This is a genomic window from Streptomyces sp. NPDC002467, from assembly GCF_042889825.1.
Classification (GTDB): Bacteria; Actinomycetota; Actinomycetes; order Streptomycetales; family Streptomycetaceae; genus Streptomyces.
In genome coordinates this window covers 463985-521655 of record NZ_JBIARJ010000004.1, presented here as the reverse complement: position 1 = coordinate 521655, position 57671 = coordinate 463985, and the positions used below count along the sequence as shown (strand labels likewise).

Here is a 57671-nt window from a genome sequence, read left to right as displayed (position 1 = left end):
CCTTCGGACCGGGGCTGCTCGGGAAGGTGCTGATGCCGCTGGCGGAGGAGGGGACCGACCGCGTGATGCTGGGCCCGGCGGACTTCGGCCGAGCGCATTTCACGGAAGGCTGGACCACCGCGCCGGCGATGTTCTCGGACCGGGCCTCCTTCGACCACGCCGTGTTCGAGGGACGGGCGTGGTTCGACGGTTCCGCCTTCCACGGGAGGGCCTCCTTCGACGGCGCCGAGTTCCAGCACGTCGCTTCCTTCGAGGGCACCCGGTTCCGGCAGGGGGCCACGTTCCGCCGGACCGTCTTCAGGGACGCCGCCGGGTTCACGGGCTGCCGATTCGACGGACGCGTCTCGTTCGAGCGGGCCGTGTGGGAAGGGCCGACCGATCTGAACGGGATCCGGGTCACGGGAATCGCCGACTTCACTCGCACGGTCTTCCGTGGGATGACCGGCCTGCACGCGGCCGTCTTCTCCGGACCGGTGCACTTCGACCGTACGGCTTGGGAGCGCGGCATGGTGTCGCGGGGGACGGTGTTCAAGGAGGTGGTGACCTTCGACTCCGCCGACTTCGGGGGCCGTGTCCGCTTCGACGGCGTGACCTTCGAAGCGAACACGGACGTGGAGCTGCCCGCTTCCGACGAGCCGGACCGCTGGGTGGTCGAGTGGCGCCCGGACGGCACTCGCGACATCCGGCTGCGCGACCCCGCGGAGGAAGGCGGCGGTTCAGGCTCCGGAGCGTGAGCCCTCCAGCTCGCGCTCCGGCCGGGTCTCCACCGGTCCGGCGGCAGCCACCGGCAGGCTCGCCTCCAGTTCGTCCAGCGCCCGCCGCGCCGTGGCGATCCGTTCCTTGAGGTCCGTCCCCTCCGGGCCCGCCTGCGCCGGGACGCGGTTGTTCTCCTCCTCGATCTCCCGCGCCTCGTCGAGGGAGTTGAGGACGACACCGATCAGCACGTTGACCAGCACGAAGGAGGCGAGCAGCGCGTACGACGCGTAGAAGACGATGCTGAGCCGGGAGATCTGCAGCCCCGCCCGCACCGCGTCCGTCAGCCCGTCGAGCGTGGTCAGCAGGAACAGGGTGAGCCCGGCCCGGCCCACCGAGCCGTAGTGCTCGGGGTCGGCCTCCGCGAAGCAGACCCAGCCGATCATGGCGTACACGTACACCACCAGCGCCCCCACGAACAGGAAGCTGGCCGTGCCCGGCAGGCTGCGGCCCACGGCGATCAGCAGGATCCGCAGGTGCGGCAGGAAGCGTGCCGTGCGCAGGACGCGGGCCAGCCGCAGCAGTCGCAGGATGGTGGTGTTCTCGCGGACGAACGGCAGGAAGGCGGAGGCCACGACCGCGAGGTCGAAGAGGTTCCACGGGTCGCGGAAGAATGCTTTCGGCTGGTCGGCCTGCGCGCCGATCCGCAGCAGGATCTCGACGGTGAACAGGGCCAGGCAGCAGTTCTCCGCCGCGCCCAGCACCAGCCGGTACTCCCCGGCGAGTCCGCTGTACGTCTCCAGGCCCATCAGCGCGGCGTTGAAGAGGATCGCGCAGAAGACGACGATCCCGAAGGCGGGGGCTTCGGTGACGAGCCGGCAGCGGGCCGCGAGCTTCATCCGGCCGCGTCCGGCCGGCTTCGGCTTCGGGTTCGTCGTCGTCGCGCTGGTCATCGTGCTCCTCGTACGTTCGACTGCGTCGCAGGCGGGCGATGGGGCGGTCGGGCGGGTGATCGGTCGGGCCCGTGCCCCATGCCTCTAACGCGTTACAGCCGATCGGGTTTCACACCCGTCGCATACGTAGCAGGAGCCCCTCGCGGCCCCGTCGGGCGATGTCAGACGATTTCCGTGCGGCGGCCGCCCATCGGGATGACGAGGGGGGTGCCGGCGACCGGGCATTCGATGACCTCGGCCCGCAGGCCGAAGACCTCGTGGACCAGGTCGGGGGTGACGATCTCGGACGGCGGGCCGGCGGCGACGATCCGGCCGTCGCGCATCGCGACGAGGTGTCCGGCGTAGCGGCAGGCGAGGTTGAGCTCGTGCAGGACCATCACCACCGTGCGGCCCTCCGTGCGGTTGAGGTCGGCGACCAGTTCGAGGACGTCGACCTGGTGGGCCAGGTCGAGGTAGGTCGTCGGCTCGTCCAGCAGCAGTACCGGCGTGTGCTGGGCCAGGGCCATCGCGATCCACACGCGCTGGCGCTGGCCGCCCGACAGTTCGTCGATGGAGCGGGTCGCCAGCTCAGCGGACCCCGTCGCGGCCAGGGCCGCGTCCACCGCGGCCTCGTCGGAGGAGGACCACTGGCGCCACCACCGCTGGTGCGGGGTGCGGCCGCGGGCCACGAGGTCGCGCACGGAGATGCCGTCCGGGGCGCTGGGGGTCTGCGGCAGCAGGGCCAGGCGCAGCGCGAACTCCCGTGCGGACAGGCCCGCGATGTCCTCGCCGTCCAGGTGGACGGCGCCGCCGGCGGGCTTCAGGAGCCGGGCCAGTGCCCGCAGCGCGGTGGACTTCCCGCACGCGTTCGGGCCGACCAGCGCCGTCACCCGCCCGGCCGGGATGTCGAGGTCGAGCTGCTCGGAGACGATGCGGTCGCCGTAGCCCAGGCGCAGCGCGGAGGTGTGCAGCGCGGAGGCGTGCGGGGCGGTGGGCGCGCTGTCGGTGGGCGCGGTGCCCGTGGACGGGGTCTCGGTCAGCGGGGCGGTCATGTCAGCCTCCCTTTCCGGCCCGGTTGGTACGGGCGAGGAGCAGCAGCAGGTACGGGGCGCCCACGGCGCCGGTGAGGACGCCGACGGGCAGTTCGGTCGGGGCGAGGACGAGGCGTGCGGCCAGGTCGGCGAGGATCAGCAGCACCGACCCGGTCAGCGCGCTGGTGACCAGGGGGATGCCGGCGCTGCCGGTGATCCGCCGCGCGATCTGCGGGGCGCCCAGCGCGATGAAGGCGATCGGTCCGGCCGCGGACGTGGCCAGCGCGGTGAGGCAGGTGGCGAGGACCAGGAGGGCGATCCGGGCGTGCCGCAGCGGGATGCCGAGGCTGCGCGCGGTGTCGTCGTCGTACTGGAGCAGCTGGTACGGGCGGGCGAGCGCCAGCGTCAGCGGTACGAGCACCGCCAGCGCCGTCCCGGCCCACTGGACGTGCTCGTAGCCGCGCCCGTTGAGGCTGCCGGTCAGCCACACCATCGCGCGGGAGGCCTGGTCGATGTCGGCGCGGGCCAGCAGCCAGCGGGTCAGCGCGATCAGGGCGCCGTTCGCGGCGAGGCCGACGAGGACGAAGCGGTACCCGGTGATGGTGCCGTCCCGGTAGGCCAGCAGGTAGATGGCGAGCGAGGTCAGCAGGGCGCCGGCGAGGGCCCCGAACGGCACGGCCCCGAAGGTGCCGGCGCCGGCCGCGGTGACTCCGCCGATGAGGATCGAGCACACCGCGCCGGCCCCGGCGCCGGCCGCGATGCCGATCAGGTCCGGGCTGGCGAGCGGGTTGCGGGTGACGGCCTGGAACACGGCGCCGGCCAGCCCGAACGCGGCGCCCACCAGCAGCGCGGTCAGGGCGCGGGGCAGCCGCAGCTGGTGGACGATCAGATCGGCCGCGCCGGAACCGGTGCCGAGGACAGCGCCCAGTACGTCGCCGACGGGGATCGCGAAGGTGCCGAGCGACACGGAGGCGATCAGGGCCGCGAACCCGATCAGGACGAGACCGAGCACGGCGAACGCGACCCGGGGGCGTACGGCGAAGCCGAGCGGGCCGAACTCGAACCGAAGGCGACGTGACCTCTTCTGACGGGTCGTCGTGGTCACCGGGGCGGGGGCCGGCGCGTTCGTCGTGCTCATCGGGTGTGCTCCTTGAGCTTGCCGCGCTTGACCAGCAGTGCGAGGAACGGCGCGCCCAGCAGGGCGGTCACCACACCCGCCTCCAGTTCGCCCGGCCGGGCCACCATCCGGCCCACCACGTCGGCCGCGAGCATCAGGGAGGCCCCGCCCAGGGCCGAACACGGCACCAGCCAGCGGGCGTCCGGCCCGGTGAAGGCCCGTACGACGTGCGGGACGACCAGGCCGATGAAGGTCACCGGACCCGCGGCGGCGACGGCCGCGCCGGTCAGCAGGACCACGGCGAGGGCGCCCAGGGCGCGGGTGGACTTGACCGGGGTGCCGAGCGAGCTGGCGAGGTCGTCGCCGAGGGCGAGCGCGTTGAGGCGGCCGCTGAGTCCGATGGCGAGGACGAGTCCGACGACGACGAACGGCAGTAGCTGCACGCCCAGTTCGGAATCGCGGCCGGCCAGGGAGCCCACGGCCCAGAAGCGGTACTGGTCCAGGGTGCGGACGTCGAGCAGCACCAGGGTGTTGGTGCCCGCGTCGAGCAGGACGGTCACGGCCGCGCCGGCCAGGGCCAGTTTGGCCGGGGTGGCGCCGCCGTAGCCGGTGCCGCCGACGGCGTAGGCGATGAGCCCGGCGAGTGCCCCGCCGAGGAACGCGAACCAGATGTACTGGTACGAACTCGTCAGTCCCAGCATGCCGATGCTCGCGGCGACCGCGAACGAGCCGCCCGCGCTGATGCCGATCAGGCCGGGGTCGCCGAGCGGATTGCGGGTGATGTCCTGGGCGACCGCGCCGGCGGCGCCCAGCGAGAGACCGACCAGCAGGCCCAGGAAGGTGCGGGGCATGCGGAGTTCGCGGACCACGACCGCGTCACCGGCGTCGCTGCCCGATATCGCGGCCAGTACGTCGGAGAGCGGCACGGCCTTGGTGCCGATCGCGAGGGAGGCGCAGACCATGGCCGCCACGATGACGGCCAGCGCCGCGAGCACCAGGGAGCGGGACACAACTCTGCGGGGTGGCGGGACGGTTGGGGCGATGGCCGCGCCGGGGGGCGCGGTGACGGGCTTCAGAGACACTCACACAAGGTAAGGGATGCCTAACCGAATTTGTTCCATGGTTCCGTCTGGATTTTGACCACGAAGAGCAGCTAGTCTTCACAACGCGTTCACTCAGGCAAGCCTTACCTAAGAACGAATGTTCCCTCTGGAGAACCGAGAACCGATGAACACCTTCACTCAGCGCCGCCGGCCGGGCCGGATCGCCGCTGCCGTACTGACGGCGGCCCTCGCCCTCTCGCTGGCCGCCTGCGGCGGCAGCGGCGACGACAAGAAGCCGGGCGCCGAGTCGTCGAAGTCCACCACCGCCGAGTCGGCCGGCTTCCCGCGCACGATCACCCACGACAAGGGCAAGACGGAGATCAAGGCCAAGCCCAAGCGCGTGGTGGCGCTGGACAACAGCCTGGTCGAGGCGGTCGTCGCGCTGGACGCGCCGCTGGTCGGCGGCATCGGCTCGTACCGTGACCAGAAGGGCTTCCCGCCCTACCTCGGCGCCGCGGTGAAGGACACCAAGGACGTCGGTCCGCTCGACAGCCCCAACCTGGAGGCGATCGCGGCCCTCAAGCCCGACCTCATCGTCTCGGCGACGGTCCGTCACGCCGACTTCTACGACCGTCTGAGCCAGATCGCGCCGACCGTCTTCGTGAAGACCACCGGTCCGATCTGGAAGGAGAACATCACCTTCCTCGGCCAGGCGCTGGGTCAGGAGGAGAAGGCCGCGGCCAAGCTGACGGCGTACCAGACCCGGGCCAAGAAGATCGGCGACGCCATCAACGCCAAGGGCGGCGGCTCCGGGGCCGACGGCAAGCCCACCTTCTCGGTCGTCCGCTTCGTCGACGGTCCGACGCGCATCTACCTGCCGAAGACCTTCAGCGGCATCATCCTCGCCGACATGGGTCTGACGCGCCCCGAGAACCAGCGCGACGAGGCGAAGTTCAACATCGAGATCAGCGAGGAGCAGATCCAGCAGGCCGACGCCGACCACATCTTCACCACCAGCTTCTCGGGCGGTGAGGAGCGCAAGAAGAAGTTCCTCGCCAACCCGCTGTGGCAGCGCCTCAACGCGGTGCAGAAGAACCAGGTCCACGAGGTCGACGACGCCACCTGGATGACCTCGGTCTCCCTCCAGGGCGCCGACGTGGTCCTCGACGACCTCGCCAAGGCCTTCCAGGTGGACCCCGCCAAGTAGGCGGCGCGGCCCACCGGGGCGAGGGGCCGGTCCCCGTCCCGTACTCCAGGAGTACGGGACGGGGACCGGCCCCTCGGCGTACGCGCTCAGGCCTGCTCCTCGATCCGGCGAAGCCGCTCCGCGTCGCAGGTCCGCGGGCAGGTGGCGCAGGCCCGGGACGGGTCCAGGGTGTAGTACATGCAGCACCCGAGCCGGGTGCGGGTCGGGTGCGCGTGCCCGGCGCGGTCCGTGAGGCGCCGGAAGTCGGCGCCTCCGGGGAAGGGGGCTATGGCGGTGGGGAGCAGCTCGGTCGCCTCGCGCACCGCCCGCTCCTCCTGACCCAGCGAGCGGCCCAGGTACCAGATCCCGGAGACGAGGTCGTCGGTGGCCATGCCCCACAGGGCCCGGTCCCGGCGGCGGACCCGCGGCCCGACGGCGGCCAGCAACGGCCGGAAGTGATCGGCGACGGCCGCGCGCAACTCGGCGCGCAGGGCCTCCTCGTCCGCGACCACCCGGGCCCCCGGCAGGTGCGCCGCCGGATCGCCGGGCAGGCACGCGAACCCGGCCCCCGGTGCGATCTCGAACGTGCCCGTGGACAGGTCGACGCGCACCTCGCGCGGGCGGACCCGGGGCACGCGCCGCTCCAGGTACCAGACGCCGCTCATCAGCAGGCCGACGCTCCAGAGGTAGTCGTGGAGCGCGCGCGAGGCGGCGACGTCGGGGCGCGGATCGTGGCCGTGGCCCCGCCGGATGCGGTCGGCCTCGGCGGCGACGAAGGCGTCCAGGGCCTCCTGGCCGCCGGCCGGATCCGTACGGTCCGCCAGCTCCGCGCCGCCGACCCACCGACGGGGGTGTGCGGACGGTTGTGCGAAGGGCCGTACGAAGGGTGGTGTTCCGGCGGCCGCCACCCGGACGTCCAGCGCCTCGCAGACCGCCGCGAGGCGGCCGTAGGTCCGCGCCAGTGCGGCGGTGCAGTCCGGGACGGGACGTGGGGGAGACGCGATGCGCGGGACCGCCGTCATCGGTTCTCGATCATGTGCGACACGAGGACTCCATGCGAGGGAGTAGGTAAGGCTTACCTTAACCCAATGATCTATGATCATGGTCGCCGCGCCACCCCGCGTGTCTCGAACGGCAGTTGAGACTAAGGGTTGGCTAACCTAAGCTGCTTGAGTCGGCGGGTGCGGAACTTCGTTGCGCACATCCGTCGGCGCCGAGGCGTGCCGGAAAGCAGTCACCCGCTCACCCCCACAGCCCAGGACTCGGAAGGGGCCCAACCCATGCGGTTGTACCTGCTCGCACTCAACCCCACCGACTCGGTGACCGAGGGATTCCTCCCCGCCGCGGCCCGACTCGGGCTCCGGGTCACCCTCCTCACCGACCAGCCCGACGCGCACCGCCGCGCGGTGTCGCCATGGCCGGACGTCGAGGTCCTGGAGTGCGACGTACGCGACTTCCGCGCGGTCGTCACCCGCATCGCAACCCACCACGCACCCGACGCGGTCTTCACCAACAGCGACCACCTCCAGACCCAGGCCGCCCTGGCCGCCGACTACTTCGGCCTCCCCGCCAAGGACTGGCGGGCCGCGCTGCGCGTCAAGGACAAGGCCCAGATGCGGCGCCACCTCGCCGCGAGCGGACTCGACACGGTGTGGTCCGCGGAGCTCGCCGCCGGCCTGGACCCGGCCGCCCTCACCGCCCTGGACGTGCCCTACCCGTGCGTGGTCAAGCCCCGGGAAGGCGTGGCCAGCGAGGACGTGGTGCTGGTCGAGGGACCCGAGGAGCTCGTCCTGCGCTGCAAGGAGATCCAGGAACGCCGGCCGTCGGCGGCCCTCGTCGTCGAGGAGTACCTGGCCGGCGAGCTGTACAGCATCGAGACGCTCGGCGACGGCACGGTCCGTCACGTGCTCGGCGGCTTCCACACCCGGCTGTCCCCGCCCCCGTACTTCATCGAGGAGCGCTGCACCTTCGTCGGTGCCCATCCCGAACCCGTCACCCGGCAGGTCCTCGCCCAACTCGACGCCCTCGGCGTCGGATTCGGCATCTGCCACACCGAGTTCGTCGTGCACGAGGGCCGCGCCCGCATCATCGAGGTCAACTACCGGGCCATCGGCGACCAGATCGACCTGATGCTCGCCCGCCTGCTGGACGTCCCGCTCTTCGAACACGTCCTCCGTACGCACCTGGGCGAGCCGCTCCCCGCCGACCTCGGCGTCCGCGCGGACGGCAGCGCCCTGGTCGACTACCCCTGCGCCCGCACCGCCGGCACCCTCACGGCCGCGCCCGAGGCCGCCGACCTCACCGTCGACGGCGTCGAACTGACCTACCGGCCGCTGCGCGCGGTGGGGGAGCGGCACGAGGTGTACGGCACAAACCGCGACTACGTCGGCGCACTGCGCGCGGTCGGCCGCGGCGCGGACCAGCGGACCGTCGACCGCGTCGCCGACGACCACCTCGCGTCCCAGCGCTGGGAGATCACCCCGTGACCACGACCGCCCCGGCCGCCCTGTCGGCCCCCGCCGACGTCATCGAGGTCGAGGTCGAGGTCGAGGTCGAAGCCGAGCTGATGCTCCGCGTCCTCGGCGCGCTCCTGCGCGAGGACGTCGTCGGCCTGCGCACCCGCACCACCACCGTCGACCGCGCCGACGGCCGCTGGCTGCGGCTACCCGCAGGCGACGGAGACGCCCTGCTCCTGCCGGTCGCCCCGGACGGCTACCAGGGCGAGTGCGGCGCCCGGTTGCCGCTGCTCGCCCGGGAGTCGGACGGCCGCGAACTGACCACCCACGACGAGGTCCTGGGCGCCCTCCGCGCGCTCGCCGACCCCGCCGACCGTGCCGGCTTCGACGCCTTCGCCGAGGAATGCCGCCAGACCCTCGCGACCATGCGCCTGCACGACCGCACCCGCGACGAGGTCGCCGCCGCCCTCACCGCCGCGTACGGGGAAGACCCCGCCGACTGGACCGGGCCCGCCGCCGGGATCGCCCACGACACCCTCGCCGCGCGCCTCGACCACCCGGTGTACCCCACCGCACGCGGCCGCTCCGGCCTAGACGAAGCCCAACTGCGAGCCCACGCGCCCGAATTCCATCCGCACTTCGCGCTGCGCTGGATCGTCGTGCCCGAGCGGGACCTCACCGTCGCGGGCGGCCCCGACGCGCTGCCCGACGCCTGGCCCACCCCGGCCGCGCTCGGCCTGCCCGCGCTCGACGGAACCCACCTCGCCCTCCCCGTCCACCCGCTCACCGTCGGGGCGCCGCTGCGCGAGGCCCTGAGCGCCGCGGGCCTGGCCGACCGGGCCGTGCTCGCGGAGCGCCCGTACCTCGACGTCGTCCCCACGCTGTCCATGCGCACGGTCGCCGTCACCGCCGACCCCACCCTGCACGTCAAGGTCCCCATGGCCACCGCCACCCTGGGGCTGCGCAACCGCCGGATCATCCGGCCCGGCTTCCTCGCCGACGGGGTCGCGGGCCAGCGGCTGCTGGAAACCGTCATCTCCCGCGAACCGCGGTTCCGGGGCGTGGTCCTGCACGCCGACGAGACCGTCCACGCCCACGCCGGACACGAGCTCCTCGCCGCGCTCTGCCGCCGCCTCCCGGCCGGCCTCGACGACGCCGTCGTCACCCCGCTCGCCGCCCTGCTCGCCGAAGCCCCCGGCGGGAGGCTGCTGATCGACCACCTCGCCGACCGGTTCTACGGCGGCGACCCGATCGCCCTGCTCGACGCCTACCTGCGGCTGCTCTTCGACTTGCAGACGACCCTGTTCGGCCACGGCATCGCCCTGGAGTCGCACCAGCAGAACATCTCCCTCGTGCTCGACCACGGCCCGGCCGGGGAGACCCGCATGCGGCTGCTGCTCAAGGACGACGACAGCCCGCGCGTCCACGCGGCCCGCGTCCGGGCGAGCCTCGGCGCCGACGCGCCGCTCGGCTTCGACGACGCCCGCATCCTGTGCGAGGACGACCGGCCGCTGACCGACATGTTCACCACGATCACCCTGCACCTGTGCGCCGGCTCGTACGCCTTCGGGCTCGCCCGGCACGGCCGAGCCGGCGCCGGCGCCCTGCTGGACCTCGTACGCGACCGGCTCGCCGAGGCCGTCGAAAGGCTGGGCACCGGTGCCGGGGAGCCGGGGGGCGTGCTGCGCGCCCGGGTCCTGGACGCGCCGGAGCTGCCCGTCAAGGCGATGGTCAGCGCCGGAACCCTGCTCAGCAAGGAACGCTCGGGCGCGGCCGACATCAACAAGCACTACACCACCGGCCCCAACTACCTCCTGAACCGCGGGAGTGCGAGATGAGCGCGGCGGCGCCCCCGGAGCTGCGCGACGCGTCGGCCGCGGGCCCTCCCGAGCCCCGTCCGACCCTCGGCCGGAGGCAGGTCCACGCCGTCGCCGGCTGCTACTTCGTGGCCTCCTTCGCGGCGCTCGGTCTCCCTCCCTTCCTCACCGAGATCCTCCCGGAGCTCGGCGACCGCGACGCGAGCTGGGCCGGCGTGCTCTACATCGTCCCCACCGTCTTCGCGGCCGTCGGCGCCCCGCTGTGGGGCCGGCTCGCCGACCGGTTCGGCCGCAAACGGCTTCTGCTGCGCGCCCAGTTGGGTCTGGCCGTGTCCTTCCTGCTGGCCGGCTGGGCCGAGTCCATCCCCGCCTTCACGGTGGCGCTGGTGCTCCAGGGCATCCTCGGCGGCACCTTCGCGGCGTCCAACTGCTACCTGGGGGCCGCGCTGGAGGGGGCGGAGCTCTCCAGGGCGCTCACCCTGATGCAGGGCGCCGCCCGAGCGGCGCTGGTCCTGGCCCCGATCGTGGTGGGCGGCCTCTCGCCGTGGCTGTCCCCGCACCGCCAGTACGCCCTGCTGGCCGTGCTCCCCCTGACGGCGGCGCTGCTGATCACCGCCCTGCCGGAATCCCGTACCTCCCGTACCTCCCGGACCACCCCGGACGCCCCGCCCGCCGCCCACCCGCCCGCGGCGGAGCGGGCGGCCCCCGCGGGTGTGGCCGCCGAGGCGGCCCCGGCAGGCCCGGCGGCCCCCGCCGGAGGGGGCCGGCGGGTGACCTCGCTGCGCGGGCTGTACGCCCTGGAGTTCGCCTTCGTCTTCTCCACGGTGATCTCCTTCCCGTACCTGATCTCCCTCGTCGAGGAGCGGATCCCCGGCACCTCCCCGGCGGTGTCCGGAGTCCTCTTCGCCCTGCCCCACCTCTGCTACCTCGCCACGGCCATGTGGGTGCACTCCGCGTTCCACCGCCGACCCCGCCTCGGTCTCGCGGTCGGCTTCGCGTGCATAGCCCTCGGGCTCGCCGGGCACGGACCCGCCCACTCGCTCGCCACCCTGGTCGCCGTCCGGCTGCTGCTCGGTGCCGGTCTCACCCTCGGCCTCGTCTGCCTCGCCGTGATGGCCTCCGACTGCGCCAAGGGCCGCGCCCCCGGCGGCCTGTTCGGCTCGATCGAATTCTTCTCCAAGGCCGGCGCGGTCGTCGCCGGGCTGGCCGCCGCCGCGGGCAACGGCCTGTACGGGCCCACCGCACCGGTGCTGATCGGCACCGCCGTGGCGCTGCTCACCGTCTGCGCCACCGCCCTCCCGGCCCTCCGGGCCCTCCCGGCCCCGAACCTCCGCTCTCTCCGCACCCGCTGGAGCCGTTGATGTCCCTGACCGATGAGATCGGTACCGCCGCCCTCCTCCCCTCCGCCGGCCCCACCGGGCTGCCCACGGCCGACGAGGCCGTCGTCCACACCCTCCTGAACTGCCTGCTGCGCGAGCTGTCCGGCCCCGAGCACCAGACCGCCGTCGCCGACGGACACCTGCTGCTGTGGCTGCCCCGGCGCGGAGTACTGCTGCGCGCCGCCCTGCGCCGCACGTCCCTGCTGGGCGCCCACCGCTTCACCGGGCCCGTACGGGAGCAGCGCGACGGCGGCTGGGCGGAGATCGGCTGGCGCCGCCTCGCCGAGTACGCCCACGACGAGCTCGCCCTGCGCACCGACGTGCGCAACGAGGAGTTCCTGGAGCAGATCGCCTCCAGCCACCAGGCCGTCTCGGCCGCGCTCGCCGTACGGGCCCAGCGGCCGGCCGAGGAAGCGGAAGGGAGCAGGGGCGGGGTCGGGGACGGCGACGGGCTCGCGGCCTATCTGGAGTCCGAGCAGTCCCTCGTCTTCGGCCACCGCTTCCACCCCACCCCCAAGGCCCGCACCGGCGACACCGCCTCCTGGCTCGCCTACGCCCCCGAGGCCGGCGCCTCCTTCCGGCTGCGCCACCTCGCCGTCCGCGAGCACCTGATCGCAGAGGAAGCCGCAGCCGAAGGAGCCGCGGCGCCCCTGGACCGGCTGCGCGCCGACGTGCCCGACGGCTACCGGCTGCTCCCCGCGCACCCGTGGCAGTACGAGATGCTGCGCGAACACCCGCGGCTGCGCGCCGCGTTCGACCGCGGGGACATCCTGGACCTGGGCGAAGCCGGCCGGCCGTTCGCCGCCACCGCCTCCGTGCGGACCCTGTACGACGGGGCCGCCTTCCTGAAGTTCAGTCTCAACATCCGCATCACCAACTGCCTTCGCAAGAACGCCAGTTACGAACTGTCCGGCGCGGTCGCCCTGACCCGCCTGCTGGCACCGGTCCTCACCGACCTGGAGACCCGCTTCCCCGGCACCGCGATGCTCCGCGAGCCCGCCTACCGCAGCATCGCCCTGCCCGGCCCCGACGGCACCCCGGACCGCTCCCTCCTCGAAGGCTTCGGCGTGATCGTCCGCGAGGGCCTGCTGGCCCGGCTGATGCCCGGAACCACCCCGCTCCTGGCCGCGGCCGTCGCCGACGAGTACCCCACCGGCCCCGCGCACGTCTCCCGGCTGCTCGGCCACGCCTCCGCGCGGACCGCCCTCGACTGGTGGACGGCGTACCTCGAACTGCTCGTCCCGCCCGTCCTGGCGGCGTACTTCGACCACGGCCTCGTCCTCGAACCGCACCTGCAGAACGTCGTCGTCTGCGTCGACGAGGAGGGCATGCCCGCCCAGGTCCTCTTCCGCGACCTGGAGGGCACCAAGCTGGTCCCCGAGCAGCACGCCGACCTCCTCGCCGCCCTCCCGGCCGACGTCGCGGGCCCGATGACGTACGACGCCCAGCGCGGCTGGGACCGGGTCGTGTACTGCCTGCTCGTCAACCACATCGCCGAGGTGCTCGCCGCCCTCGCCGACCTGCACCCGCACACCGAGGCCGCCCTGTGGGCCGAGGTCCGCGCCACCCTCCAGGCGTACGCCGACCGGCACGGCTGCCCGCCGCGCCTCGCCGCCCTGCTCGCAGGGGTGCCGCTGCCCGCCAAGGCCAACCTGCTGACCCGCTGGGAGCGCAAGGCCGACCGCGACGCCGGTTACGTCCGGCTCGCCTCCCCGCTCGCCGAGGACGTGCTGTCCCAGGGGCTGCGACTCCACGCCGACGCGGACGCCGACGTCCACGCCCACGCCCACGCCCACGAACGCGACACCCGGAGCGCCCGATGACCGCCCCCACCCCCGCGGTGCGCAGCCGCCTCGCCACGCTCGACGGCACCGAACTGCCCGCGTACCTCTACGACCTGACCGCGCTGGGCGAGCACGCCGCGGCCGTCCGGGCGGCCCTTCCGGAGCGGGTCGAGCTGTACTACGCGGCCAAGGCCAACCCGGAGCCGGAGGTCCTGGCCGCCCTCGGCCCGTACGTCGACGGCTACGAGGTCTCGTCCGGAGGCGAGCTCGCCCACGTGGCCAAGGCCGTGCCCGGCCGCGCCCTCGCCTTCAGCGGACCCGGCAAGACCCCCGCCGAGCTGGCGGCCGCACTCGAACTGGGCGTGGAACGCTTCCACGTTGAGAGCCTGCACGAACTGCGCGTGCTGGCCGCCCTCGCCGCGCGCACCACCACCGATCCCGGGGCCGCCGTCCCCGGAGTGCTGCTCCGCTTCAACCTCCCCCTGGCCGCCGCCTCCCTCGAAGGCAGCTCGCTGGCCATGGGAGGCCGTCCCACCCCCTTCGGCCTCGACCCGGCCGAGGCCGACGAGGCCGTCCGGCTGCTCACCGACGGCACCTGCCCGCGGCTGCGGCTGCTCGGCGTGCACGCCCACCTGGCGAGCGGCCTGCACGCCCCCGAGCAGCTGGCGGTCGCCGGATCGGTCGTCACCTGGGCCGTGGACCTCGCCGCCCGCCACGGCGTCCCCCTGGCCGAGGTGAACATCGGCGGCGGCATGAGCGTCGACTACGCCGCCCCCGAGACCCGCTTCGACTGGACCTCGTACGGCGCCGGCCTCGCCCGCCTCGCGGACGCCCACCCCGGCCTCACCCTGCGGATCGAGCCGGGCCGGGCGCTCACCGCGTACTGCGGCTGGTACGCCACCGAGGTACTGGACGTGAAGCACAGCCACGGCGAGGAGTTCGCCGTGGTCCGCGGCGGCACCCACCACATGCGCACCCCGGCGACCAAGGGCCACGACCAGCCCTGCACCGTGCTCCCCGTGCCCGAGTGGACCCACCCCTGGCCCCGCCCCGCCGCGGCCGGGCAACTGGTCACCCTCACCGGGCAGCTCTGCACCCCGAAGGACCTGCTGTCCCGCGACGTGCCCGCCCCGGGCCTGCGGGCGGGCGACCGCGTGGCCTTCGGTCTGGCGGGCGCCTACGCCTGGAACATCTCGCACCACGACTTCCTGATGCACCCGCGCCCCGGTTTCCACTTCGTCACTTCGGGCGAAAACGACCCGGCCCGAACCGCTCCTGCGAGGCCCTGACAGCACCCAACGACCTTGTGTGGCAGGCGTTTTTCGAAGGTACGCGTCGGTAGGGATCGTCTAGACTCGCGAGCCATGAATCCCAATGGACCCGAGTCTGCCGGGGCGAAGGCCTTCTACGTCACCACCCCCATCTACTACGTCAACGACGCACCTCACTTGGGCCACGCCTACACCACGGTCGCGGCCGACGTGCTCGCCCGCTGGCACCGGCAGCGGGGCGAGCGCGTCCGGTTCCTCACCGGGACCGACGAGCACGGTCAGAAGATCATGCGTACGGCCGAGGCGAACGGCGTGACCCCGCAGGAGTGGTGCGACAGGCTCGTGAGCGAGGCGTGGGAACCGCTCTGGGAACACCTCGACATCTCGAACGACGACTTCATCCGGACCACGCAGAAGCGGCACACGGACCGGGTCCGGGAATTCGTGCAGGACCTGTACGACAAGGGCGAGATCTACAAGGGCGGATACGAAGGCCCCTACTGCGTGGGCTGCGAGGAGTACAAACTGCCCGGCGAACTCCTCGACGGCGAGGGCGAGTACGCCGGCCGGAAGCTGTGCCCGGTGCACAAGCGGCCGGTGGAGACGCTCAGCGAGGAGAACTACTTCTTCAGGCTGAGCGAGTACGGCGACAGGCTGCTCGCCCACTACGAGGCCGAACCGGACTTCATCCAGCCCGAGTCCGCGCGCAACGAGGTCGTGAACTTCGTACGCCAGGGGCTGCAGGACCTGTCGATCTCCCGGTCGACCTTCGACTGGGGCATCCCGATCCCGTGGGACTCCAAGCACGTGATCTACGTGTGGGTCGACGCGCTGCTCAACTACGCCACGGCGGTGGGCTACAACGAGAACCCCGAGAGGTTCGAGGCGACGTTCCCGGCCGACGTCCACCTCGTCGGCAAGGACATCCTCCGGTTCCACGCGGTCATCTGGCCGGCGATGCTGATGGCCCAGGGCCTGCCGCTGCCCCGGAAGGTCGCCGCGAACGGCTGGCTCATGGTCGGCGGCGAGAAGATGTCGAAGTCGAACCTGACCGGCATCAAGCCCCAGGACCTGACCTCGCACTTCGGCGTGGACGCCTACCGCTGGTACTTCCTGCGCGCGATCTCCTTCGGCCAGGACGGCTCCTTCTCCTGGGAGGACCTCTCCGCCCGCTACACCAGCGAACTGGCCAACGACTACGGCAACCTCGCGTCCCGGGTCGCGGCCATGGTCGGCAAGTACTTCGGCGGCGTCCTCCCGGAGGCCACCGCCGACGGCGACGCCGAGCGGGCCGTCCGGGACGGTCTCGCGAAGGCGGTGACGGAAGCGGACCGCCGCATCGGCGACGAACTCGACTTCCAGGGCGGCATCCTGGCCGTGTTCGAGTTCATCAAGCAGGTCAACGGCTACCTCACGGAGCAGGAGCCGTGGAAGGTGGCCAAGGACGAATCGACCGAGGGCCGCGCCCGCCTCGCCACGATCCTCTACACGGCGGCCGAGTCGCTGCGCGCGATCGCCGTCCTGCTCAACCCGGTCATGCCGGAGACCTCCCGGAAGCTGTGGGAATCCCTGGGCGCCGAGGCGTCGCGGGGAGCCCTGGCGGACCAGAAGGTCCAGGAGGCCGGCGAGTGGGGCGGGCTCCGGGCCGGCGCGAAGGTGACCAAGGGAGCGGTCCTCTTCCCGCGCCCGGAGGAGCCGGCGGCGGTCTGAGGCGCGGTACCCCCCGATGTCGGGCCGCCCCTCGACGGCGGGAATCCGGGGGTACCGAACAGTCGGTACGGCGGATAGCGTCGCCGCATGGACCAAGACGAACGGGCGCTCCACGCCTCGTCGTTCGGCGCGGCGGCGGTCGCGTACGCCGAACACCGCCCGGACTACGCGCGGGCCGCGGTGGGCTGGGCGCTCCAAGCCGCACCCGGCCCCCGCGTCCTCGACCTCGGCGCCGGAACCGGCAAGCTGACCGCCACACTGGCCGCGGTCGGCGCCGACGTCACGGCGGTCGAACCCGACCCGGCGATGCTGGCCGAGCTGCGCCGCACGCTGCCCGCGGTCCGCGCCCTGCGGGGCAGCGCCGAGGCGATCCCGCTGCCGGACGCCTCGGTCGACGCCGTCCTCGCCGGCAATGCCATGCACTGGTTCGACATGGCCGTCGCGGGACCCGAGATCGCCCGGGTCCTCGCACCCGGCGGCGTCCTCGCCGGTCTGTGGAACGTCATGGACGACCAGGTCGACTGGGTCGCCGGGCTGGCACGGGTCGGCGGGAGCGCCGCCGTCGGCCCGCGTGACACACCCGCCGCCTGGCGGGCCGCGACGGCCGACGCGCACCTCCCGAAGAACGGCGGGGCCGCCCGGTTCGGCTCCCCGGAGCAGGCCGATTTCCCGCACGGACAGCGCCGCACCGCCGACTCCCTCGTCGCGACCCTCGCGACGCGAGCGGGGCTCCTCGTCATGCCGGAAGCGGAACGGGAGGCAGTGCTGGACCGGATCCGCGCGTTCCTCGCGAGCCGGCCGGAGACCGCCCGCGGCGAGTTCGCCCTCCCGATGCGGACCGGCGTACTGCGCGTGCGGCGCATCGACGACGTGTGAGCGGAGGCGAGCGGGTGTGCGTCGTACGGGGTGAAACCCGCTGGTCGGGACCGGAACGCCCCCATTAGCATCCGACGATGACCACGCCGGGGGACGAACCCTTCCACGACGCGACACATCTCGACCTCGGACGCCTCGTCCGGCACCCGGATCCCCGAGTACGGCACCTGGGACTGCTCCGCCTCGCCGAGAGGGTCGCGACGCTCCGGCCGGACGACGAGCCCGGGAAGGCGGAACTGGCGGCGCTGCTGCCGCCGTCGGTCGAGGGCCCACCGGAGGCCGCACTCGTCCACGCGCGGCTCCACGGACGACTCGGGCCGTACTTGCGCGCGCTGCCCCGGCCGTCGTGGCGCACGGCCGGACTGCCGGCCCGCGTCCAGGTGGCCTGGCTGCGCGCCGAGCTGCTGACCGAGCCGACGGTCGTCCGGACGGAGCCGCGGGGCGAACTGCTGTACCAGGCCGTACGGGAAGCGGCCGCGGCCGACGCGCACCACCCCGAGCGGCTCGTGCGCGAACTGGCGGACAGCGGGGACCCGGTGCTGCAGTCGGCGGCGCTGCGGCTGGCCGTGCAGGGGCTGCACGCGGGTCTGTTGGCGCCCGCCCCGGTCCGCGCGCACCTGATCGGTCTGCTCGGTGCCGAGAGCACGGCCGTCGTCGTCGCCGCGCTGGGTGAACTCGGCGAGCCCTGGGCCGCCTTGGACCCCCTGCCGGCGGGGCGGCTGGCACCCTTCCTCACCCCCGACTCGGTGCGGGGACGGCCCGGGGCGGCCGATCCCGCGATCGAGGCCGCGGCCCGGCACGGGCACGGCGGCCTGCTGCGGCAGGTCGCCGACGATCCGGAACTGCCGCCGGCGCTTCGCCGGCGCGGCCTCGAACTGCTCGGCGACCTCGCCGACCGCGACGACATCGGCGTACTGACCGCCCTCGCCGCACAGGACCCGCTGCTGCTGGGCGGGCCGGCACTGACGTGCCTGCGCGGGCTCCACCGGCGCGGGCACTTCCCGGAGGGTCCGCACGTCCCGACCGTCATCGGCCTGGCGCTGGCCGACCACACGATCGCGCCCGACGAGGTCGCCACGATCCTGTTCACCTGCCGGCAGGAGACGTTCCGCGTACTGGCGGACGCGCCCGCCGGGGATCCGAGCTGGCCGCGGCGGCTCGCGCTGCTCGTCGCCCTGGCCGCACAGGGGGCGGGGGAGCTCCCGATCGGGGACGCGATCACCCGCCTGCTTCCCTCGGCCCCGGCGGCGGGCCCGTTCCTCGACGCGATCCGCGCCCTGCGCCACACCGATGCCGAGGACGCCGTGATCGCCCTCCTGCCATCGGACCCCGACGCGGCCCTGGACGCCCTGGAGGCCATCGGCGGCCCCCGGACGGCGACCGCCCTCGGGGAGGCGCTGGGGGTCGCCACGGCCGGGACCCCGGGCGCGATCGCACCGCACCTGCGCGCAGCGCGCGGCCGCGCCCTCGAACTGCTGTGGCACCTGACCGACGATCCGGCGCAGCGGCACGCCCTCCTCATGCGCCTCGATCCCACCGACCTGCCGCCCCGCATCGCGGCCGACCTGGGCGGCCCGGACGAGCGCGAACTGGTTTTTCTCTCCTCCCACTTGGATCCGCACGAGCCTCTGGCCGCCCTGTGTCGGCTGGCCGCCCACGGCAGCGCCGGCACTCTGCCGGTCATCGCGGACCTGCTCCTGCGCGTCGTCGCCGACCTCTCGACGGCCGGGGAGCCGGGCTCCGCCCCGGCCGGGGCGGAGCCCGTGGTACCGCAAGAAGCCCTCGACGCGATCCACGGCCTGGGCCGCCGCCTCCACGAGCGGGGACGGATCAGGCCGTCCTGCCTGCTCGACGCGGCGACCGCGCGGGAGGCCGGGGACGCGGTCGTGGCGACCACGGCGCTGGACCTGTTGGACCGGCCCGGACTGTCGGCCGTCGAGCAGACCATCCTGCTCGAACTGCTGCTCAGGGCCCCCTACACGGGCACCCGTGCGCGGGTCCACCGCTTGCTGCGCCACCGCGACCGGCACGTACGCAAGCACGTGATCGCCCTCCTCGCCCGCGACGCCGCGGGGGACGACGCGCGGGCGCTGTCGGCGACCCTGATCGCGCTGACCGCCGCCCAGGACATCCAGACCGTCCGCCAGGCGCTGCTCGCCCTCGGCCACGCACGGGCCCGCTGGGCCGCCGACGCGATCGCCGCGTGCCTCGGCCACCCGAACATGAACGTCAAGAAGACAGCCGCTGCGGTCCTGGTCCACACGGGCACGCCCGCGACCGTACCGGCAATGCTCTCCTGGCTCGGCCGCCACGACAATCCAGGCCTGCGCGGCAGCCTCGTGGAGGCCCTGCGCGCCGTCCTCGGCGACGCGTACCCGGCGACGGTCCTCGCCGCGGCGGAACGCAGCGAGGACGGCCGGACCCGCGAACTGCTGCTGGCAGGCCTCGACGGCGCACTGACGGCACGCACCCCGCCGGCCGGGCCCGACACGGCGCCGGACCTCGACATCGACTCCCTGACCTCGGAGGGTTGGAACCGATCGGCCGCCCGACGCCTGGCGGACCGGCATCACGATCTGCCGGACCCCGGCCGCCTCCGGGCGCTGCGCCCCCTGCTGGCGGACTGGCTCCGGCTGGCCGCCGAGTCCGAACCCGCCGCCCGGGACCGCGTCCTGCGCCTCACCCTCCGCGTCTGCCCGGCACCGTGGACACCGCAGGAACTGACGGCCTTCGCCCGCGCCACCGGTCCCCTCCTGGGCTCGCTCGCCGAGGCCCCCGCCGAGGACCGGCACGGCCTCATCGCCGTGCTCGAAGCGCTGGCGCCCACCCTTCCCCCGACCCGGAAGCCGGCCGTCGCCGACGCGGTACGAGCACTGCCCCCGGCGCCCGGGGCGAGCCGTTCCACCCTTCCCCTGCTCCGCGACCTGGACGCCGTCCTGCTCCGCACCGACCTCGACCGGGCACTCGCCTCGGCCCGCCTGAGCGCCGACCCGGGGCGGGCCGAGACGGCCGTACTCCGCGACGCGTTCGCCGTCACAGCCCCCTCGTCGGCCGAGGCGGAGACCTGGCGGGCCGCGCTGTCCGGCGCGGCGCGCACCGCGACCGCCCTGCGGGAGTTCCGCCTGCGGCGCGAGCACACCCCGGACTCCCGCGACCGGCTCTCCGCACTGATCGACGCCTACGCCCACGACCACTCCGCCGCCGGTGACGAGGTCCGCGCCGCCCTCATCGACTGGATGACGGACGTCCAGCCCCTGGACGCACCCCCCTGGACCATCGCGGAGACCGTCCAAGCGCCGCCGGAACGCCCGCGCCCCGTACGGGCCGACGACCTCGACCAGCCCCGCTCGGCCGCACAGCGGCAGCGTCTGATGGCCATGCTGCGGGCATCCGCACCGGAGCGCCGGCGCACCGCGGCCCTGGCGCTCCTGAAGTGGCCCGAGCCCGAGGCCGGGCTCGACGTGCTCCGAGCCTTCCTGCGGGGCCACGTCGACGTACCCGCCGAGGTGCTCGTCCCCGGGCCGGAACTGGAAACGGAACTCCGCGCGGACGACGTCCTCCACGACCGGGCGGCAGCCCTGGTGACCCGACTGGCCCCACGTGACCTGGAGCCGCTCCTGCCGCTCCTCCTGGAATGGTGGGAGAACCCCTCCTCCCCGGCCGTCGGCTCCGCGGCCGCCCGGGCCCTGCGCCACGCCCCCGCCGACGTACTGGCGCGGCATCTCGAACCCCGCCTCGCCGCCGGTGCCCGGGGCTTCCTCGACCTGCTCGACGGGCGCCCCCTGCTCCGCACCCCGGCCCTCACCCGCACCGTCCTGCGCCTGCGCGCCGAGGGCCACGCCGACCTCGCGGACCGGCTCCTCCTCGTGGACGGCCCGCTCCGCCACCCGGACGCCGTACGACAGGACGCCACCGCGCTGACAGCACTCCGCGACCGCACCCCGCCTACGCCCGCGACGCCCGAACCCGCCTCCCGCCAGGAGCTGTTGGCCCTGGCCCGCACCGGCGACCCGGCCCGGATCCGCCGGGCCCTCACTCGGCTGGCCGAGGCACACGGCGGCTCCGCCCCGGACCGGGACCCCGCCCTCCGCACCCTCCTCGGCGAGCTCCTGCACCACCCCAGGCCCGGGGTCCGCCTGCACGCCCACCGCACCGCACGGGCGATGCTGGACCGCCACACGTACCTGCGGCACACGGCCACCCTGCTGAACGACCCCCAGCCGGACCTCGCACGCCTGGCGGTCCGCACCCTCTGCCACGCGAACTGGGCCCCCGCGATCCCCGCCGTGACCGGCCTGCTGGAACACTCCCACCCGGTCGTCCGCGACGCCGCGGAGAAGGGACTCGCCGCACTGGGACCATCGGCGATCCCCGCCCTCAGACACGCCGCCGACCACGCCCGCCCCGACAAACGCTCCCGCTACACGGAGCTCCTCGACCGGATCACCCGAGCGCCGAGCTGACATTTCCACGACACCGGTCGGATCAAGCAGATCCAGGACCCCGGGCGGCCTGCCGCTCCTTCGTGGAACCGGCAGGCCGCGCCCCTCAGCTCCAGTCGATCTTCAGCGCGCGTCCTTGAGCGCGCCCCGCCTCGGCGGCCGGCCCACGGGTGGAGGGGTCCAGCGGGTTCGGGCCGATCGCCGCCACCGAAGCGGCGTCCGGCTCGACCACCGCCACCTCGGCGCCGCCCGCACGCAGCTCCGCGACGGCCTCGGCCAGCGGCTTCTCGGTCGGAAACAGCTCGCCTTCGCCGAGCGGCGCGACCACCAGCACGCGCGAGGCGCCGACGGCGTAGTCGGCGTTCGTACCGGACCGCACCCCACCGTCGACGTACCGGCGCCCACCGACCGTCGCGGGCGGCCACACCCCGGGCACCGCGCAGCTCGCCGTCACGGCATCGACCAGGCTCACTCCCGAGGCACGGTCGAACACCCGCGGCTCCCCGCTCACCGCGTCCACCGCCACGATCTTCACCGCGCGAGCGGGCCACTCGTACGACGGCAGTCGCGACTCGATCACGGCGCGCCGCTCCGGCTCCGGCACGCACTCGGCCCCGAGCGCGAACGCCCCCACCGCCCGCCGCAGCTCCGGTACGGAGCCGGCGCCTCGCATCACGGAGGCGATCTGCGGACCGAAGCTCGCCAGATCGACCTCGGCCGTGATCTCGGACGCCTGCAACCCCGCCTCGGTCTGCCGCGCGTACAGATCGTCCAGGCTCAGCCCACTCCCGAGCTGCGCGGCCACGGTCGACCCGGCGGACGTCCCCACCACGACATCGGCCCCCGTGACGTCCTGCCCCGCATCCGCCAGCCCCGCGAGCAGCCCGGTGATCCACGCTATCCCGGCGACCCCACCGCCACCCAGCACCAAAGCCACAGCCATGACCCGCACTCCTCGTCCGTCCGTTCGATGTGTCGTCCCCCAGTCTGAACTGCCAAGACTGCCAAGCGAGTTATTGCCGATGGGGTGTCGCCCTTCCGTCTCCCGCCCTCCGCGGTCGGTCCGTGCCGGTGAGGGCGCCTCAGTCCTCCGTCGCGGGCAGCGGGTGGGAGCAGGTCGAGCGCGCCACGAACGCGATGCCGTCGTGGTCCTCGGCCGGAACGCGGCCCTCGCCACTCGCTCCCCGGCCGACCTCGCGGACGAGCCCTACGGCTTCGCGGAGGCAGGCATGCCGATGAAGGCGGCCGACGCGGCGAGTGCGGCGAGGGCCCCGCACGCGAGCCATACCGAGTCGCCCATCAGGGACCACGCGGCGACACCCGCCGCGGGTCCCACGGCGGAGCCCACCCCGAACATGGCCTGGGAGGCGCCGAGGTACCGGCTCCGGTTCTCGGGCGCCGCGGTCAGCGCGGGGTAGGCGGTCATGGTCGGGGAGCCGATGATCTCGCCGACCGACCACACCACCGTGGCGGCCACGAGACCGGTCACGCCCCAGGGCAGCGCGTACGCGGCGAGGCCGACGCCGACGGCGAGGATTCCGGTGATGGTGGCGACCCTGGCCGGCCACCGCTGCACCTTCCGGGTCACCACCAGCTCGCACAGGATGACGATCAGGCCGTTGACGGCGACGAGGACGCCGTAGACGAAGATGTCGAGTCCGCGCTCCCGCACCGCGAGCGGGAGCGTCGACAGGTACTGGGTGTAGACCGCGGAGAAGCCGAGTATGGCGAGCAGGAAGAGCACGAAGCTCCGGTCGCCCAACACCGCCCGGTAGCCGCCCGGGCCCGCCGCCGCCCCCGCATCCGCCGCCTCCGGGGCCGCCTTCGCCCCGGCCGGGCCGGCGCCGGCCGGGCCAACGCCTACCGCGCCGGGGCGGTCGCGCGGCAGGAGCCGGACGCCGAGGACGGCGACGCCCAGGGCGGCGGCCGCCTCCGCCCAGAACAGCAAGGTGTACGAGTGGGCGACCAGGGCGGCGCCGATGAGCGGCGCCGCGGTGGTCCCGATGTTGGTGGCGAGGCGGTACATGGCGAAGACCATCACGCGGCGCTGCTCGCCGGTGAGACGGCTGACCAGCTCCGCCGAGGCGGGCCGGTAGACCTGGCTCGCCGCGCCGGTGCCGACCGCGAGCAGCAGCATCACCGGGTACGACGCGGCGTACAGGAAGGCCGCGGTGAGGGCCGCGTTGGCCGTCATCGAGGAGACGATCGAGGCCCGGACTCCGATCCGCCCGACGAGCCAGCCGCCGAGGAGGATCCCCGCCACCGCGCCCGCTCCGTGCGCGGCGAGCGCGAACCCCGCCTGCACCGCGGGGTATCCGCCGGCGACCAGGTAGAGCACGAGGAACACCTGGAGGAAGCCGCCGAGTCGGTTCACCATGATCCCGGCGATCACCGCCTTCACCGGCAGGGGTGCCTCGCGCCAGGTGAGCACGACGCCGGCCGCCTCGGCGTCGTCGGTACGGGTCGCCCCGTCCACGCTCATCGCGGAGCCGGGACCGGCTCGGCCGCTTCGAGGCGTACGGCGTCCTCGGCGGCGTCGAGCGTCGCCCGGCATGCCTCGGCGGTGGCGGCGGAGGCCACGAGCATGGCGTACCGGCCGGTGTGCGAGGCGGGCGGGAGCTCCAGGACGTGGCCGGGCCGTGCGACCACGCGGGCGATGCGGATGCCCTCGGGCAGCCGGTCGCGGTCGATGGTGACGCGGCCGACGACGGTCTCCACCTCGGGGTAGAGGAAGCGCACGGCGGCGGCCCCGGAGCGCGCCGCGCCCTGTTCGGGGCGCTGTCCGAGCGCCAGGTGGGCGGCTGCCAGGCCCGCGTCCCAGCCCGTGGCCAGCAGCCCGAGGTACGAGATGAAGTCGCCGCCGCTGCGGGCGTTGACCTCGACCAGGGCGGGGCCGCGCGCGGTGAGGCGCCACTCCGAGTGCGTCCAGCCGCGGGTGATGCCGACGGCGGCGTGCACCGTGGTCAGGGCGCGCAGCAGCTCCGGGTCGGCCGTCAGCGGGTCGGAGGCGTCGACGCCGTGTCCCACCTCTTCGAAGTTGGGCGGCGGGCTCAGTTCCTTGCGGGCGACGAAGAGCGGGGTCACCTCGCCGTCCCAGATCAGGGCGTCGACGCTGATCTCCGGACCGTCCAGGTACTCCTCGACGAGCACGGGCTGTTCGAAGCGCTCGCGCACCTCGACCATGGTCGTCCCCCGGATGGCGGGGAAGATCTCGGCCAGCTCCCCGGGGGTGCGGGCCATGCGCGTGCCCGTGCTGCCCACGAGCGCACGGGGCTTGACCACGACCGGGTAGCCCGTCTCAGCGGCGGCCTCGTACGCCTCGGCGAGGGTGGACACCGGGGTGGAGCGGGCCTGCGGGCCGCCCGCCTCGGCCACCGCGAGGCGGGTGAGGTGCTTGTCGCGGCAGGTCAGTACGGCTTCCGGGGTCAGCCCCGGAAGCCCCAGGGCGGCGGCCACCTTGGCCGCCGGAAGGATGCGGGTCTCGTCCCAGCACAGGATCGCGTCCGGTGCCACGGGCCGGGCCGCCTCGATCATGCCGTCGGCGTCCAGGGTGTCGACGCGAGTGTGCCCGGTGATGAACGGCGCCTCCCAGCCGACCTCGCGGTCGGAGAAGAGCCAGATCCGGTGGTCCCGTGCCACGGACTCCAGCAGGTGCCCGCGGGTCTCCTGGTCCATGGGGCTGATCAGGATCAGCAGCGGGGACGACGAGGGCGAGGACGACGGCACGGACGAGGACGGGGACGGGGACGGGGAGGGCATGGCACGTGAACCTTTCGGCCGGGGCGTATCGGCTGGTCAGTCTGCTGAGCGGGAAACGTGCCCGCCAGGCCAGTTGACCGGCTCCCCACCGGACCAATCCCGGTCCGGCTGTAAATTCGTGACGACCGCTACAAACAGTAAAATTTGGGGGGACAACATGACGTGGCACGTCATTCTGGAGGTACGACGCGACAGCCCGGAGCCGCTCGGCTCCCAGATCGCCGGCCAACTGCGCAGACAGGTGGAGCAGGGACGGCTGACGCCCCGCTCCAGGCTCCCGTCCAGCCGCCAGCTCGCCCAGGACCTGAAGGTATCGCGCAGTGTCGTGGTGGAGGTGTACGAAAAGCTCACCGGAGAGGGCCTGCTGGAGTCGGTCCGAGGTTCCGGTACGCGGGTGGCGGCCCACGCCGACACCCGGATCAGGAAGCCCGTGGTGCTGGTCGACCGGGCGATTCCGTCGGTCCGGTTCAACCTGCTGCCGGGCACGCCCAATGCGGCGACCTTCCCGCACCGCGAATGGACGGCCTCCTACCAGCGGGCCGTGAGCACCGCCCGCTACCAAGGGCTCGGCTATCCGCCGCTGCTCGGCGTCGAACAGCTGCGTACGGAGCTCGTCGCGTACCTCGGCCGGGTCCGCGGTGTGCTGGGGCACCCGGACAACACCATGGTGACGGGCGGGTTCGCGCACGGGCTGGGCCTGATCTGCGCCGCCCTGGGCGAGCTGGGCATCGACAGGCTGGCGGTCGAGGACCCCAGCCACGACCGCCAGCGCCAGTTCATCGAGGAGAACGGGATCCGGACGCTGGCGGTGCCGGTCGGGCCGGAAGGGGTGGAGATCGAGCAGCTCTACGCCGGCCGGGTGCGGGCCGTCCTCGTCACGCCCTCGCACCAGTTCCCCCTCGGCGTGCCCATGTCGCCCAAGCGCCAGCAGGAGCTGGTGCGGTGGGCCCGGGACACCGGCGGCTGGATCATCGAGGACGACTACGACGGCGGGCTGTGGCTGGAGCACCGCGGCCGCCACCTGGCCCTCCAGCCCGCCGATCCCGAGCGGGTCATCTACGCCGGCACGGCGAGCAAACTCCTCGCTCCCGGGCTGCGGTTGGGCTGGTTGGTGCTGCCGCCCGCGCTGACCTCGATGATGGAGGCGATCCGGGTCAGGCGCGACCTGGGCGGCGACGGCCTGATGCAGCTGGCGTTCGCGGACTTCCTGCGCAGCGGCCTGCTCGACGGGCACCTGCGCAGGATGCGCACGCGCTACCGGTCCCAGCACGGCATGCTGACACAGGCCGTGGAGCAGTACCTGCCGGCGGCGACCCTGGTCGGCCCCGTCGCCGGGCTGCACGTCGTCGCCGCGCTGCCGCCCGGTACCGACGAGGAGCGCCTCGTCGCCGAGGCGCTCCAGCGGTCCGTCCTGGTCAAGGGCAGCAGGGCGTACTACGACGATCCGGCGACGGCCCGGCCCGGGCTGGTGCTGGGGTACACGGCCCTGGGCCGCTCGGGCATCTCCGAGGCGATCCGGCGCATCGGGGAGGTGTACACGCGGCAGTCCGACGGGACGCGGCCGGCGGACCCCGTCAGTTGAAGGGGGAGAGCGCCGGCCGGGACCGGATCCAGGGGCTGAGGACGGTGCTCGGTCCGAAGCGGTGCTGCGGAAGCAGTGAGCGGTCCGCGTCGAACAGCCTGTCCTGGTAGAAGCTGCGCAGGTACGGGGCTCCCGAGGTGCCGCCCGAGCCCGTGGTCTCCGTGGGCAGGTAGCGCAGCGCGACCCCGTAGTGGATCTTCCGCCAGGCGAACAGCTCTTGGTCGAGGCGGTGGGCCGCATCCAGCACCCGCCGCCCCGCCTCCTCCGCCGGCGCCCACCGCAGCAGCTCCCGCAGTGGTTCGAAGTCCGGGTTCTGGTGCATCAGGACGTAGGCGTTCTCCGTGGCTTCGGTGAGCGCCTCGGTCTTCTCCGGGTGGACCCCGAGCAGGTGGATGTGGAGCAGCTGGGTGGGGAACGCCTGGACGGCGCTCGCGTCGCCCGTCGCCTCCCGGAACCCGTGGAAGTGCTCCACCGGCATGGTCCTGCGCATGACAAGCAAGGCCTCGGTCTGGGCCGCGGCCAGGTCGGCCGCGCGCGCCAGGCACTCGGCGGCGTACTCCCACCTCCCGCCGCGCAGCCACTCCGCGGCGGACATCACCCGGGCGAGCACCCCCCATGTGGTGGCCTCCACGAGGTGGATCACCCGCAGGAAGGTGACCTCGTCGTGCTGCGTGGTCTGCGGCAGCACGGCCAGGTGCTCCAGGACGTTGGCGGGGCCGTGCGGCGTGAGCGCGTAGTCCCGCCAGTGGCGCGGAGGTTCGGGCGCGGCGGGGTGCAGCGCGGGCGCGCGGCCGATGCTCCGGGAGACCAGCGACCCGAGCCGTGCGATGCGCTCCGTCAGCTGTTCGTCGGAGGGCAGGGCGTCCTGCGCCCACTTCTCCGTCCCGTCGAGGGTGCGCTGTTCGTAGGCCCGCCAGCTCTCGGCGGTGGTGCGGATCGTCTGCCAGCAGGCCCGCTCGACGGCCCCGTCCGGGGCGTGGCTGCGGGTGCCGAGCACGTGGTTGAGGAGCCGTACGTTGCCGTAGGGCTGGTAGCGCTTGCCGCGCCGGTCCAGCGGTCCGCCGCCGCGCGAGGCGACCTCCTGGGGCGCCTCGCCGTCGGGGAGGGCCAGTTTCCACTCGGCCTGGAAGACGAGTTCGGCGAAGCGGAGCATCGCGTGTTCGCTGCGGGTGAGCCGGTCCCGGTCGAGGGCGAGGAGGACGACCACGTCCTCGTACGCTTCGGCCATCCAGGCGCGTAACGCGGGGTCGAGCAGATCACGCCCGACGGCGCGGGCGTTGGCGATGTAGTCGGTCAGGTCGAAGTCGAGTATGGCGCGCAGGGTCGCGGTGGTGCGCATCGTGCAGTTCCCCCCCAGAGCGCTTGCGGCGCTCATGAGTCAAGTGGTGCGGCGGGTCGGCGGGACGGCGGGACCGAAGGTCACTCGCAGAGGGCCGCCGCCGGACACGGAACGGCCTCTCCGTGCATCGAGAGGCGGCCCAGGACCTCCAGGCGGCTCTCGGTCTCGGCCGCCAGTGCCCTCGCCGTGTCGGCGAAGTGGTCTTCCAGCTCCTCCTGCGTGAAGCCCGCCCGGCTCCCCGGCGCCGCGTACGTGTGCGGTCCCCCAACCGCACACGACGTCCCCTCGGCCCTCGTCACCATGGGCAGTGCCAGCCAGGCCTCGCCGAGCCGGTCGTTGACGAACGAGGCCGCGGCCCGCGCGGCGGCCATGTACCGCTGCGGGTACGGTCCGACGACATCGGTCGCGCCGACCATCAGCAGCTCCGCGACCCGCCCGGACTCGAACCCGCCCTCGGAGGACGGGACTTCGGCAGGCGGGACGTCGGCGGACGCGTCTTCGACGGGGAGGGCTTCGAGCTGCCGGGCCAGCGACGCCAGGGCCCGGACGTCCGCGGGCCGGTAGAAGTGGGTGGCCTGCAGGGTGCACCCCGCGGCGGCGAACCGGGCCACGACGGCGCGCTGTTGCTCGATGGTGCCCGAGAGGCGGACGTAGACGCCGCCGACGTACTGGCGCTGCCAGCGTGCCGTGGCCGCGTACACGTCCGCGTCCGCGTGCCCGCCCGCCCCCGGCTCGCCGACGCATACCAGGATGCGCCGCTGGTGCCGGCTGGGCAGGGGCTCCTGCGTGAGCTCCTCGCAGCCGGCGTCCGGGAAGCCGGTCGTACCGGTCACAGTCTCACCTCCAGCACATCGGGGACGGCCCCGGCGTCCTGGAGGAGATCGCGCAGCAGCCGTACGGCGCCGTCGAAGTCCTCGGCACCCAGGCCGGGCGCGTCGTACACGGTGAAGACCAGGTGCCGGGAGCCCTTGGTGACGCTGGTCCGGCGGTCGGGACCCTGCAAGACGGAGGCGACGATCGCGGCCCCGTCCCGGACGACGGGCTCGTCCTGGGCACAGGTGACGGTGGAGCGGAAACCGGCGAAGGTCTCGCCCTGCGCCGCCCAGTCGAAGTGCAGGTCGCCGACGATGGCGTCGGCGTCCTGGACGCCCATCAGTACGCCGCTGGTCAGCTCGGCGTACAGCAGGGCATCGACGGCGGGCCCGATCACGGGCAGTCCCTTGCGGCGGGCCATGGCGATCTGGCCGGGCAGCGGACAGGTCACGCCGTTGGCGTCGAACCACCGGGCATAGACCCCGGCGACCTCCGACGCGCGCTCGAACACGTCATCGGAACGCGACGCCAGTTCCTGGCGCCGCAGTTCGAGCAGGGTGCTGAGAGCCGCGGTATCCACCGCCGCCACGACGGCGGCGAAACGGGTGGGCCCCGCCGCTCCGGACGGCTTCTTGCCTGCGCTCAGTGCTGGGGCTTTCAAAGGGGTTCTCCGGTTCACTTGCTGGGCGCATCTCGCTGATCATTCCAACAGCCGGACGCGGTCCCCCTTAAGTCCACCGCAGACCGTGCGGTCCAGGCCAGTCCCACTATGTGGACGGATGCCACCGCGAATCGACCGCCGACCCGCCGGTGGCCGGCGTCCACGACGGTGAGCCGGAGGCGCGAAGGGGGATGGCGTGCGACTGTCACGAGAGGTCACCGGGTGGGCGTTCCTCGCCGACGCGGCAGGCCTGAGAACGCTTCCATCCGGACGCCGCGGGGCGGACCGGGTCCGGGCCCGCCGCTGTCACCGCACACGGCGAACCCGCCTCCCACCCGGGATGATCCGGCCGGAATCCCCACGCTCAAGCGATTGGCCGGGACATGCACAGAGGCCCGGCTGGAGTACCGGCGGCTGGGGTCGCGAGCCGGGCGCGAGGTGTCCGATCCGATCGCGAGTGGTCGGGTACCTCCCCGCGCCGCTGCGCCCGTCGTGCGGCCCGTCCTACGGGCCGGGCGCCCGGCCGTCCCCTGCCTCGGTGGTCCGTGGCGGGCCGGGCGCACGCATTCGCCTGGGAGGGGTCAGCCCCTCGCGGGCTGGTGGAGAGCGGCTGCCAGGAGATGGGCGTCGAGCAGGGAGACGTCAGCCGTCCTGTCCGCCCGTGCGTAGCCGGCCAGCATCCGTTTGGTCAGGACGAGTGCTTCGGGCGAGCGTCGGACGAGGGGCCTGGTCCAGGAGTCGATCACCTTGTCCAGCTGGTCGAGCGGGGCGGTCCGGTGGAGCAGACCGATGCGGTGGGCCGTCGCGGCGTCGAAGACGTCGCAGGTGAGCATGAGCTCGCGAATCCTGGAGGCGCCTGCCTCGGAGACCAGGCGTCCCATCGCCCCGCCCCACGCCGGCGGTAGCCCGATGCCGACCTCGGGCATGCGGAAGCGGCTGGTGTCGGCACCGGCGCGCAGATCGCAGAAGGAGGCCAGGGCAAGACCCGCGCCTATGACACGCCCGTGCAGCCTGGCGATGGTGACCGCGTTGGTGTTCTCCAGGGCCTGGCACAGGCGGTGCGCCTTGTCGGCGATGCGCCGCAGGCTCACTCCGGACGGATCGGCGGCCAATGCCTCCTGGTACTCGCCCCGATCGGCACCCAGGCAGAAGTCCGTACCCAGCGACGACAGCGTCAGGATCCGGACGTCGGGTCTCTCGTGGAGGTCGTCGAGCAGGGTGATCAAGTCGTCGAGGACCGCGGTGTCCAACGTGTCCTCCTGCCCCCAGGGGTTGAGGTGGACGTGCAGGACGGGGCCGTCCTGCTCGGTACGGATCGCCTTGGGCGCGGTCAGGGTGCGCACGGGGGAGGGGGTGCATTCGGTCATGCGACTGCCACGTCCAGGTTCAGGAGACGCCGGAACGCCACACGGGGCGCCATCGACGGGGGGCGTACGAGGGTGAGGCGGGGAAGGCGCCGGATCAACTGGCGGAGCAGCGTCTGGGCTTCGAGACGGGCCAGCGGCGCGCCGAGGCAGTAGTGGATGCCGCCGCTGAAGGCGAGGTGGCCGGGCACGCGTGCGGGGTCGAACCGGTCCGGGTCGCCGTGCCTGGCGGGGTCCCGGTGCGCCGCTCCGATCATGAGGTGGACCATCTCGTCGCGGCGGATCTCGAAGCCCCCCAGCACGGTGTCCTGCGAGGCGACCCTGCTGATCACGTGGGTGGGCGGGTCGTAGCGAAGCGTTTCTTCCACGAACCCGGGTACGAGATCCGGGTCGTCGGCGACCATGTGCCAGCGCTCCGGGCTTTCGACGAGTCGTAGCGTCATCGTCGAGAGGAGGGTCGCGGTGGTCTCCAGGGCGGCCAGCACGACGAACAGCACCAGGAAGTAGACCGCCTCGTCGGCCTTGTCCTGGTCGGGCTCGATCGCGTCCCACGCCTGGATCCACCCGGTGACGGGGTCGTTCCCCGGGTGGGAGCGCCGGTCGCGCACCAGCTCGGTGAAATAGGTGCGGAGTTCGGCGGTGGCCGCATCCGACAGGGCCAGCTGGCTGGCCGACGGCAGCAGCTCCTGGGTGAAGACCTGATCGTGCGTCAACTCGCGCAGCATGGGCCAGTCGGCCCGCGGCAGTCCGAGCCACTCACCGATGGTGGCGACGGGCAGCTCCTCGCAGACGAGCTCCGAGAAGTCCGCCTCGCCGGTGCGTATTCGCTCGGTGAAGGCGTCGAGGAGTCGATCCGCGGTCCGCTCCACGTTGTGGCCGATGCGCTCGACGGTGGACCGGTCGAAGGTGCCCGCCGCCCGGCGCACCCTGGTGTGGTCCGGGACGTTGAGCGCGGCGAGCGTGTTGCTCATCTCGCGCGAGGAGGGCGCGTTCCAGCGCGTCCCGGCCCCCTGGCGCTCCCGCCACTCCCTGTCGGGCTCCAGCCATTGACGGCTGCGCAGCACCTGGTCGCAGGCGGCGAAGCCCGTCACGGCGAAGCCGCCCCAAGGGGCGGGGACCACCTCACCCCGAGAGAGGAGCTCGGCGTATATCGGGAACGGGTCGGCCTGCCCTCTTGCCGTCCGCAGACGGGAGAAGAGGGAGGCGGACGCCCGGCGGTCGTATGACGGAGTTGTTGCAACCCCCATGATGGCGGCTCCTTTCTGAGAACCAGCCGCCATGCCTACCCACATGATCGTTAGAGCATCCACTACCACTGAGTACGCAGGAGGTTACTAGAATCACACTGTGCTCACTCGCCCCTGGTCCAGGCCAGGAAGCGGCTGAACAGGCCGCCCTTGGGCTGCGGCGCGGCTCCGGTGATGGTGCGCGAGGGGCCGGCGGTGGGCGAGGAGACCGCCGCCTGCTGCTGCGGGGTCTGGCCCGTGTTCGCTCCGGCCGGCGTGGACGCCTGGGGGGCGGTCCTCGGGGTGAAGCGGATCGGGAGCGTGACCAGCGTGCGGCTCCACGGGCTCGGCGCCCAGGTGAGCGCCTTGAACGGGACGCGCATCTCCACGTCGAGGAGCTGGTTGAGCAGCGTCTCCACGGCGGTCACGGTGATCATGAAAGCCGGGTCCTTGGCGGGACAGGCGTGCGGGCCCGCTCCGAAGGCCAGGTGCGCCTTGGCGCTGAGCTGCTCGCGGTGCTCGGTCAGCTTCGGGTCCGTGTTGGCCGCGGCGAACGAGATGAGGATCGGGTCGTTGGCTCGGACCACCCTGTCGCCGAGCTCGACGTCGTGCGTCGGGTAGTGGGCCGCGTAGTTGGCGATCGGCGCGTAGTTCCACAGGGTCTGGGAGACCGCGTCCTCGACCGGGAGGCCGACCTGCCAGTCCTCTCCGAGGTACAGGGCGCTGCTGGTGCCGATGGCCGCCGCCAGCGGCGCGGTGCCGCCGGAGAGCAGGGTCACCAGCTGGTGCAGCACCTCCTCGTCGCTCAGCTGCGCCGGGTGCTCCATCAGACGCGTCGTCAGGTCGTCCTTCGGGCGCCGCCGCTTGAGGGCGATCAGCTCGGTGAGCGCCCCGCCGAGCACCTCGTCGGCGCCGGGGGTCCCCTCGAAGATGCCGCTGATCCCGGCGATCACGCGGTCGCCGATCTCGGGCGGGCAGCCGAACAGTTCGCTGAAGACCAGCAGGGGCAGCGGCTGGGCGTACTCGGCCATCAGCTCCGCCTGGCCGCGGATGTCGGTACTGAACTGGCTGATCAGGTAGTTGGCGGACTGCTGCGTCTGCCGGATGAGCTGGTGCTCGTTGACGGTCGCGAGACTGTCGGTCACCGCCCCGCGCAGCCGGGCGTGTGCCGCACCGTCGCTGAAGAGGGCGTTGGGGCGGTAGCCCAGCATGGGAAGTGCCGGGCTGCCGGCCGGGACGCGCCCTTCGTTGAGGGCGTTCCAGCGGCGGGAGTCGCGCACGAAGGAGGCGGGGTTCTGCAGGACGTACAGGGCGGCGTCGTAGCTGGTGACGAGCTCGGCCTGGACGTCGGGGGCGATGTCCACGGGCGCACTGGGTCCGAAGTGACGAAGCTGCGCGTAGTGGCTGTCGGGGTCGGCTCCGAACGAGGGACCGTACATCTGGACGTTCCCGTGCGCGGGGCAGCCGGGAGGTATCTCCATGGGTTCGAGTGGCTGTTGCATTCCTGCGCTCCTAGCCGAGTTGGGACATGAGGTGTTGCACGAGGGTGATGAGGGCCTGCGCCGAGGAGTTCTCGTCCCGTACGTCGCACTCCACGACAGGGGTTTCGTCGGTGAGGTTCAGCGCTTCGCGCACCTCGTCGAGCGGGTAGTGCGTGGTGCCCTCGAAGTGGTTCACGGCGATGGCGTACGTCAGGCCGAAGCGCTCGACGAGGTCCAGGACGGGGAAGGACTCGTGCAGCCGCTCCGGGTCGACCAGGACGAGCGCACCCAGCGCGCCCCGGGAGAGCTCCTCCCACATCTCCTTGAACCGCTCCTGGCCGGGCGTGCCGAAGAGGTAGAGCACCAGGGTGTCGCTGAGGGTCAGCCGGCCGAAGTCCATGGCGACGGTGGTGGTCGTCTTGTCGGGCGTGCCGGACAGGTCATCGAAGCCCACGCTGGCCTCGGTGATCTCTTCCTCGGTCCGCAGCGGCTCGATCTCGGAGAGACTGCCGATGCAGGTGGTCTTGCCGACCCCGAAGTGCCCCACAATGAGGATCTTCACCGCGTGGGAGACATCTGGATCCAGGTACACGCGTTTACGCTCCGAATCGATTCTTCAGGCCTTCGAGCACGGCGCTGACCAGTTCTCTGTCGACACGTTCGGCGCGCGGTATCGGTGTCCTCGTGAGGATGAGGCCGTCCTCCTCCAACTGCGCCAGCAGGATGCGGACCACGCCCAGCGGCAGGTGCGTGTGCCCCGCCACCTCGGCCACGGACAGGAATCCGTCCGCGACCAGGTCCATGACCTGCCCCGCTTCCGGGGACAGCGTGCGCGCCGCGACCTGTCCGTTCTCCGCCCCCGTCGCCGTCACGAGCGTCGTGTGCTCGTACTCGTGGTCCGGGGGCAGCGCCCGCCCGTTCGTGATCACGAACAGGGGGACTAACGGAGACGTCAGTTCCAGCTCTTCGTGCTGTCCGGGCCCGTCAGGCATGTCCTGTCCCCTTCGCCGGTGTCGCCGCCGCGGTCAGTCTGGGAACCACCGAGTGCAGCCGGGTGGTGAACTCCTCGATGTCACACGCCTGTTCGGCGGCGGCGGCCAGGAAGGCGTCGGGGCCGGCGGCCAGGAGGAAGATCCAGCCGTGCTCGAACTCGATGACCGTCTGACGCCATTCCGTGTCCTCGGCGACCCCCGCGAACTGGGAGGTGACCCGGCTGTAGGCGTGGATGCCCGTCATGGCCGCGGAGATCGTGTCCGCCAGGTCGCGGCTCATCCCGGTGGTCGCCCCGCGGGGAAGTCCGTCCGATCCCAGCAGCACCGCGTGCCGGGCGCCCTTGACCTCGGACACCACCCGGTCGAGCTCGCCGAGGACGAACTTCGAGTCGCCCGGGTTCTGCTGCCGGTGCTCTTTGCCCCGCGCGCCTCCGGCGTCCTCGTGGCCCACGCGCGGCGGCGAGGTGAGGTTGTTGCCCAGCCGGGCCACGAGCCGGTGCATGCGGAAGGAGATCTGCTGCATGTCCACGTCGGGCGCGGCCGCGGCGGCGAGGTACGAGCCCTGCCCCGCCCCGATCAGGAAGTTCCAGCCGTGCGAGAACTCGATGATGGTCTGGTTCCACTGCCGGTCCTTCTCCGGTCCGGCGAAGTGGGCCGTCGCCCGGCTGAGCGACTGCATTCCGGCCATGGCGGCGGAGATGGTGCGCACATCGTTCTCGGCCAGGCCTTCCGTCGCACCGCGAGGGAGGCCGTCCGCGGACAGCAGGACGGCGTGACGTGCGCGGGGCACGTTGTGCACGATGTCCTCTAGCATCCACGACAGGTCTGCGGTCATGCCTCTTCGGGCCCTTCGAACGAGGTTGCGTCAAGGTTGCGGCCGGAGAGCGTGCCGCGCTGGAAGGCCCCCAGGCTGCGCCCGGAAGCGCGGCCCGTCTCCTCCGGGTTCCGTGGCGCCGCCCAGGTGGTGTCCGGACGGGGGGCGGGACGAGGGTCGGGATCGGGGACGCTGGCGATGGGCGCCTGGCGCGCGCCGCGCTTGGGCAGACCGTGCATCGTGCGCGACGGGGCGCTCTGGGGCGCGCTCTGGGGGGCACTGTGGGGCCGGCTCTCGGGCGCACTGTGGGGCGCACTGTGGGGCCGACTCTCGGGGGCGCGCCGGATGTTGCTGACCGGAGCCTCCTGGACGGGCGGTATCTCCTCCATGGTCCACAGCTCCTCGGGCAAGAGGACGACGGCCCTGACGCCGCCGTACCGGGAGACTCCGGTGACGTCCACCTTGAAGCCGTGCTGACGCGCGATCAGGCCGATGACCGGAAAACCGAACTTGGGCTGCGTACCGAGCTGCGACAGCCGGGGAGCGATTTCCCCGGAGAGCAGTGCGGTCGCCCGCTGCCGGTCCTCGTCGTTCATGCTGACGCCGGCGTCGTCGATGACGATGCACAGGTTCTTCTGGACGCGCTGGAACGTCACCTCGATCGGCGCGTCGTGCTGCGAGAAGCTGGCGGCGTTGTCGAGCAGCTCCGCCACGGCGAGCGCGACGGGCGCGACCGCGGACGACTTGAGGGCGAGACCGGCCTGCTGCATGATCGCGACCCGGTGGAAGTTGCGGATCTGACCCTGGGCGCTGCGCACCACGTCGTAGACGCTGGCCGGCCGGTTGCGCCGGCCGAGCGGCGCACCGCACATGACGGCGATGCCCTGGGCCTTGCGCGCCATCTGGGCGTTGGCGTGGTTGACGTCCAACAGGTCGCTGAGGACGGCGTGTCCGCCGTACTTGCGCTGGATGCCGTCCAGCAGCGTCGTCTGCTCGGCGGCGAGGCTCTGCAGCAGACTGGCGGCGCCCTTGAGGACGGACTTGGTGTTCTCCTCCGCCGCTTCCTTGGCCTCGCGGAGCGTGGCGTCCTGCTCGTTCCGGAACCTCTGCAGCTCGGCGCGCGACGCGTGCAAGTGGCTGTCCGCCGCCAGCAGCTGATGCCTCAGTTCGGCCTCGGTGTGCTCCTTCTTCGCCTCCAGCGCTCTGTTGCGGGCGACGAGTGCCACGACCGCGGCAACGGCTATTGCCGCCACCGCAACCAAGCACCACACAAGTGCGTCTCGATTCATGGAAACCTTTCCCGGCGCATGGCGTGCGGACGGCTGCAGATACACCCCGCGAGGCCCCGCAACACAGCTGATCGGCGCGGTTCACCCGCTGATATGCGGAGAACGTGGCGCCGATCACGATCAGCATCTGCGTGAAATCAGATCAAGATCACAGATGCCGGGATGCTATCACCGGATCTTCGACCCCCCGGACGCCTGCCAAGGCGCCAAATTCGGCCAACCCGGCCGTCGCGGCAGCGGGTTGACATGGGTCTTTCGGCCCCCCATCCGTCATCGGCCACCCCTCTCTCGGTTGATCTGTCAAGCAGTTCTTCACGAGAGGAGCAGCAATTCCTCACATCGATCCGAGAGGCCGTCAACCGAACCCCGGGCGGGCCCTCCTCGGCAGGTGGCGGCGTGGCCGAGCCGCCCGGTTCGGCGGTGCCGGCCTCCGAAGCGGAATCGTCTCCGGCCGGGGCGCGGCCCGGGCGTCGGGGCGGGGCGCCTGGTCCGCGACCGGTTGTGCGCTGTCGTGCCAACTCCTGGGCGCAGGAGGTCAACACGGGTGGTCGCGTCGTTCGTAGCTTCGAGAAGTGCCGAGCCGCGAGGCGGCGGGCACGTCACCGATCGCTTCGAGAGGACCCCTCGTGTTCGACATCAACAAGGTGCAGGCCGCCCCGAGCAAGGATCTGCTCACGCCCGACAACTCGGTCATGCTCTTCGTGGACCACCAGCCGCAGATGTTCTTCGGCACCGGCAGTGGCGACCGCGCCGCGATCATCAACAGCACGGTCGGTCTCGCCAAGGCGGCCAAGGCGTTCGACGTGCCGGCCGTCCTGACCACGGTCGCCGCCGAATCGTTCTCCGGCCCGCTGCTGCCGCAGCTCGCCGAGGTGTTCCCGAAGAACGAGATCATCGACCGCACCACCATGAACGCCTGGGAGGACGAGGCGCTCGTCGCGGCGGTCAAGGCGACCGGGCGCAAGAAGATCATCCTGTCGGGTCTGTGGACCGAGGTCTGCCTGGTGCTGCCCGCGCTCTCGGCGATCGAGCAGGGTTACGAGGTGTACGTCGTGACCGACGCCTCCGGAGGCGTCAGCCCGGCCGCCCACGAGCACGCGCTGCAGCGGATGATCGCCGCCGGCGCCGTCCCGGTGACCTGGGTCCAGGTCCTCCTGGAGCTGCAGCGCGACTGGGCGCGCCAGGAGACGTACGGCGCGGTCATGGAGATCGTCAAGGCCCACGCGGGCGCGTACGGCCTGGGTGTCGTGTACGCGCAGAGCGTCATCGGCGCGCACGCGGCCGGCTGACCCCCGTGGACACCGGCATTCTGATCCTGCGTCTGCTGGTGGGACTGCTCGTCGCCGGCCACGGTGTGCAGAAGGTCAGTTCACACCTGGGCGGCAAGGGGCTCGAAGGCGGTACCGAGGAGTTCCGCGCCGACGGCTTCCGCGGCGGTGCCCTCACGGCCCTGGCGGCGGGCGGTGGTCAGATCGGATCGGGCCTGCTGCTCGCCGCCGGCCTCATGACCCCGCTCGCCGCGACCGGCACCATCGGGGTCATGACGGTCGCGCTCACCGTGAAGTGGCGCCACGGGATCTGGGTGCAGAACGACGGATACGAGTACCCGCTCGTCCTCATCGGCACCGCCGCCGCCCTCGCCGCCACCGGCCCCGGCGCCTGGTCCCTCGACGCGGCCCTCGGCCTCACGCCGTACCCGCTGTGGTGGGCCGCCCTCGCGCTCGTGGCCGGACTCGGCAGCGGACTCCTCACCCGGCTCGTCCTGCACCGGACCCCCGCCCCGGCGATCGCCGACCGCTGAGCGCGAGCCGCACGGACCGGGTCCGGCCGCCCGCGTACCCCCGACCGGGCGGCCGGGCCCACCCACCAACTCCTCCCTGTACAGGAGCACTCGATGGACATCCTCACGACCCCGCACGGCGGCGGCCAGCCGCTGCTGCACCAGAAGGGCGCCGAGACCCAGGCGTTCGGCACGCTCAAGCAGCTGCCGATCGGCCTCGGCCACGACACCCGCATGTACGCCTGCCAGCGGCTGAACCACGTCCTCGCCGACACGCAGATCCTCCACTCCCTCTACAAGAAGCACCACTGGCTCATGCGCGGGGCGACCTTCTACTCGCTCCACCTGATGCTGGACAAGCACGCGGAGGCCCAGCTGGCCATCGTGGACGCGCTGGCCGAGCGGGTCCAGAGCCTCGGCGGCGTCGCCGTCGGGGACCCGCGCCACGTCGCGGAGCTGACGTCGATCCCCCGTCCGCCGGACGGCGTCGAGCCGGTGCCCGTCATGCTGTCGCGGCTCCTCGACGCGCACGAGCGGATCCTGATCGACGCCCGTGACGCCGCCGCCCGGCTCTCCGGGGAGGGCGACGAGGGCAGCGCCGACCTGCTCGTCTCCGACGTCGTCCGTACCGGCGAGGCGCAGGTGTGGTTCCTGGCCGAGCACCTCGTGGACACCCCTCTGGTGCACGGCTGATGGATGCGTACGACGTCGTCGTGGTCGGCGGCGGACCGGCCGGCGAGGTCGTCGCCGGCCGGGCCGTCCGGTCGGGGCTGACCGCCGTCGTCGTCGAGGCCGAGGCGGTCGGCGGCGAGTGCTCCTACCGTGCCTGCGTGCCGAGCAAGGCCCTGCTGCGACCCGGCGCCGCCCGGGCGGGGGCACGCTCGGTCGACGGGGCCCGGCAGGCGGTCACGGCGTCACTCGACCCGGCGCGCGTCCTGGCCCGCCGTGACCGTTTCACCGGGCGCGGTGACGACACCGGTCAGGCCGACTGGCTCGCCGGTGCGGGCATCGGGCTCGTGCGGGGGCACGGACGGCTCGCCGGTGAGCGCCGGGTGGAGGTGACCGGGGCGGACGGCTCGGTCCGTACCCTGCGGGCCGGGCGCGCGGTCGTGGTCTGCACCGGCACGGAACCCGTGCTTCCGTCGGTCGAAGGGCTCGACCGGATCGGCGTGTGGACCAGCCGGGAGGCCACCACGGCCGACGCGGTGCCCGCGCGGCTCGTCGTCATCGGCGGGGGAGTGGTGGCCTGTGAGATGGCCACCACGTGGCGTTCGCTCGGCTCCTCCGTCACCCTGCTGGTCCGCGACCAGGCCCTGCTGACCGGCTGGGAGCCGTGCGCGGGCGAAGAGGTCACCCGGGGGCTGAGCGATCTGGGCGTCACCATCCGCTTCGGGGTGTCGGCCGTCCGGGTCGCCCGTGACGGGACCGGCCGTGACGTGACCGTGGAGACCGACGACGGCACGGCCCTCGTCTGCGACGAGGTCCTCGTCGCCGTGGGCCGGCGCCCGCGCACGGCCGACATCGGCCTGGAGTCCGTCGGACTGTCCGTCGGCGACCGGCTCCCGGTCGACGACACCTGTCGGGTCACCGCGGTCGAGGGCGAATGGCTCTACGCCGTCGGTGATGTGAACCACCGTGCGCCACTTACCCACATGGCCAAGTACCAGGCCCGCGCCTGCGCCGCGGCGATCGCCGAGCGAGCCGCCGGGCGTCCGGCCGTCACCGGCGGCCGGCAGCCGTGGAGCGCGGAAGCCGACCGGTTCGCCGTCCCGCAAGCCGTCTTCACCCGTCCCGAGGTCGCGAGCGTCGGTCTCACCGAACGCGCGGCACGCGAAGCGGGCCTCGCGGTACGCACGGTGGAGTACCGCGTCGACGACGTCGCCGGTGCCGCGCTCCACGCGGACGACTACCGAGGCCTCGCCAAGCTCGTCGTCGACGAGACCCGAGGGGTCGTCGTCGGCTGCACGCTCACCGGCCCGATGGCGACCGAGCTCATCCACACGGCCACCGTCGCCATCGTGGGCGAGGTCCCCCTGGAGCGCCTCTGGCACGCCGTGCCCGCCTTCCCGACGGTGAGCGAGGTCTGGCTACGCCTCCTGGAGGCGTACGGCCTCTGAGGCGATGTCCCTCCCGACCGGCGCCCCGGCCCTCCCGACCGGCGCCCCGGCCCTCCCGACCGGCGCCCCGGCCCTCCCGGCCGAGCACACCCGAACGCTTCACCATCCGACAAGGAATTCCCCATGCACCCCAAGAGGCGCACCCTCGCCCTCGCCCTCGCCCTGCCGGCCACGGTGGCCTCCCTGCTGGGCGCCGCACCCGCCGCACCCGTACGACCCGCGAGCGGCCCGGCCGCCGCCGGCACCGACCGGCACGACCCCAAGCCCACGATCGTCCTGGTTCACGGGGCGTTCGCGGACGCCGCCGGCTGGAGCGGCACGATCAGGCGGCTGCAGCGCGCGGGCTACCCCGTGCTGGCCCCCGCCAACCCGCTGCGCGGTCTCGCCGCGGACACCGCCTACCTGCGCAGCGTGCTGGCCGGCGTCGACGGACCGGTGATCCTGGTCGGCCACTCCTACGGCGGCGCCGTCATCAGTGGCGCCGCCGTGGGCGACAGCCGTGTGAAGGCCCTCGTCTACATCGCCGCGTTCACCCCGGACAAGGGCGAGAGCGCGGCCGAGCTCGCCGCCAAGTTCCCCGGCTCCACCCTCGGCGACACCGTGAACCCGCGGTCGTACCCGCTGCCCGGCGGGGGCACCGGCACCGAACTCGTCATCGAACAGGCCAAGTTCCACCGGCAGTTCGCCGCCGACGTGCCCGCCGCCGACGCGGCCGTCATGGCCGCGGCCCAGCGCCCGGTCGCCACCGCCGCGCTGGAGGAGAAGGCCGGGGAAGCGGCCTGGAAGACGATCCCGTCCTGGGCGCTGATCGCCACCGCCGACAAGAACATCCCACCGGCCGCCGAACGGTGGATGGCCCGGCGCGCCGGCTCGCGCATCACCGAGGCGGACGCCTCGCACGCCGTGGCGGTCTCCCGCCCGGCCGTGGTCGCCGAGGTGATCCTCGACGCCGCACGGGCGACCCGCTGAGCCCCCGGACCCGCCCCCTCCCGTACATCCCCGAAGGAGAACCCCTCATGAAGAACCGTCCGATCCTCGAACCCGCCGCGCGGGCCTTCGCGGAAGCCACCGCCCAGCCGCCGTTCCTCCACCAGATCCCAGTCGCCGAAGGCCGTAAGGCCGTGGACGGCGTCCAGAGCGGCGAGGGCGTTCCCCTGCCCGAGGTCGACGAGGAGTGGATCACCGTCCACGGCGGCCCCACCGGCGATGTCCGCGCCCGGATCGTCCGCCCGCGCGGCGCCACCGGTCCGCTGCCCGTTGTCCTCTACGTCCACGGCGCGGGCTGGGTCTTCGGCAACGCCCACACCCACGACCGGCTCGTCCGCGAACTCGCCGTCGGCACCGGAGCGGCCGTCGTGTTTCCCGAGTACGACCTCTCGCCCGAGGCGCGCTACCCCGTCGCCATCGAGCAGAACTACAGCGTCGCCCAGTGGGTCGCCCGCGAGGGTCACCACAAGGACCTCGACGGCACACGGATCGCCGTCGCGGGCGACTCGGTCGGCGGCAACATGAGCGCCGCCCTCACCCTCATGGCCAAGCAGCGCGGCGACGTGACCCTCGTCCAGCAGGTCCTCTTCTACCCGGTCACGGACGCGGGCTTCGACACCGACTCGTACCACGAGTTCGGTGAGGGCTACTTCCTGCGCCGTGACGCCATGAAGTGGTTCTGGGACCAGTACACGACCGACGAGGCCGAGCGCGCCCGGATCACGGCCTCCCCGCTGCGCGCCTCCACCGAACAACTCGCAGGCCTGCCGCCGGCCCTGGTCATCACCGCCGAGGCGGACGTCCTGCGCGACGAGGGCGAGGCGTACGCGGCCAAGCTCCGCGCCGCCGGTGTCCCCGTCACCGCCCTGCGCGTCCAAGGCGTCATCCACGACTTCGTCATGCTGAACGCACTGCGCGAGACGCGGGGCGCGGAACTCGCCATCGGTCTCGCCACCGACACCCTGCGCAAGGCCCTCGCATGACCGGGCCGTCGACGAGCATGCCGGTGGCGGGCCTGGTCCCCGCCCCGCGTCGGGAGCACGAGCACGCCGACCTCCTCGTCCGCAACGCCAAGGTCTTCACCGGTGACCCAGACCGGCCCGAGGCCCGTTCCGTCGCGATCCGCGACGGCCGGGTCGCGGCCCTCGGCGACGACCACGACCTCGCCCACCTCGTCGGGCCGGGCACCAAGGTCGTCGACGCCCTCGGACGCAGGGTGATCCCCGGCCTCAACGACTCGCACCTGCACGTCATCCGGGGCGGCCTGAACTACGTCCTGGAGCTGCGCTGGGACGGGGTGCGCAGTCTGCGCCACGCCCTGGCCATGCTGCGCGAGCAGGCCGGCCGCACCCCCAAGGGGCAGTGGATCCGCGTCGTGGGCGGCTGGACCGCCGAACAGTTCGTCGAGCGCAGGATGCCGACCGTGGCGGAGCTGAACGCCGCCGCCCCCGACACCCCGGTCTTCGTCCTGCATCTCTACCAGTCGGCCCTGATGAACCGGGCCGCGGTTCTGGCAGCCGGTTTCACCCGGGAAACCCCCGACCCGCGCGGCGGGCAGATCGTACGCGGCCGCGACGGCGAACCCAACGGCGTGCTCCTCGCGGCGCCGAGCGCCCTCATCCTGTACTCGACCCTGGCCAAGGCGCCGGCTCTCGACGACGCCGACAAGCGGACGTCGACGCGCCACTTCCTGCGCGAGCTGAACCGCTTCGGACTGACGTCCGCGGTCGATGCCGCCGGCGGCTTCCAGAACTTCCCCGACAACTACGCCACGGTCGTCGACCTCGCCCGGTCGGGGGAGCTGACCCTCCGGATCGCCTACCACCTCTTCCCGCAGACGGCCGGTCAGGAGCTCGCCGACCTGAAGCGCTGGACCGAGATGGTCAAGCCCGGGGACGGGGACGAGTGGCTGCGGCTCAACGGTGCGGGAGAGAACCTGACCTGGGCCGCCGCCGACTTCGAGAACTTCTCCGAGCCCAGGCCCGAGCTCGCCGCCGGCTACGAGACCGAATTCGAGGGCGCCGTCCGGCTGCTCCTGGAGAACGGCTGGGGCTTCCGGCTCCACGCGACCTACGACGAGACGATCCGCCGCGACCTGGCCGTCTTCGAGAAGCTCGCGGCGGAAGGGCTCTTCCCCGGCGGCAACCGCTGGCTCTTCGACCACGCGGAGACGGTCTCGGCCGACAGCCTCGACCGGATCGCCGCCCTCGGCGGCGCCGTCTCGGTCCAGAACCGCATGTCCTTCCAGGGCGCCGCCTTCCTCGACCGCTACGGCGCCGAGGCCGCCGCCCACACCCCGCCGGTCCGGGCCATGCTCGACCGGGGCCTGACCGTCGCCGCGGGAACCGACGCCACCCGCGTCTCCTCGTACAACCCGTGGGTCGCGCTCCACTGGCTGGTCACCGGGCGCACCGTCGGCGGCACGGCCCTCTACCCGGCCGGGAACCTGATCGACCGGGAGACCGCCCTCGGCCTCTACACCCGGGGCGGAGCGCAGCTCACCGGCGAGCAGGACGTCAAGGGAACCCTGCGCGAGGGCTGCTACGGCGACCTCGCGATCCTGTCCGACGACTACCTCACCGTCTCCGAGGACGTCATTCCCGACATCGAGTCCGTCCTCACCGTCGTCGGTGGCCGCATCGTCTACGCGACCGCCGAGTACGAGGGACTCGACGAGGCCATCTTGCCGGTGACCCCCGAGTGGAGCCCGGTGGCCCGTTTCGGCGGCTACCAGAGCGGTGCCCTCCAGGCGTCGGCCGTGGCCGAGGCCGTCGCCGAGTCCGAGCAGCACCGCCGGTGGCGCGTCGCCCGCGGAGCCGTCCCCGAGACGGCGCCGTCCTTCGTCGACCCCTGCTTCGCACACTGAAAGAGACCGCACGATGAGTACAGCCCCTCCCGCCGCCGACGGCGGCGACGAAGACCCGGCCGCGCTGCCGGGACGCCGCTTCGAGCCGGACCTCCGGTCGATGACGCGGATCAACCTGCGCCCCATCGCCTCGCCCATGCCGCTCGGCTTCTTCACGATCGCCATCGCCTCCGTGATGACGGGCTGCCTCCAGCTCGGGATCTTCGACGAGGCGGCCCGCGCCGCCGTCGCCTTCACCGTGCTGCCGGCCTTCGTCCTCCAACTCCTCGTGAGCATCCTGGCCTTCGGCGCCCGTGACGTGATCGCGGCGACGCTGATGGCGGTGTTCGCCGGCAGCTGGCTGCCGTATGCGCTCATCATGCTCAGCGGCGCGGCCGACGGCCTTCGGGTCCTCGGCGTGTTCAACCTGGCGCTCCTCTGCTTCGGGGCCCTGATGACCGCCGTGACCCGGCCCAAGCGCGCGCTGTGGCTCGTCCTCGCGGTCTCCCTTCCCCGCTGGGCGGCCACCGGCCTCGGAGGCATCACCGGCGCCGAATGGCTGACGCGCACGTCCGGTGTGCTCGGCCTCGTGGTGGCGCTGGTCGCGATGTACACGGCGTTCGCCCTGATGCTGGAGGACATGCGCAGCGAGCAGGTCCTGCCCATCGGCCGCAGCGGCCCCGCCCACCTCGCGGTGGAAGGCGACCTGGCCGTTCAGCTCCGCAACCTGGAACGCCAGGCGGGCGTGCGCCGCACGCTCTGACCGCACCCACCCACCTCGTCACCCCACGACCGCACAGGAGCACCCATGGAACCGCAGGTGACGGACCGGCCCCAGAGGTCTCGGTACGAGATCCTCGCCGGCGAAGACGGCACCGAGGCCGCGGGCTTCGCCGAGTACCACCTCTCGGAGGGCGAGATCGCCTTCATCCACACCGAGATCGACAGCCGGTTCGCCGGCCAGGGCTTGGGCGGTCTCCTCGCCCGGGGAGCCCTCGACGACGCCCGGGTCCGAGGATTGCGCGTCCTGCCGTACTGCCCCTTCATCCGGGGCTGGATCGGCAAGCACCCCGAGTACACCGACCTGGTGCCCGAGGCGGGGCGGGCCCGGTTCGGCCTCTGACACACCACGATCCGCCGGCCTGACGACCGTTGAGATCGACTAATCGTTCAAGATCGAACGATTAGTCGATATTGTTCGAGCGCTGGTAGCTTCTGCTCGCCCCCGAGAAACCTTCGGCGGGCGATCGGAGGAGTCACACCCATGAGGTTCGGCGCGAGGCTCGCTCTCGCGGTCATCACCCTCGCCGTCACCGCCACCGCCTGCGGCACCCCGCAGGGCGGCGGTTCGCGGGCGCACACCACTGCGGACTGCGGACGGTACACCCAGTACGGCAAGCACCCCGGCACCGAGGTCACCGTCTACGCGGAGAACCGGGACCGGGAGGCCGACCTGTTCGAAGAGACCTGGGCGGACTTCGAGGGCTGCACGGGCATCGACGTCCAATACGAGGGGGACGGGGAGTTCGAGGCCCGGATCCAGCTCCGGGTCGACGGCGGGCGTGCGCCGGATGTGGCCTTCTTCCCTCAACCCGGGCTCCTGGAACGCTTCGCGCGGACGGGGAAGCTCAAGCCCGCGAGCGCCGGGGTCGTGGCCCTCGCGAAGCAGGGCTGGTCGGCCGACTGGAACAGCTACGCGACCGTGAACGGCACCCTCTACGGCACGCCGCTGGTCGCGAACGTCAAGTCGTTCGTCTGGTACTCCCCGAGGTTCTTCCGCGACAGGGGGCTGAGCGTTCCCCGCACGTGGTCCGAGCTGATGGCCGTGACGGAAAAGGTCGCGGCGTCGGGCGTCAAGCCGTGGTGCGCGGGCCTCGAATCCGCCGAGGCGACCGGCTGGCCCGTGACGGACTGGATCGAGGACGTCCTGCTGCGCCGGCAGGGCACGGACGTCTACGACCAGTGGGTCGCCCACGAGATCCCGTTCAACGACCCGCGCGTGATCGACGCCATGGACACCGTGGGGTCCATCCTCAAGAACGACCGGTACGCCAACGGCGGTTTCGGTCCGGCCCGGTCGATGGCGTCGATCTCCTTCCAGGAGGCCGGCGCACCGGTTCTCTCCGGCGACTGCGCGATGCACCGTCAGGCCTCGTTCTACGCCGACATGTGGCCGAAGGGCACCGAGATCGGACCGGACGGGGACGTCTACGCCTTCCTCCTGCCGGGGGCCGACCCGGCCACCCGCCCCGTGCTGGGCGGTGGAGTGTTCACCGCGGCGTTCGCCGACCGTCCCGAAGTGCGGGCGTTCCAGGAGTACCTGGCCTCCGCGGACTTCGCGAACGCGCGCATGAAGAAGGGCCCGTTCGTCTCGGCGAACAAGGCCGTGGATCCGGCGAACGCCGCGACCGCGGTCGACAGGCTCTCGATCCAGCTGCTCCAGGATCCCGGGACACAGTTCAGGTTCGACGGTTCGGACCTGATGCCGGCGTCGGTCGGCGCCGGATCGTTCTGGAAGGGAGCCGTCGACTGGATCGGCGGCGCGAGCACCCGAGAGGTCGCCGACTCCAACGAACGGTCCTGGCCGAAGAACTGATGTCCTTCGACGCCGTCGCCCAGCAGCCCAAGCTGATGTACCTGCTCCAGGGCGTCGCCGCCTTCGTGGCGGTGGTCGCCCTGGTCCTGCTGGCGCTGCACCGGGGGCCGGTGCGGAGGAGGGCCGCGGCCCTGATCCTGCTGGCCCCGGCACTGCTGCTCCTCACGGTCGGTCTCCTCCTGCCCGGTCTGCGCACCCTGGTCCTGTCGTTCACCGACGGAGAGGGAGACACGTGGGCCGGGTTCGACAACTACGTGTGGATGTTCACCGACCCCCGGGCGCTGGTGGCGCTGCGCAACACCCTGGCCTGGGTGGTGCTCGTGCCGCTGGCGGCGACCTCGGTCGGTCTGCTCTACGCGGCGGCCGTCGTACGCTCGCGGTTCAGAGCGTTCGCACTGTCCCTCGTCCTGATGCCCATGGCGATCTCCTTCGTCGGCGCGGGCGTCGTCTGGAAGTTCGTCTACGCCTACCGTCCCGCCGAAGCCGAACAGATAGGGCTGCTGAACCAACTCGTCGTCGCGTTCGGCGGCGAACCGAGGCAATGGCTCGTGGACTCTCCCTGGAACGTCCTGTTCCTCATCGTGGCGATGGTGTGGACACAGGCGGGCTTCGCGGCCGTCCTGCTGGCCGGCGCGATCAGGGCCGTTCCCGGTGAGCCGGCCGAGGCGGCCCGACTGGACGGCGCCTCCCCCCGGCAGATCTTCCGGTGGATCACCCTGCCGTCGATCAGGCCCACGCTGCTCGTCGTGCTCCTCGCCCAGGCGATCGGCACCTTCAAGGCCTTCGACATCGTCAAGACCATGACCGGCGGACAGTTCGCCACGGGCGTCATCGCCCACGAGATGTACGACCAGGCCTTCCGCTACGGCGAGACGGGCCGCGGCGCGGCGCTGGCCGTGCTCCTCTTCCTCCTCGTCACCCCCTTCGTCGCCCACCAGGTGCGGGCGCGGCGGAGGGCGGGGTGAACGGCGTCCGGGAGCGTCTGGCCTCCCGCGCCTCCACGTCGATCGCCATCGTGATCGCGGTCCTCTGGACGACACCGACCCTCGGTCTGTTGCTCTCCTCGTTCCGCCCCGAGGAGGAGATCAAGACGACGGGCTGGTGGACCGTGTTCGGTACGCCGCACCTCACGCTCGACAACTACGGCGAGGTGTTGTCCGGCGGTGGGAACGGCTCGGGGCGGCTCGCCGAGTACTTCGTCAACTCCGTCGTCATCACCCTTCCCTCGGTGCTGTTCCCGCTCGTCCTGGCGTTCTTCGCGGCGTACGCCCTGGCCTGGATCGACTTCAGGGGGCGCGACGCGCTCGTCGTCGGCATCTTCGCCCTCCAGGTCGTGCCGCTCCAGATGGCGCTCGTCCCCCTCCTGAAGCTGTTCTCCCAGGGCTGGCTGTTCCTGCCCGCGTGGAACCCCACCGGTCCCGCGCGGTTCGGCCAGGTCTGGTTCGCCCACACCGTCTTCGCGTTGCCGTTCGCGGTGTTCCTCCTGCACAACTTCCTGGCAGGGCTGCCCCGGGACCTGATCGAGGCCGCCCGCGTCGACGGCGCGTCGCACGGGACGCTGCTGCTCCGGATCGTGCTGCCCCTGGCCCGCCCGGCCCTGGTCTCCTTCGCCGTCATCCAGTTCATCTGGGTGTGGAACGACCTCCTCGTGGCCCTGACCCTGTCGGGCGGGACCGCCGAGACGGCGCCGATGACGGTCAGACTGGCGAGCCTGGCCGGGACGTACGGCAACGAGTGGCAGCGGCTCACCGCGGGAGCCTTCGTGGCGGCCTTCGTCCCGCTGCTCGTCTTCCTCTCCCTCCGGCGGCACTTCGCACGGGGGCTGCTCGCCGGATCGGTCAAGGGATGAGCCCCGACCGACCCGAGGAACAGGGCGTGGCGACGGGGCTGAGCCGGCCCGGGCTGCGGGGCCGCGAAGCCGAGCTGGAGCAACTGCGCGCCCTGGTCGAAGCGGTGCGCGACGGCGAGGGCGGAGCGATCGCGCTGCTCCTGGGCGAGCCCGGCATCGGCAAGACCGTACTGCTGCAGGAGACCATCTCGATCGCGCGGGCCCACGGGTTCGTCGTCAGCCACGGACGCGCCGAGGAACTGCACGAGCTGGCACCGCTCGCCTCACTGGCATCGGGCCTCCTGCACGGTGATCCGCCGCTGCTGTCCGGCGCGGACTTCGCGGACCTCGCCGGCCACCACGACCAGCGCATCTGGCTCGTCGAACGGCTGGCCCAGCTGATCGAGGAGCGCTCGGCGGGCACGCCCGTACTGATCGCGGTCGACGACGTGCAATGGGCCGACCCGCTGAGCCGGTTCGCCCTGAGCGTCATGCCCGCACGGCTGCTCAGCTCCCCGATCCTCTGGCTTCTCACGGGCAGGGAGGACCCGGAGCTGTACGGGCAGGGGCCGCGGACGACGACCCTCCCTCTGCGGCCGCTGCCCGAAACGGCCCTGACCGAGGTGGCACGCGACGTCCTCGGAGGGGACGTGCCGGAGCGGGTCGCGGAGCTTCTCGACGGGGCCGGCGGCAACCCCTTCCTCGCGACCGAGATGCTCGCGGGCATCGCGGCGTCGGGCGCGGACGGGACGCGGCCGCCGGAACGGCTGGTCCTCGGCGTACGCGACCGGCTGGCCGACCTCCGGCCGGACACCCTCCACTTCCTGCGGATCGGCTCGGTCCTCGGCCGGGCGTTCTCGCTCGCGGACGCCGCCGCCCTGTGCGGCCGGCCCGCCTCCGGACTCGGCGCCGAAGTGGACGAGGCGATCGACGCCGCCCTCCTCCACGACGACGGCGAACGCCTCCTGTTCCGCCACGACCTGCTCCGCCAGGCCGTGTACGCCGACCTCGCCCCCTCCGTGCGCCGGGCGCTGCACCGGGAGGCCGCGAGCCGACTCGTCGCGGCGGGCCGGAGCTCCGTCGACGCGGTCCCGCATCTGCTGAAGAGCGCCGAACCCGGCGACATGGAGGCGATCGGACTGCTCGGCACGGCATCCACGGACGTGATCGCCGTGATGCCCGACCTCGCCGCCGACCTGGCCGTGCGCGCCCTGGAACTCGTACCGCCCCGTGCGCCCATGGCGTACGACGTGGGAGAACGGGCCATCGTCGCGCTGACCCGCGCGGGCCGCTACACGCAGGCACGGGACGCCGGTGACGCGCTGCTCGCCCGGCAGCCGCCGCTGGACGTCTTCGCCCGTCTGCAGTCCGTACTCGGTGACACGCTGTGGCACCTCGACGACGTCCACGAGCTGACCCGGCGCCTGACGGCGGCGCTGGCAGCCGTCACCGACCCGGCGATCCGTGCCCGGCTGACCGCCCGGCTGGCCCTGGCCCGGTCCCGCGGGAGCGACCTCGGGGCCGCTCGTGAGACCGGCGAACGGGCGCTCGTCGAGGCGGAGCGGGCCGGTGACCGGGAGGCCCGCGTCCTCGCACTGTGGGGCCTGGGCGAGATCGCCCTGAACGCGGGCGACTGCGCCGCCGCCGTCGAACACCACACGGTGCTGGGCGTGTTCGACAAGGCCTTCCTGACGGAGGAGGCCGTCGCCCGGATCCACATGGACGACTTCGACACCGTACGACGACTGCTCCGGACGGCGGGCGACCCTCCCCAACGCCCCGCGATGCTGTTCTGGGCCCAGGGAACCCTGAACATGGGGCTCGGCCGGCTCGACGACGCGGAGGCCGACTTCGTCACCGCCGAGCGGCTCGAAGCGGACCTCCACGTGCCCGGCAACCTGGTCAACATCCGCGTCAACCGCGGTCTGCTCGCGATGCTGCGCGGCGACCGCGAAGCCGCGCGGGAGCACCTGGACGTCGTGAGGGCGACCGTGGCAGACCGGCCGAACACCGGCAACCACGCCACCCACCAGTACTTCGAGGCCGTCGTCGCGGACGCCGACGGCGACCACGCGGCAGCGGCGGAACTGGTCCGGTCCGTCCAGCGGGACCACCCCTTCCTCCGGTGGCGGCTGCTGCGCCCCCATGTCGTCCAGGCCGTGCGGATCGCCCTGCGCGGCGGGGACCGCAACCTGGCCGAGGACCTCGCGGCCCAAGCCGCCGAACACGCCACCCGCAACCCCACCGTGCCGACCGCCCGGGGGACGGCCGCCCATGCGGCCGGCCTGGTGAACGCCGACCGCGAACTCCTGGAGCGATCGGTCCGCGTCCTCGGCACCGGCCCCCGGCCGCTGCCGCTCGCCGCCGCGTCCGCCGACTACGGGCGCGCTCTCCTCACCGCGGGCGACTCCGCCGCGACACCTGCCCTGACCAGGGCGCACGACCTCTACGCCCGGGCGGGGGCCGACGTCGAGGCCGACCGGGTCCGAGCCGATCTGGAACGGGCCACGACCCGCTCCGGCCGACGCGCCGGCGGCCTCGGGCCGCGCCCCGACCAGGGCTGGGACGCGCTCACGGCCTCGGAACGCAAGGTGGCCCGGCTGATCGCCGCGGGCCACACCAACCGGTCGGCCGCGCAGGCCCTCGTCGTCTCCCCGCACACGGTCAACACCCATCTGTCGTCGGTCTTCCGCAAGCTCTCGGTGCGATCGAGGGTCCACCTGGCCCGGATCGTCCTCGCGGAGGACGACGCCGCAGCGACCACCGGCGACTGAACGAGCTCTGCGCCCCCGTGCAAGGCGTGGTGCGCGGGACGGCAACAGCCGGTGCGGGAACGCTCCTAGCGTGACGGGCGTACCGCGCCGCTCCGACGCGCGGACCAGCCACCCCGAATCGAGGAAGCAACCCCATGCCGTACATCACCGTGGGCCAGGAGAACACCAACCCCGTCGAGCTGTACTTCGAGGACCAGGGAGCCGGGCAGCCCGTCGTCCTCATCCACGGCTTCCCGCTCGACGGCCACTCCTGGGAGCGCCAGAGCGCCGCGCTGCTCGACGCCGGCTACCGCGTGATCACGTACGACCGCCGCGGTTTCGGGAAGTCCTCGCAGCCGACCACCGGCTATGACTACGACACCTTCGCCGCCGACCTGAACACCGTGATGGAGTCCCTCGACCTGAACGACGCCGTCCTGGTCGGCTTCTCCATGGGCACCGGCGAGGTCGCCCGCTACGTGTCCACGTACGGCTCCGGCCGCGTCGCCAAGGTCGCCTTCCTGGCCTCCCTGGAGCCCTGCATGCTCAAGAGCGACGACAACCCGGAGGGCGTCGCCCCGAAGGAGTTCTTCGACGGCGTCGTCGCCGCCGTCAAGGCCGACCGCTACGCCTACTACACGGCCTTCTTCAACGACTTCTACAACCTCGACGAGAACCTGGGCACCCGCATCAGCGAGGAGGCCGTCCGCCACAGCTGGGACACCGCGGCCGGCGGTGGCTCCTTCGCCGCGTCCGCCGCGCCGGCGACCTGGTACACCGACTTCCGCGCCGACATCCCCGCCGTCGACGTGCCGGCCCTGATCCTGCACGGCACCGCCGACCGCATCCTGCCGGCCGAGGGCACCGCGCGCCCCTTCCACAAGGCGCTCCCGGCGGCCGACTACGTCGAGATCGAGGGCGCCCCGCACGGCCTGCTGTGGACCCACGCCGAGGAGGTCAACACCGCCCTCCTCGCCTTCCTGGCGAAGTGACGCCGCACCGTTGACCCACCGGGTGACGCCGGAGCCCCCGGCGTCACCCCGGCCCCCGGTTCCCCCCCGCGCGGGAACCGGAAGAGCTCAGGAGAGCAGACACCCCATGCAGTTCGGCATCTTCACCGTCGGGGACGTGACCCCCGACCCCACCAACGGTCGCACTCCGACCGAACGCGAGCGCATCAAGGCGATGGTCGCCATCGCGCTCAAGGCCGAGGAGGTCGGCCTGGACGTCTTCGCGACCGGCGAGCACCACAACCCGCCGTTCGTGCCCTCGTCGCCGACGACCATGCTCGGCTACATCGCCGCCCGCACCGAGAAACTGATCCTGTCCACGTCCACGACGCTGATCACCACGAACGACCCGGTGAAGATCGCCGAGGACTACGCGATGCTCCAGCACCTGGCCGACGGCCGCGTCGACCTCATGCTGGGGCGCGGCAACACCGGCCCGGTCTACCCGTGGTTCGGACAGGACATCCGCCAGGGCATCAACCTCGCCAAGGAGAACTACGCGCTGCTTCGCCGGCTGTGGCGCGAGGACGTCGTGGACTGGGAGGGCACGTTCCGTACGCCGCTCCAGGCCTTCACCTCGACACCGCGGCCCCTGGACGGCGTCCCGCCCTTCGTCTGGCACGGATCCATCAGGTCCCCCGAGATCGCGGAGCAGGCCGCCTTCTACGGCGACGGCTTCTTCCACAACAACATCTTCTGGCCGGCAGACCACACCCGGCGCATGGTGCAGCTCTACCGGCGCCGGTTCGCCCACCACGGCCACGGCCGGCCGGAGGACGCCATCGTCGGCCTGGGCGGACAGGTCTTCATGCGCAAGAACTCCCAGGACGCCGTACGGGAGTTCCGTCCCTACTTCGACAACGCCCCCGTGTACGGCCACGGCCCGTCGCTGGAGGACTTCACCGAGCAGACCCCGCTGACCGTGGGCTCTCCCCAGCAGGTCATCGACCGGACCCTGTCGTTCCGGGAGTCCGTCGGCGACTACCAGCGCCAGCTGTTCCTGATGGACCACGCGGGCCTGCCCCTGAAGACCGTACTGGAGCAGCTCGACCTCCTCGGCGAAGAGGTCGTGCCCGTCCTGCGGAGGGAATTCGCCAAGGGGCGTCCGGCCGACGTGCCGCAGGCCCCCACGCACCCGTCCCTCCGAGCCGTCCAGGAAGTGTCCGCCGCATGAAGCTGACCGTCGTCTCCGCCGGGCTGAGCACCCCCTCCTCCACCCGCCTGCTCGCGGACCGGCTGGCCGAAGCGGTCCGCGAGGAACTCGCCGCCCGGGGGCGGGCGCCGTCGACCGAGGTCGTGGAGCTGCGCGAACCGGCCGGCGACATCGCCCACCACCTCGTGACCGGATTCCCGTCGCCGCGACTGAGCGCCGCGATCGACGCGGTGACGGCGGCCGACGGCCTGATCGTCGTGACCCCCGTGTTCGCGGCCTCCTACAGCGGCCTCTTCAAGTCCTTCTTCGACGTGATCGATCCGGACGCCCTCTCCGGGAAGCCGGTCCTGATCGCGGCGACGGGCGGCACCGCCCGCCACTCCCTGGCCCTCGAGCACGCCGTGCGCCCGCTCTTCGCCTATCTCCGCGCCGTCGTCGTCCCCACCGCCGTGTTCGCGGCCTCCGAGGACTGGGGCTCGGGGGGAGACGAGTACACCGACGGTCTGCCCCGCCGAGTCCGCCGGGCGGGCGCCGAGCTCGCCGCGCTCATGGCGGCGCGCCCGGTCGGCGAAGAGCCCGAGGACGACGTCACGGTCCTCGAACGGCAACTCGCCGACCTGCGCTTCGACTGAGACGGGCCCGTGGGCCGGGCGACGGCGGGGTGGTGCATGTGGTCCATACTGTTCCGCCGTATGAGCGTGAACCGAGTGACGACGAGGACCGTGCCCGAAGAAGCCGACCGCGTACGGACGCCCCTCCGCGGCAGGGACGCCGAACTGGCTTTCATCGAGGCGCGGCTCGACGCGCTCGACCGGGGCGAAGGCGGGATCGTCCGCGTCGAGGGCCCCGCCGGCATCGGCAGGTCCAGGATCCTCGCGGAGGCCGCGGCAGCCGCGGGACGGCGCGGGACGAGGGTGTTCGAGGGAGCGGCGGACCCGGACGGACAGTTCGTGCCGCTCGGCCCGCTCCTCGAAGGCGTGCTCGCCGACAAGGGGCAGCCGCTGTCGGGCGTCGTCCGTCTCCGGGACCTCGCCACGACACCCGGCCAGCGGTTCTGGCTGCTCCAGGAACTGGGGGACCGCTTGCGGGAGACCGCGGGAAAGGGCCCCCTGCTCGTCGTCCTCGACGACCTCCAGTGGTGCGACGACCTGACCCTCCTCACCTTCCACACCCTCGCGGCAGGACTCTCGGCGCACGCCATCCTCTGGCTGGTCGCCGTGCGCGGCGGCAGCGTGCCTTCGGGAGTGCGCACCGCCCTGGACCGGATCCGGCAGGCAGGCGCACACGAGCTGGCGCTGGGAGCGCTGGGGGACGGGGCGACCGCACAGATCACCGAGGACGTCGTGGGCGCCCCTCCCGACCCGGACGTCCTGCGCGTCGCCCGCCGCGCCGAGGGGGTGCCACAGCTGCTGGTCGAGCTGATCGGCTCGCTACGGGAGGACGCGGCGGTGACGATCGCGAACGGCATGGCCAGGCTGTCCGCCGGACCCCCGGCCCCACGGGTGCTTCCCTCCGTCGCGCACCGCCTCGACCAGCTGTCGGACGGGGCCCGGGAGTTGGTGCGGACGGCGGCCGCCATGGGCGGCCCTGTCACCGTCGCACAACTCGCCGAACTGCTCGGCAGGTCCTCCGCGGCGCTCATCACGGCGGTCCAGGAGTCCCTCGACGCCGATCTGCTCGCCGAGAGCGGCGATCGCCTCGCCTTCCGCCAGGACCTGATCCGCGAGTCGGTCGAAGCCGGTCTGCCCCTGCCCCTGCGCCAGGCCCTTCGCCGGCAGACCGCCGGACTGCCGCCGGGAAACGCGGCCTCCCCCGTCGACCGTCCAGGGCCGGCGGAGCGATCGGAGCGATCGGAGCGATCGGAGGGGCCAGTGGGGCTGGGAGACGCCGAGGAGGCGGACCGGCTGCGCACCGAAGCGGCGGAACTCGCCGCCACCGCTCCCGGACCCGCAGCGGAGCGCAGCCTCAAGGCCCTGGAACTCACCACCGCGGCGGCTCCGGAGCGGCCGCGGATCATAGCCGAGACGATCCCGCTGCTCTGGCAGACGGGCCGGGCCGCCCAGGCGCGCGAGCTGGGAGCCTCCGCCCTGGCGGCCGGCGGTCTCGGACCCGAGGACGAGGCGCTCGTACGCCTCGCCCTGGCACGCCTCTCCGTACCGTTCGACTTCTCCGAGGCCGTCCGGCAGGCCCGCGCCGGGGCGGAACTCCCCGGGATATCCGCGACCGCGAGGGCACGGCTGCTCGCCATGCTCGCCATCGGACTGTCGATGTCGGGCGAGCACGCGGCGGCCGAGCAGGCCGCCGCGGAGGCGTGGGAGACCGCGGCGGCAGCGGGGGACCGTACCGCCGAGGCCACGCTGACGACCGTCCGCTCGGCGGTCGCTTTCCACCGCATGGACCTGACCGAGGCGTTCCGGCAGGCCGAGCGGGCCGCCGCGCTGGCCGACGCCCTGGGCGTCAGCACCTCGCTGTGGGTTCCGGAGGCCCTGTGGTACGCCCTCCTGTCGAACACCACCGGACGCACCGCGGAGGCGCTCGCCGTCGCGGAAGAGGGCATCCGGATCACCAGGGAGCAGGGCCGGACGGCCGCCACCCGCATGTGGCTCATGACCCGCACCCGCATCCACCTGGAAACCGGACGGCTGACGGACGCCCGGGCCGACGCCGAAGCCGCGTCCCCGGCGGCCGACGATCCGGGCCCGGGCAACCTCGCCGACGTCACGCTCCGGTACGTGATGCTGCGCGTCGCCCTCCACACCGACGACCGGCGGACCGCGGAAGCGTACGCGGCGGAGGCGAGGCGCATGCGGAGCGACGCCGCGCCCGTCGTCCGGCACTTCGGCACCTGGATGCTGGCGCTGATGGCCGACTTCGAAGGCCGGCCCGACCGTGCCATGGCCGAACTCGACACGGTGATGACGTCACCCGCCGAGTCCCGGCCCGCCTACGCCGGCCTGATCGACCCCGCCGACGCCCCGGTGCTCGTCCGAATGGCGCTGCGCGCGGGCAGGCACGAACGGGCCGCGCAGGCGGTCGCCCTGGCCGAGAACCGAGCCGCCCTCAACCCCGAGCTCACGTTCCTCACCGCCACCGCCGCGCACACCCGCGGGCTCCTCGACAACGACCTCGCCTCCCTCGTGCGCGCCGTCCGGCTGTACGAGGGCTGCCCTCGGGTGCTGGCCCGGGCGTCGGCGCTGGAGGACGCCGGACGCAAGCTCGCGGCCACCCGTGGGTCCGAGGCGGTGCCGTACTTCGAGACGGCCCTCGCGCTCTACACGAGAGCGGGCGCCGAACGGGACGTCGCCCGCGTCCGCCGGCGCCTGCGGGCCGTCGGCGTCCGCCGCCGACCCTCGACGTCCGGACTCTCCGATACATGGCCCGAGTTGACGGCCGCGGAGCTACGGGTGGTACGGCTCGTGGCGCGAGGGCTGACCAACCAACAGGTGGCCGAGCAGCTCTCCCTCTCACCGCACACGGTGAGCTCGCACCTGCGCCGGACCTTCACCAAGCTGGACGTCACCTCGCGCGCCGAGCTGACCCGGCTG

The 57671-nt window shown here is 72.8% G+C and carries 46 protein-coding genes (2 of these 46 running past the window's edge); 28 read left to right on the top strand and 18 right to left on the bottom strand.

Going from position 1 to position 57671, the window contains the following annotated elements:
* Positions 1-734, top strand: partial view of an SAV_2336 N-terminal domain-related protein gene (locus ACFYYJ_RS11975; RefSeq protein WP_389131252.1) — the 3' end only. It extends 2947 nt beyond the left edge of the window; the window shows 734 of its 3681 coding nt (coding positions 2948-3681); its start codon lies off the left edge, out of view; its stop codon occupies positions 732-734.
* On the opposite strand, the gene ACFYYJ_RS11970 is transcribed toward ACFYYJ_RS11975, so the two are convergent.
* The 4 genes from ACFYYJ_RS11970 to ACFYYJ_RS11955 all read right to left on the bottom strand — a co-directional run bounded on the left by ACFYYJ_RS11970 (position 717) and on the right by ACFYYJ_RS11955 (position 4855).
* Positions 717-1646: an ion transporter gene (locus ACFYYJ_RS11970; RefSeq protein ID WP_385121329.1), complete on the bottom strand. Its 930-nt coding sequence runs from the start codon at positions 1644-1646 to the stop codon at positions 717-719. The two genes, ACFYYJ_RS11975 and ACFYYJ_RS11970, sit on opposite strands and share 18 nt — an antisense overlap.
* 161 nt (positions 1647-1807) lie before the next feature.
* Positions 1808-2677 (bottom strand): ABC transporter ATP-binding protein, encoded by an 870-nt coding sequence (locus tag ACFYYJ_RS11965; protein ID WP_385121331.1) that lies wholly within the window; start codon positions 2675-2677, stop codon positions 1808-1810.
* 1 nt (position 2678) lies between these two features.
* Complete coding sequence (locus ACFYYJ_RS11960) at positions 2679-3794, bottom strand: FecCD family ABC transporter permease (protein WP_389131250.1); 1116 nt, start codon at positions 3792-3794, stop codon at positions 2679-2681.
* The gene (locus ACFYYJ_RS11955) at positions 3791-4855 is read right to left on the bottom strand and encodes a FecCD family ABC transporter permease (protein WP_389131248.1); all 1065 of its coding nucleotides are present in this window, start codon (positions 4853-4855) and stop codon (positions 3791-3793) included. The genes ACFYYJ_RS11960 and ACFYYJ_RS11955 overlap by 4 nt, the downstream gene beginning before the upstream one ends.
* A gap of 145 nt (positions 4856-5000) precedes the next feature.
* Here ACFYYJ_RS11955 and ACFYYJ_RS11950 point away from each other — a divergent pair, with 145 nt between their 5' ends.
* Complete coding sequence (locus ACFYYJ_RS11950; RefSeq protein ID WP_385121336.1) at positions 5001-6023, top strand: ABC transporter substrate-binding protein; 1023 nt, start codon at positions 5001-5003, stop codon at positions 6021-6023.
* Positions 6024-6109: 86 nt separating this feature from the next.
* Here the strand turns inward: ACFYYJ_RS11950 and ACFYYJ_RS11945 are convergent, their stop codons facing one another.
* Positions 6110-7024 carry a (2Fe-2S)-binding protein gene (locus tag ACFYYJ_RS11945; protein WP_389131246.1) on the bottom strand — a complete coding sequence of 305 codons (915 nt, stop codon included), beginning with the start codon at positions 7022-7024 and terminating at the stop codon, positions 6110-6112.
* A gap of 258 nt (positions 7025-7282) precedes the next feature.
* Here ACFYYJ_RS11945 and ACFYYJ_RS11940 point away from each other — a divergent pair, with 258 nt between their 5' ends.
* The 8 genes from ACFYYJ_RS11940 to ACFYYJ_RS11905 all read left to right on the top strand — a co-directional run bounded on the left by ACFYYJ_RS11940 (position 7283) and on the right by ACFYYJ_RS11905 (position 21758).
* Positions 7283-8488, top strand: a complete 1206-nt coding sequence (locus tag ACFYYJ_RS11940; RefSeq protein WP_389131244.1) for an acetyl-CoA carboxylase biotin carboxylase subunit family protein — start codon at positions 7283-7285, stop codon at positions 8486-8488.
* A gap of 80 nt (positions 8489-8568) precedes the next feature.
* Positions 8569-10296 (top strand): IucA/IucC family protein, encoded by a 1728-nt coding sequence (locus tag ACFYYJ_RS11935; RefSeq protein ID WP_389131363.1) that lies wholly within the window; start codon positions 8569-8571, stop codon positions 10294-10296.
* The gene (locus ACFYYJ_RS11930) at positions 10293-11636 is read left to right on the top strand and encodes an MFS transporter (RefSeq protein WP_389131242.1); all 1344 of its coding nucleotides are present in this window, start codon (positions 10293-10295) and stop codon (positions 11634-11636) included. The genes ACFYYJ_RS11935 and ACFYYJ_RS11930 overlap by 4 nt, the downstream gene beginning before the upstream one ends.
* Complete coding sequence (locus tag ACFYYJ_RS11925; RefSeq protein ID WP_389131239.1) at positions 11636-13477, top strand: IucA/IucC family protein; 1842 nt, start codon at positions 11636-11638, stop codon at positions 13475-13477. Before ACFYYJ_RS11930 ends, ACFYYJ_RS11925 begins: the two co-directional genes overlap by 1 nt.
* Positions 13474-14727: a type III PLP-dependent enzyme gene (locus ACFYYJ_RS11920; protein ID WP_389131236.1), complete on the top strand. Its 1254-nt coding sequence runs from the start codon at positions 13474-13476 to the stop codon at positions 14725-14727. Before ACFYYJ_RS11925 ends, ACFYYJ_RS11920 begins: the two co-directional genes overlap by 4 nt.
* 75 nt (positions 14728-14802) lie before the next feature.
* The gene (gene metG / locus ACFYYJ_RS11915; protein WP_389131233.1) at positions 14803-16419 is read left to right on the top strand and encodes a methionine--tRNA ligase; all 1617 of its coding nucleotides are present in this window, start codon (positions 14803-14805) and stop codon (positions 16417-16419) included.
* An 87-nt stretch (positions 16420-16506) separates the two neighbouring features.
* A complete protein-coding gene (locus ACFYYJ_RS11910) occupies positions 16507-17295 on the top strand; it encodes a class I SAM-dependent methyltransferase (RefSeq protein WP_389131230.1) in 789 nt (262 codons plus the stop codon).
* A gap of 77 nt (positions 17296-17372) precedes the next feature.
* Complete coding sequence (locus ACFYYJ_RS11905; RefSeq protein WP_389131228.1) at positions 17373-21758, top strand: HEAT repeat domain-containing protein; 4386 nt, start codon at positions 17373-17375, stop codon at positions 21756-21758.
* An 85-nt stretch (positions 21759-21843) separates the two neighbouring features.
* On the opposite strand, the gene ACFYYJ_RS11900 is transcribed toward ACFYYJ_RS11905, so the two are convergent.
* The 3 genes from ACFYYJ_RS11900 to ACFYYJ_RS11890 all read right to left on the bottom strand — a co-directional run bounded on the left by ACFYYJ_RS11900 (position 21844) and on the right by ACFYYJ_RS11890 (position 25496).
* Positions 21844-22680 carry a patatin-like phospholipase family protein gene (locus ACFYYJ_RS11900; protein ID WP_385360904.1) on the bottom strand — a complete coding sequence of 279 codons (837 nt, stop codon included), beginning with the start codon at positions 22678-22680 and terminating at the stop codon, positions 21844-21846.
* A 264-nt stretch (positions 22681-22944) separates the two neighbouring features.
* Positions 22945-24219, bottom strand: coding sequence for an MFS transporter (locus ACFYYJ_RS11895; protein WP_389131224.1), 1275 nt, complete (start codon positions 24217-24219; stop codon positions 22945-22947).
* Entirely contained in the window at positions 24216-25496 is a 1281-nt protein-coding gene (locus ACFYYJ_RS11890) for an acetyl-CoA carboxylase biotin carboxylase subunit family protein (RefSeq protein ID WP_389131221.1), read from the bottom strand. The genes ACFYYJ_RS11895 and ACFYYJ_RS11890 overlap by 4 nt, the downstream gene beginning before the upstream one ends.
* A 157-nt stretch (positions 25497-25653) precedes the next feature.
* Between ACFYYJ_RS11890 and ACFYYJ_RS11885 the strand changes: the two genes are divergently transcribed.
* Entirely contained in the window at positions 25654-27078 is a 1425-nt protein-coding gene (locus ACFYYJ_RS11885) for a PLP-dependent aminotransferase family protein (RefSeq protein WP_385360899.1), read from the top strand.
* Here the strand turns inward: ACFYYJ_RS11885 and ACFYYJ_RS11880 are convergent.
* From ACFYYJ_RS11880 to ACFYYJ_RS11835, 10 genes are all read right to left on the bottom strand, one after another.
* Complete coding sequence (locus ACFYYJ_RS11880) at positions 27071-28417, bottom strand: hypothetical protein (RefSeq protein WP_385360896.1); 1347 nt, start codon at positions 28415-28417, stop codon at positions 27071-27073. The genes ACFYYJ_RS11885 and ACFYYJ_RS11880 overlap by 8 nt on opposite strands.
* Before the next feature lie 80 nt (positions 28418-28497).
* Complete coding sequence (locus ACFYYJ_RS11875; RefSeq protein ID WP_389131217.1) at positions 28498-29250, bottom strand: hypothetical protein; 753 nt, start codon at positions 29248-29250, stop codon at positions 28498-28500.
* Entirely contained in the window at positions 29247-29891 is a 645-nt protein-coding gene (locus ACFYYJ_RS11870) for a phenylalanine--tRNA ligase beta subunit-related protein (protein WP_385121370.1), read from the bottom strand. Before ACFYYJ_RS11870 ends, ACFYYJ_RS11875 begins: the two co-directional genes overlap by 4 nt.
* 581 nt (positions 29892-30472) lie before the next feature.
* A complete protein-coding gene (locus tag ACFYYJ_RS11865) occupies positions 30473-31258 on the bottom strand; it encodes an enoyl-CoA hydratase/isomerase family protein (RefSeq protein WP_389131214.1) in 786 nt (261 codons plus the stop codon).
* Positions 31255-32502, bottom strand: a complete 1248-nt coding sequence (locus ACFYYJ_RS11860; protein WP_389131211.1) for a cytochrome P450 — start codon at positions 32500-32502, stop codon at positions 31255-31257. The genes ACFYYJ_RS11865 and ACFYYJ_RS11860 overlap by 4 nt, the downstream gene beginning before the upstream one ends.
* Positions 32503-32606: 104 nt before the next feature.
* On the bottom strand, positions 32607-33983 hold the full coding sequence (locus ACFYYJ_RS11855; RefSeq protein WP_389131208.1) for a cytochrome P450: 1377 nt from the start codon (positions 33981-33983) through the stop codon (positions 32607-32609).
* 10 nt (positions 33984-33993) lie between these two features.
* Entirely contained in the window at positions 33994-34554 is a 561-nt protein-coding gene (locus ACFYYJ_RS11850) for an ATP/GTP-binding protein (RefSeq protein WP_385121380.1), read from the bottom strand.
* 4 nt (positions 34555-34558) lie between these two features.
* Complete coding sequence (locus ACFYYJ_RS11845; protein ID WP_385121382.1) at positions 34559-34954, bottom strand: DUF742 domain-containing protein; 396 nt, start codon at positions 34952-34954, stop codon at positions 34559-34561.
* Entirely contained in the window at positions 34947-35789 is an 843-nt protein-coding gene (locus tag ACFYYJ_RS11840) for a roadblock/LC7 domain-containing protein (protein WP_385121385.1), read from the bottom strand. The genes ACFYYJ_RS11845 and ACFYYJ_RS11840 overlap by 8 nt, the downstream gene beginning before the upstream one ends.
* A complete protein-coding gene (locus tag ACFYYJ_RS11835; RefSeq protein ID WP_389131203.1) occupies positions 35786-37057 on the bottom strand; it encodes an ATP-binding protein in 1272 nt (423 codons plus the stop codon). The genes ACFYYJ_RS11840 and ACFYYJ_RS11835 overlap by 4 nt, the downstream gene beginning before the upstream one ends.
* 626 nt (positions 37058-37683) lie before the next feature.
* Here ACFYYJ_RS11835 and ACFYYJ_RS11830 point away from each other — a divergent pair.
* The 17 genes from ACFYYJ_RS11830 to ACFYYJ_RS11750 form a co-directional block, all read left to right on the top strand.
* Positions 37684-38346: a hydrolase gene (locus ACFYYJ_RS11830; protein ID WP_385121389.1), complete on the top strand. Its 663-nt coding sequence runs from the start codon at positions 37684-37686 to the stop codon at positions 38344-38346.
* 5 nt (positions 38347-38351) lie between these two features.
* The gene (locus ACFYYJ_RS11825; RefSeq protein ID WP_389131201.1) at positions 38352-38858 is read left to right on the top strand and encodes a DoxX family protein; all 507 of its coding nucleotides are present in this window, start codon (positions 38352-38354) and stop codon (positions 38856-38858) included.
* Between the two features lie 93 nt (positions 38859-38951).
* The gene (locus tag ACFYYJ_RS11820) at positions 38952-39530 is read left to right on the top strand and encodes a Dps family protein (protein WP_389131198.1); all 579 of its coding nucleotides are present in this window, start codon (positions 38952-38954) and stop codon (positions 39528-39530) included.
* On the top strand, positions 39530-40954 hold the full coding sequence (locus ACFYYJ_RS11815) for a dihydrolipoyl dehydrogenase family protein (RefSeq protein WP_389131196.1): 1425 nt from the start codon (positions 39530-39532) through the stop codon (positions 40952-40954). Before ACFYYJ_RS11820 ends, ACFYYJ_RS11815 begins: the two co-directional genes overlap by 1 nt.
* A 123-nt stretch (positions 40955-41077) precedes the next feature.
* Positions 41078-41923 carry an alpha/beta fold hydrolase gene (locus ACFYYJ_RS11810; protein WP_389131193.1) on the top strand — a complete coding sequence of 282 codons (846 nt, stop codon included), beginning with the start codon at positions 41078-41080 and terminating at the stop codon, positions 41921-41923.
* Positions 41924-41970: 47 nt separating this feature from the next.
* Positions 41971-42924 carry an alpha/beta hydrolase gene (locus tag ACFYYJ_RS11805; protein WP_389131190.1) on the top strand — a complete coding sequence of 318 codons (954 nt, stop codon included), beginning with the start codon at positions 41971-41973 and terminating at the stop codon, positions 42922-42924.
* Entirely contained in the window at positions 42921-44807 is a 1887-nt protein-coding gene (locus ACFYYJ_RS11800) for an amidohydrolase (RefSeq protein ID WP_389131187.1), read from the top strand. Before ACFYYJ_RS11805 ends, ACFYYJ_RS11800 begins: the two co-directional genes overlap by 4 nt.
* A gap of 13 nt (positions 44808-44820) precedes the next feature.
* On the top strand, positions 44821-45549 hold the full coding sequence (locus ACFYYJ_RS11795; RefSeq protein ID WP_385121402.1) for a GPR1/FUN34/YaaH family transporter: 729 nt from the start codon (positions 44821-44823) through the stop codon (positions 45547-45549).
* 45 nt (positions 45550-45594) lie between these two features.
* Positions 45595-45909: a GNAT family N-acetyltransferase gene (locus tag ACFYYJ_RS11790; protein WP_385121404.1), complete on the top strand. Its 315-nt coding sequence runs from the start codon at positions 45595-45597 to the stop codon at positions 45907-45909.
* A 141-nt stretch (positions 45910-46050) separates the two neighbouring features.
* On the top strand, positions 46051-47382 hold the full coding sequence (locus ACFYYJ_RS11785) for an ABC transporter substrate-binding protein (RefSeq protein ID WP_389131183.1): 1332 nt from the start codon (positions 46051-46053) through the stop codon (positions 47380-47382).
* Positions 47382-48347, top strand: a complete 966-nt coding sequence (locus ACFYYJ_RS11780) for a carbohydrate ABC transporter permease (RefSeq protein WP_389131180.1) — start codon at positions 47382-47384, stop codon at positions 48345-48347. The genes ACFYYJ_RS11785 and ACFYYJ_RS11780 overlap by 1 nt, the downstream gene beginning before the upstream one ends.
* The gene (locus ACFYYJ_RS11775; RefSeq protein ID WP_389131177.1) at positions 48344-49231 is read left to right on the top strand and encodes a carbohydrate ABC transporter permease; all 888 of its coding nucleotides are present in this window, start codon (positions 48344-48346) and stop codon (positions 49229-49231) included. Before ACFYYJ_RS11780 ends, ACFYYJ_RS11775 begins: the two co-directional genes overlap by 4 nt.
* A complete protein-coding gene (locus ACFYYJ_RS11770) occupies positions 49228-51984 on the top strand; it encodes an AAA family ATPase (protein ID WP_389131174.1) in 2757 nt (918 codons plus the stop codon). Before ACFYYJ_RS11775 ends, ACFYYJ_RS11770 begins: the two co-directional genes overlap by 4 nt.
* A gap of 134 nt (positions 51985-52118) precedes the next feature.
* Positions 52119-52955: an alpha/beta fold hydrolase gene (locus tag ACFYYJ_RS11765; RefSeq protein ID WP_389131171.1), complete on the top strand. Its 837-nt coding sequence runs from the start codon at positions 52119-52121 to the stop codon at positions 52953-52955.
* Between the two features lie 106 nt (positions 52956-53061).
* Complete coding sequence (locus ACFYYJ_RS11760) at positions 53062-54147, top strand: LLM class flavin-dependent oxidoreductase (protein WP_385121416.1); 1086 nt, start codon at positions 53062-53064, stop codon at positions 54145-54147.
* Positions 54144-54758, top strand: a complete 615-nt coding sequence (locus tag ACFYYJ_RS11755) for an FMN reductase (protein WP_389131168.1) — start codon at positions 54144-54146, stop codon at positions 54756-54758. The genes ACFYYJ_RS11760 and ACFYYJ_RS11755 overlap by 4 nt, the downstream gene beginning before the upstream one ends.
* A 60-nt stretch (positions 54759-54818) precedes the next feature.
* Positions 54819-57671, top strand: partial view of an AAA family ATPase gene (locus tag ACFYYJ_RS11750; RefSeq protein WP_389131165.1) — the 5' portion only. The gene runs 27 nt beyond the window's last position; only the first 2853 of its 2880 coding nucleotides appear in the window; it begins with the start codon at positions 54819-54821; its stop codon lies beyond the right edge, outside the window.

Coding starts and splice junctions, on each gene's coding strand:
- ACFYYJ_RS11880 (WP_385360896.1), bottom strand. CDS start 28,417: ATGCGCACCACCGCGACCCTGCGCGCCATACTCGACTTCGACCTGACC.
- ACFYYJ_RS11950 (WP_385121336.1), top strand. CDS start 5,001: ATGAACACCTTCACTCAGCGCCGCCGGCCGGGCCGGATCGCCGCTGCC.
- ACFYYJ_RS11800 (WP_389131187.1), top strand. CDS start 42,921: ATGACCGGGCCGTCGACGAGCATGCCGGTGGCGGGCCTGGTCCCCGCC.
- ACFYYJ_RS11935 (WP_389131363.1), top strand. CDS start 8,569: ATGCTCCGCGTCCTCGGCGCGCTCCTGCGCGAGGACGTCGTCGGCCTG.
- ACFYYJ_RS11835 (WP_389131203.1), bottom strand. CDS start 37,057: ATGAATCGAGACGCACTTGTGTGGTGCTTGGTTGCGGTGGCGGCAATA.
- ACFYYJ_RS11840 (WP_385121385.1), bottom strand. CDS start 35,789: ATGACCGCAGACCTGTCGTGGATGCTAGAGGACATCGTGCACAACGTG.
- ACFYYJ_RS11860 (WP_389131211.1), bottom strand. CDS start 32,502: ATGGGGGTTGCAACAACTCCGTCATACGACCGCCGGGCGTCCGCCTCC.
- ACFYYJ_RS11925 (WP_389131239.1), top strand. CDS start 11,636: ATGTCCCTGACCGATGAGATCGGTACCGCCGCCCTCCTCCCCTCCGCC.
- ACFYYJ_RS11865 (WP_389131214.1), bottom strand. CDS start 31,258: ATGACCGAATGCACCCCCTCCCCCGTGCGCACCCTGACCGCGCCCAAG.
- ACFYYJ_RS11755 (WP_389131168.1), top strand. CDS start 54,144: ATGAAGCTGACCGTCGTCTCCGCCGGGCTGAGCACCCCCTCCTCCACC.
- ACFYYJ_RS11890 (WP_389131221.1), bottom strand. CDS start 25,496: ATGCCCTCCCCGTCCCCGTCCCCGTCCTCGTCCGTGCCGTCGTCCTCG.
- ACFYYJ_RS11790 (WP_385121404.1), top strand. CDS start 45,595: ATGGAACCGCAGGTGACGGACCGGCCCCAGAGGTCTCGGTACGAGATC.
- ACFYYJ_RS11910 (WP_389131230.1), top strand. CDS start 16,507: ATGGACCAAGACGAACGGGCGCTCCACGCCTCGTCGTTCGGCGCGGCG.
- ACFYYJ_RS11960 (WP_389131250.1), bottom strand. CDS start 3,794: ATGAGCACGACGAACGCGCCGGCCCCCGCCCCGGTGACCACGACGACC.
- ACFYYJ_RS11845 (WP_385121382.1), bottom strand. CDS start 34,954: ATGCCTGACGGGCCCGGACAGCACGAAGAGCTGGAACTGACGTCTCCG.
- ACFYYJ_RS11805 (WP_389131190.1), top strand. CDS start 41,971: ATGAAGAACCGTCCGATCCTCGAACCCGCCGCGCGGGCCTTCGCGGAA.
- ACFYYJ_RS11765 (WP_389131171.1), top strand. CDS start 52,119: ATGCCGTACATCACCGTGGGCCAGGAGAACACCAACCCCGTCGAGCTG.
- ACFYYJ_RS11900 (WP_385360904.1), bottom strand. CDS start 22,680: ATGGCTGTGGCTTTGGTGCTGGGTGGCGGTGGGGTCGCCGGGATAGCG.
- ACFYYJ_RS11770 (WP_389131174.1), top strand. CDS start 49,228: ATGAGCCCCGACCGACCCGAGGAACAGGGCGTGGCGACGGGGCTGAGC.
- ACFYYJ_RS11785 (WP_389131183.1), top strand. CDS start 46,051: ATGAGGTTCGGCGCGAGGCTCGCTCTCGCGGTCATCACCCTCGCCGTC.
- ACFYYJ_RS11760 (WP_385121416.1), top strand. CDS start 53,062: ATGCAGTTCGGCATCTTCACCGTCGGGGACGTGACCCCCGACCCCACC.
- metG (WP_389131233.1), top strand. CDS start 14,803: ATGAATCCCAATGGACCCGAGTCTGCCGGGGCGAAGGCCTTCTACGTC.
- ACFYYJ_RS11810 (WP_389131193.1), top strand. CDS start 41,078: ATGCACCCCAAGAGGCGCACCCTCGCCCTCGCCCTCGCCCTGCCGGCC.
- ACFYYJ_RS11965 (WP_385121331.1), bottom strand. CDS start 2,677: ATGACCGCCCCGCTGACCGAGACCCCGTCCACGGGCACCGCGCCCACC.
- ACFYYJ_RS11855 (WP_389131208.1), bottom strand. CDS start 33,983: ATGCAACAGCCACTCGAACCCATGGAGATACCTCCCGGCTGCCCCGCG.
- ACFYYJ_RS11970 (WP_385121329.1), bottom strand. CDS start 1,646: ATGACCAGCGCGACGACGACGAACCCGAAGCCGAAGCCGGCCGGACGC.
- ACFYYJ_RS11780 (WP_389131180.1), top strand. CDS start 47,382: ATGTCCTTCGACGCCGTCGCCCAGCAGCCCAAGCTGATGTACCTGCTC.
- ACFYYJ_RS11885 (WP_385360899.1), top strand. CDS start 25,654: ATGACGTGGCACGTCATTCTGGAGGTACGACGCGACAGCCCGGAGCCG.
- ACFYYJ_RS11945 (WP_389131246.1), bottom strand. CDS start 7,024: ATGACGGCGGTCCCGCGCATCGCGTCTCCCCCACGTCCCGTCCCGGAC.
- ACFYYJ_RS11895 (WP_389131224.1), bottom strand. CDS start 24,219: ATGAGCGTGGACGGGGCGACCCGTACCGACGACGCCGAGGCGGCCGGC.
- ACFYYJ_RS11905 (WP_389131228.1), top strand. CDS start 17,373: ATGACCACGCCGGGGGACGAACCCTTCCACGACGCGACACATCTCGAC.
- ACFYYJ_RS11795 (WP_385121402.1), top strand. CDS start 44,821: ATGAGTACAGCCCCTCCCGCCGCCGACGGCGGCGACGAAGACCCGGCC.
- ACFYYJ_RS11930 (WP_389131242.1), top strand. CDS start 10,293: ATGAGCGCGGCGGCGCCCCCGGAGCTGCGCGACGCGTCGGCCGCGGGC.
- ACFYYJ_RS11820 (WP_389131198.1), top strand. CDS start 38,952: ATGGACATCCTCACGACCCCGCACGGCGGCGGCCAGCCGCTGCTGCAC.
- ACFYYJ_RS11940 (WP_389131244.1), top strand. CDS start 7,283: ATGCGGTTGTACCTGCTCGCACTCAACCCCACCGACTCGGTGACCGAG.
- ACFYYJ_RS11920 (WP_389131236.1), top strand. CDS start 13,474: ATGACCGCCCCCACCCCCGCGGTGCGCAGCCGCCTCGCCACGCTCGAC.
- ACFYYJ_RS11815 (WP_389131196.1), top strand. CDS start 39,530: ATGGATGCGTACGACGTCGTCGTGGTCGGCGGCGGACCGGCCGGCGAG.